The 41,799-nt window shown below is 42.4% G+C and carries 40 protein-coding genes and 1 other RNA gene; 36 read left to right on the forward strand and 5 right to left on the reverse strand.

From position 1 onward, the window contains the following. The 5 genes from HOO90_RS04635 to HOO90_RS04655 form a co-directional block, all read left to right on the forward strand. A partial coding sequence (locus HOO90_RS04635; RefSeq protein ID WP_292840147.1) for a (5-formylfuran-3-yl)methyl phosphate synthase occupies window positions 1-111 on the forward strand: 111 nt, incomplete at its 5' end. Between the two features lie 149 nt (window positions 112-260). After that, a complete protein-coding gene (locus HOO90_RS04640; RefSeq protein WP_292840013.1) occupies window positions 261-1,337 on the forward strand; it encodes an OmpA family protein in 1,077 nt (358 codons plus the stop codon). Window positions 1,338-1,530: 193 nt separating this feature from the next. After that, a complete protein-coding gene (locus HOO90_RS04645) occupies window positions 1,531-2,856 on the forward strand; it encodes a TRZ/ATZ family hydrolase (protein ID WP_292840016.1) in 1,326 nt (441 codons plus the stop codon). Then, a complete protein-coding gene (gene ubiG, locus HOO90_RS04650; RefSeq protein ID WP_292840018.1) occupies window positions 2,823-3,575 on the forward strand; it encodes a bifunctional 2-polyprenyl-6-hydroxyphenol methylase/3-demethylubiquinol 3-O-methyltransferase UbiG in 753 nt (250 codons plus the stop codon). Before HOO90_RS04645 ends, ubiG begins: the two co-directional genes overlap by 34 nt. After that, on the forward strand, window positions 3,572-4,231 hold the full coding sequence (locus HOO90_RS04655; RefSeq protein WP_292840021.1) for an HAD-IA family hydrolase: 660 nt from the start codon (window positions 3,572-3,574) through the stop codon (window positions 4,229-4,231). Before ubiG ends, HOO90_RS04655 begins: the two co-directional genes overlap by 4 nt. A gap of 48 nt (window positions 4,232-4,279) precedes the next feature. Here HOO90_RS04655 and recR read toward each other — a convergent pair whose 3' ends face one another. The 4 genes from recR to ffs form a co-directional block, all read right to left on the reverse strand. Next, window positions 4,280-4,891 (reverse strand): recombination mediator RecR, encoded by a 612-nt coding sequence (gene recR, locus HOO90_RS04660; RefSeq protein ID WP_292840024.1) that lies wholly within the window; start codon window positions 4,889-4,891, stop codon window positions 4,280-4,282. Between the two features lie 13 nt (window positions 4,892-4,904). Then, entirely contained in the window at window positions 4,905-5,213 is a 309-nt protein-coding gene (locus HOO90_RS04665) for a YbaB/EbfC family nucleoid-associated protein (protein WP_292840027.1), read from the reverse strand. A gap of 10 nt (window positions 5,214-5,223) precedes the next feature. Beyond that, window positions 5,224-6,909, reverse strand: a complete 1,686-nt coding sequence (gene dnaX / locus HOO90_RS04670; RefSeq protein ID WP_292840030.1) for a DNA polymerase III subunit gamma/tau — start codon at window positions 6,907-6,909, stop codon at window positions 5,224-5,226. A 76-nt stretch (window positions 6,910-6,985) separates the two neighbouring features. Then, an RNA gene (gene ffs, locus HOO90_RS04675) (signal recognition particle sRNA small type) lies at window positions 6,986-7,082 on the reverse strand. A 165-nt stretch (window positions 7,083-7,247) separates the two neighbouring features. On the opposite strand from ffs, the gene HOO90_RS04680 reads away from it, so the two are divergent. From HOO90_RS04680 to HOO90_RS04760, 17 genes are all read left to right on the forward strand, one after another. Continuing rightward, complete coding sequence (locus HOO90_RS04680; RefSeq protein ID WP_292840033.1) at window positions 7,248-9,170, forward strand: GGDEF domain-containing protein; 1,923 nt, start codon at window positions 7,248-7,250, stop codon at window positions 9,168-9,170. 170 nt (window positions 9,171-9,340) lie between these two features. Then, window positions 9,341-10,801 (forward strand): PAS domain-containing sensor histidine kinase, encoded by a 1,461-nt coding sequence (locus HOO90_RS04685; protein WP_292840036.1) that lies wholly within the window; start codon window positions 9,341-9,343, stop codon window positions 10,799-10,801. 506 nt (window positions 10,802-11,307) lie between these two features. Beyond that, window positions 11,308-11,955 carry a response regulator transcription factor gene (locus HOO90_RS04690; protein ID WP_292840039.1) on the forward strand — a complete coding sequence of 216 codons (648 nt, stop codon included), beginning with the start codon at window positions 11,308-11,310 and terminating at the stop codon, window positions 11,953-11,955. A 380-nt stretch (window positions 11,956-12,335) separates the two neighbouring features. After that, the gene (locus HOO90_RS04695) at window positions 12,336-17,336 is read left to right on the forward strand and encodes a tetratricopeptide repeat protein (RefSeq protein WP_292840042.1); all 5,001 of its coding nucleotides are present in this window, start codon (window positions 12,336-12,338) and stop codon (window positions 17,334-17,336) included. Window positions 17,337-17,379: 43 nt separating this feature from the next. Further along, window positions 17,380-18,495 carry a DegT/DnrJ/EryC1/StrS aminotransferase family protein gene (locus HOO90_RS04700; RefSeq protein WP_292840045.1) on the forward strand — a complete coding sequence of 372 codons (1,116 nt, stop codon included), beginning with the start codon at window positions 17,380-17,382 and terminating at the stop codon, window positions 18,493-18,495. 1 nt (window position 18,496) lies between these two features. Further along, window positions 18,497-19,063, forward strand: a complete 567-nt coding sequence (locus HOO90_RS04705) for an acyltransferase (RefSeq protein WP_292840048.1) — start codon at window positions 18,497-18,499, stop codon at window positions 19,061-19,063. A 21-nt stretch (window positions 19,064-19,084) separates the two neighbouring features. After that, window positions 19,085-20,107, forward strand: coding sequence for a methyltransferase domain-containing protein (locus tag HOO90_RS04710; RefSeq protein WP_292840051.1), 1,023 nt, complete (start codon window positions 19,085-19,087; stop codon window positions 20,105-20,107). A gap of 9 nt (window positions 20,108-20,116) precedes the next feature. Continuing rightward, window positions 20,117-21,193: a glycosyltransferase family 2 protein gene (locus HOO90_RS04715; protein ID WP_292840054.1), complete on the forward strand. Its 1,077-nt coding sequence runs from the start codon at window positions 20,117-20,119 to the stop codon at window positions 21,191-21,193. A gap of 369 nt (window positions 21,194-21,562) precedes the next feature. Then, window positions 21,563-22,360: a flagellin gene (locus tag HOO90_RS04720; protein WP_292840057.1), complete on the forward strand. Its 798-nt coding sequence runs from the start codon at window positions 21,563-21,565 to the stop codon at window positions 22,358-22,360. A 75-nt stretch (window positions 22,361-22,435) separates the two neighbouring features. After that, window positions 22,436-22,819 carry a flagellar protein FlaG gene (locus HOO90_RS04725; protein ID WP_292840060.1) on the forward strand — a complete coding sequence of 128 codons (384 nt, stop codon included), beginning with the start codon at window positions 22,436-22,438 and terminating at the stop codon, window positions 22,817-22,819. Between the two features lie 250 nt (window positions 22,820-23,069). Next, the gene (gene fliD, locus HOO90_RS04730) at window positions 23,070-24,737 is read left to right on the forward strand and encodes a flagellar filament capping protein FliD (protein WP_292840063.1); all 1,668 of its coding nucleotides are present in this window, start codon (window positions 23,070-23,072) and stop codon (window positions 24,735-24,737) included. 32 nt (window positions 24,738-24,769) lie between these two features. Next, complete coding sequence (fliS, locus tag HOO90_RS04735; RefSeq protein WP_292840066.1) at window positions 24,770-25,249, forward strand: flagellar export chaperone FliS; 480 nt, start codon at window positions 24,770-24,772, stop codon at window positions 25,247-25,249. 25 nt (window positions 25,250-25,274) lie between these two features. Then, window positions 25,275-25,598, forward strand: a complete 324-nt coding sequence (locus HOO90_RS04740) for a flagellar protein FliT (RefSeq protein WP_292840069.1) — start codon at window positions 25,275-25,277, stop codon at window positions 25,596-25,598. A gap of 15 nt (window positions 25,599-25,613) precedes the next feature. Next, entirely contained in the window at window positions 25,614-26,582 is a 969-nt protein-coding gene (locus HOO90_RS04745; RefSeq protein ID WP_292840072.1) for a flagellar hook-length control protein FliK, read from the forward strand. Beyond that, on the forward strand, window positions 26,575-26,910 hold the full coding sequence (locus HOO90_RS04750) for an EscU/YscU/HrcU family type III secretion system export apparatus switch protein (RefSeq protein WP_292840075.1): 336 nt from the start codon (window positions 26,575-26,577) through the stop codon (window positions 26,908-26,910). Before HOO90_RS04745 ends, HOO90_RS04750 begins: the two co-directional genes overlap by 8 nt. A 76-nt stretch (window positions 26,911-26,986) precedes the next feature. Beyond that, window positions 26,987-28,333: an HD-GYP domain-containing protein gene (locus HOO90_RS04755; protein ID WP_292840078.1), complete on the forward strand. Its 1,347-nt coding sequence runs from the start codon at window positions 26,987-26,989 to the stop codon at window positions 28,331-28,333. Window positions 28,334-28,491: 158 nt separating this feature from the next. Continuing rightward, entirely contained in the window at window positions 28,492-29,067 is a 576-nt protein-coding gene (locus HOO90_RS04760) for a hypothetical protein (RefSeq protein WP_292840081.1), read from the forward strand. Between the two features lie 52 nt (window positions 29,068-29,119). Here the strand turns inward: HOO90_RS04760 and fliE are convergent, their stop codons facing one another. Next, window positions 29,120-29,482: a flagellar hook-basal body complex protein FliE gene (gene fliE, locus HOO90_RS04765; RefSeq protein ID WP_292840083.1), complete on the reverse strand. Its 363-nt coding sequence runs from the start codon at window positions 29,480-29,482 to the stop codon at window positions 29,120-29,122. Window positions 29,483-29,757: 275 nt separating this feature from the next. Between fliE and fliF the strand changes: the two genes are divergently transcribed. The 14 genes from fliF to HOO90_RS04835 form a co-directional block, all read left to right on the forward strand. Further along, window positions 29,758-31,428 (forward strand): flagellar basal-body MS-ring/collar protein FliF, encoded by a 1,671-nt coding sequence (gene fliF, locus HOO90_RS04770; protein WP_292840086.1) that lies wholly within the window; start codon window positions 29,758-29,760, stop codon window positions 31,426-31,428. A 3-nt stretch (window positions 31,429-31,431) separates the two neighbouring features. Beyond that, window positions 31,432-32,430: a flagellar motor switch protein FliG gene (fliG, locus tag HOO90_RS04775; RefSeq protein ID WP_292840089.1), complete on the forward strand. Its 999-nt coding sequence runs from the start codon at window positions 31,432-31,434 to the stop codon at window positions 32,428-32,430. A gap of 7 nt (window positions 32,431-32,437) precedes the next feature. Continuing rightward, window positions 32,438-33,088: a FliH/SctL family protein gene (locus HOO90_RS04780; RefSeq protein WP_292840092.1), complete on the forward strand. Its 651-nt coding sequence runs from the start codon at window positions 32,438-32,440 to the stop codon at window positions 33,086-33,088. Further along, on the forward strand, window positions 33,085-34,623 hold the full coding sequence (gene fliI / locus HOO90_RS04785) for a flagellar protein export ATPase FliI (protein ID WP_292840095.1): 1,539 nt from the start codon (window positions 33,085-33,087) through the stop codon (window positions 34,621-34,623). Before HOO90_RS04780 ends, fliI begins: the two co-directional genes overlap by 4 nt. Window positions 34,624-34,661: 38 nt before the next feature. After that, window positions 34,662-35,111 carry a flagellar export protein FliJ gene (fliJ, locus tag HOO90_RS04790; protein WP_292840098.1) on the forward strand — a complete coding sequence of 150 codons (450 nt, stop codon included), beginning with the start codon at window positions 34,662-34,664 and terminating at the stop codon, window positions 35,109-35,111. A 50-nt stretch (window positions 35,112-35,161) separates the two neighbouring features. Then, entirely contained in the window at window positions 35,162-36,526 is a 1,365-nt protein-coding gene (locus tag HOO90_RS04795) for a flagellar hook-length control protein FliK (protein ID WP_292840101.1), read from the forward strand. Between the two features lie 346 nt (window positions 36,527-36,872). Beyond that, entirely contained in the window at window positions 36,873-37,364 is a 492-nt protein-coding gene (gene fliL / locus HOO90_RS04800; RefSeq protein WP_292840104.1) for a flagellar basal body-associated protein FliL, read from the forward strand. A gap of 18 nt (window positions 37,365-37,382) precedes the next feature. Beyond that, window positions 37,383-38,387, forward strand: a complete 1,005-nt coding sequence (gene fliM / locus HOO90_RS04805; protein ID WP_292840107.1) for a flagellar motor switch protein FliM — start codon at window positions 37,383-37,385, stop codon at window positions 38,385-38,387. Beyond that, the gene (gene fliN / locus HOO90_RS04810) at window positions 38,377-38,811 is read left to right on the forward strand and encodes a flagellar motor switch protein FliN (protein ID WP_292840110.1); all 435 of its coding nucleotides are present in this window, start codon (window positions 38,377-38,379) and stop codon (window positions 38,809-38,811) included. The genes fliM and fliN overlap by 11 nt, the downstream gene beginning before the upstream one ends. 17 nt (window positions 38,812-38,828) lie before the next feature. Beyond that, entirely contained in the window at window positions 38,829-39,305 is a 477-nt protein-coding gene (gene fliO / locus HOO90_RS04815; RefSeq protein ID WP_292840112.1) for a flagellar biosynthetic protein FliO, read from the forward strand. A gap of 49 nt (window positions 39,306-39,354) precedes the next feature. Beyond that, window positions 39,355-40,107: a flagellar type III secretion system pore protein FliP gene (fliP, locus tag HOO90_RS04820; protein ID WP_292840150.1), complete on the forward strand. Its 753-nt coding sequence runs from the start codon at window positions 39,355-39,357 to the stop codon at window positions 40,105-40,107. Between the two features lie 56 nt (window positions 40,108-40,163). Beyond that, on the forward strand, window positions 40,164-40,433 hold the full coding sequence (fliQ, locus tag HOO90_RS04825) for a flagellar biosynthesis protein FliQ (RefSeq protein ID WP_292840138.1): 270 nt from the start codon (window positions 40,164-40,166) through the stop codon (window positions 40,431-40,433). A 52-nt stretch (window positions 40,434-40,485) separates the two neighbouring features. Beyond that, complete coding sequence (gene fliR, locus HOO90_RS04830) at window positions 40,486-41,286, forward strand: flagellar biosynthetic protein FliR (RefSeq protein WP_292840141.1); 801 nt, start codon at window positions 40,486-40,488, stop codon at window positions 41,284-41,286. 78 nt (window positions 41,287-41,364) lie between these two features. After that, window positions 41,365-41,799 (forward strand): flagellar brake protein (locus HOO90_RS04835; protein ID WP_292840144.1); only part of this gene is annotated, 435 nt, incomplete at its 3' end.

The raw sequence follows: 41,799 nt of genomic DNA on the forward strand, positions 1-41,799 counted from the left end.
AATAAACTAAATCCTAACTATATGGGCTTTAGAGGCGGCGTTTGTGAAGGTAATCAGCGTCAATTAGAGCTAAATCCTGATAAAATCCAAGCAATACGTAAATTATTGTAATTTTGTTGTAAAAATCCAACAAACTGTGCGACTTGTTCAAAGTTTTAGAGGATAAGTCGTTGCACTCACTTATGCTTGTGAGTATCATCAAATTATATAAAATTTTAATTTAGAAGTACAAAAAGTTATTTAATTAGGAGCTAAAACGAATGAAAAAAAATCTTATTAATATGGCAGTAGCGACAACTTTAGGCTTAGCTGCCTTTGCTGTATCTGCAGAAGATCTCTACCGCGGAGCTTGGTATGCTGTTCCAGGTGTTTCTTATTTGCGCGCTGATGGCGATGTTGACAATACCAAACGCGGTGGCGGTGGTTTTATTAAACTCGGTAAAGAATTAAGTCCAAGCTGGGATATCCAAGGTGGTTTAGGTTACGACTCAAGTGGTGCCTTAAAACAAACTACTTTGGGTTTAGATGCGTTATATGTTTTAAGCCGCGATAAATTCCGTCCATTCCTATTAGGTGGTTTGGGTGTAGCTAGAAACAAGCTGGATTATCATGGTTTCGATGGAGCTAGCAGCAAAACATCACCATTGGTTAACTTGGGTTTAGGTGCACAATATCTGTTTAATGATAGCTTTGCTGTTCAAGCAGACCTCCGTGAAGTTTGGAGCCGTGCGCAAGATAACAGCGCTAACCCAGCACATGATTTCAATACCGAAACGATTAGCAATACATTGTTTAATCTAGGTGGTATCTTCCGTTTTGGCGCACCTGCTCCTGCACCTGTTGTTGCTGAAGCGCCAGTAGCAGAGCCAGCTCCAGCACCAGTTGCTGCACCTGCTCCAGTGGTTGAACCAGCTCCTGCACCAGCACCTGTGGCTTGCAAACCAAATGTTGAAACAATTACGGTTGGTGCAGAAAAACTATTCGGCTTTGATAAATCTGCATTGAAAGCTGAAGGTAAAGCGGCTTTAGATGAGGCGGCTGCAAAAATTAAGGCAAATCCTGAAATTAAAGCTGTGATTGTGACAGGCCATACTGACCGCATTGGTTCAGATGCTTACAACCAAAAACTTTCAGAAAAACGTGCTAAGCAAGTTGCAGATTATTTAGTAGCTCAAGGTGTTGATTCAGCACTTATTACAGCGACAGGTAAAGGTGAATCTGAACCAGTAGTTAATCCTAAAGGTACTAAAGCAACTAAAGCCTTGATTGAGGCGCTTGCTCCAAACCGTCGTGTTGAAATTCGCGCTGAAGGTACAAAAGAAGTTGGTTGCAATTAATTTAAAATGAACTAAGCTAAGTTTTTTAGTAAATCGAATCTATTGGTAAAATAGATCTTTTAGTTAAGAATTACTGACTTAAACTCAATTTAGCTGAGTAATAATGAAAAACCTCGCATAAGCGGGGTTTTTTATTGCCTAAAAATATTCTTTCGATTTTATTTGTTGTTACATAAATCGCTATAATAAACACATGAAAAAACAAGTCGATTTAATCATTGAGGCGCGTTGGTTATGCCCGATAGTTCCAAGTAATACAATATTTGAACACTACGCAGTGGTAATTGTTACTGGGCAGATTATTGATATCTGTCCCATCATTAAAGCAAGCGAGCAGTATCAGTCGAATGAAGTAACACTATTGACCGAACACGTTTTAATTCCAGGATTAATAAATCTGCATACACATGCCGCGATGAGTTTAATGCGCGGTATGGCGGATGACTTGCCCTTGATGCCGTGGCTTGAAGAGCATATCTGGCCTGCGGAGCGGTCAGTAGTTTCTGGAGAATATGTACAGGATGCGACTTTGCTAGCATGCGCCGAGATGTTAAGTGGCGGCATTACTTGCTTTAACGAAATGTATTTTTATCCAGAATTTGGCGCGCTGGCAGTTAATCAAGCAGGCATTCGTGCGAATCTCGGTCTGGTGGTACTGGAGTTTCCATCGACCTATGCAAATGACGCAGATGATTATTTGCAAAAGGGTTTTTCTGCACACGATAGTTGGCGCAACAATCCATTAATTTCCTCATCTATTGCCCCTCATGCACCCTATACAGTATCGAATCAGACGTTTAAAACCATCGTTACCTATGCTGAGCAACTTGGTTTAGGCATACATACTCACTTGCAAGAAACACGTGATGAAATCCGTCAAAGTGAAGAAAAATACGGGTTGAGACCATTGCAACGACTTGCAGAATTTGGTTTGCTTGGGCCAAGTTTTGTTGCGGCGCATTGTGTACATTTATTAGCAAGTGAAATTGATCTGTTAGCAGAGTTTGGTTGCCATGTCGCACACTGCCCAACTTCTAATTTGAAATTAGCAAGTGGAATCGCGCCAGTGACACAGTTACTAGCAAAAGGAGTGAACGTTGGATTGGGCACGGATAGCGCAGCAAGCAATAACCGTTTAGATATGTTTTCTGAGATGCGATTAAGCGCGCTACTAGCTAAAGGGGTTACAGAAGATGCAGCGGTATTGCCTGCACATCAAGCATTAGAAATGGCGACGATTAACGCTGCAAAGGCTATGGCTTTGGATCATAAGATTGGGTCAATTGAGATAGGAAAGCTGGCTGATTTAACGGCGGTAAAATTAAGTGATTTCAACACAAATCCTTGTTATGACCCCATTTCGCATTTGGTGTATACCTGTGGTCGTGAAAATGTGACTCATACTTGGGTGGCAGGGGAATTACGCTATAGTAATGGGGTCTACGCTAATATAGAACCCATTGAGTTAAGGGAAATTATCAATACATGGCAACCAAAATTAAGGCAGTACAAACATTGACCACTAAAAAAAAGCTAGATGAAAATGCGGATGATTTGGAACTGCAGAAATTCGGCGAATTAGCCCATAAATGGTGGGATAGGCAGAGTGAATTTAAACCGCTGCATGAAATCAATCCTTTAAGATTAAATTGGATTGATAATATAGTCGGCTTGCAAGGTAAGCGCGTACTGGATGTAGGTTGTGGAGGTGGCATTTTATCTGAATCAATGTTTTTTAAGGGCGCGGAAGTGACCGGCATTGACTTGGGCGAAAAAGCACTTAGTGTTGCTAAATTGCATCAGCTCGAAAGCGGCGCTCAAGTTAATTATCGCTATATTGCTGTCGAACAGTTAGCTGTGGAACAAGCCGCAAGCTTCGATGTAGTGACATGCATGGAAATGTTGGAGCATGTACCTAATCCAGAAGCCATCGTGCAGGCCTGTGCTAAGTTAGTTAAGCCAGGCGGCTCAGTATTTTTTTCAACTATTAATCGAAATCCTAAATCCTATTTATTCGCAGTTGTCGGCGCGGAATATATACTGAATCTTCTACCAAAAGGCACTCATGATTACGCTAAATTCATCAAGCCATCGGAATTAAGCGCTTGGGCTAGGCAGGTTGATTTGAATGTGGCGAGCCTGCGCGGTATGACGTACAACCCCATCACTCAACATTATCGCCTGAGTGAGGATGTGTCGGTAAACTATCTCCTCCACACAGTTCTATCCCCCTCATGACCATCGTTTTATTTGATTTAGACGGCACTCTAGTAGATACCGCCCATGATTTAGGCTTGGCACTCAATATGCAATTAGCAAGGCATGGCAAGCCCGCATTATCGCATGAAAAAATATGGCCTGTGGCCTCACATGGTACGCGTGGCTTACTTGCTTTAGGTTTTGGTATTAATCCCCATGATGCTCACTTTGAAGCAATGAAGCATGAATATTTAGACTTGTATGACACGGTATTTACCTACACCCCTACTTTACTGCCTGGAATTGCTGAATTGCTAGATAGATTGGACGCTCAAGGCGTAAAATGGGGTATTGTCACGAATAAACCAAGGCGCTTTTCGGTTGATTTAACAAAAGCGGTAAAAACAGGTAGTACTGATTTATATCAGCGTTCAGCGTGCTTATTTTGTGGGGACGATGCCGCACAGCCAAAACCAGCACCAGACACCCTTTTAATGGCTTGTGATTTTCTTAACGTCGCGCCTAGTCAGTGCCTTTACGTGGGTGATGCTGAGCGTGATGTTCAGGCGGGGAAAGCCGCTGGCATGAAAACTGTAGTGGCGTTATTTGGTTATATTGCAGAAACTGATCAGCCCAAAGCATGGGCGGCAGATGTTTTAATCGCTAGTCCAGTTGAGTTACTCGATCTGCTTTAGCGGTATCAAAATATTGGCATTAAAACGAAATAAATTCTTAAGGTGGCGCTAAACGCTTCTGCGCTCTAACATTGCTTGCGCCAATGTTCCGCTGTCCACATATTCAATCTCGCCGCCCATTGGCATGCCGCGAGCAATTCGGCTTGTTTTAATGCCTCGTGCTTTTAATAATTCGCAAATGTAATGTGCGGTAGCATCGCCCTCAACCGTGTAGTTGGTAGCAAGAATCACTTCTTGAACAGGGCCTTGGTTAAAGGCACCATCTTGGGCACGCTTGATGAGCTTTTCTAAATGAATTTCTTTGGGGCCAATGCCATCTAGTGGCGATAATCTGCCCATCAGCACAAAGTACATACCCGTATAAGCTTGAGTATTTTCAAGCATTAGTAGGTCAGTTGGCATTTCTACCACACACAATAAGTTTTTATCACGTTGCTCGGAACTACAAAGTGGACAAATAGGTTGTTCGCTAAAGGTATTGCAAAGTTTGCAATGGTCAACCACTTGCAAAGCGATGTCCAAGGCATTGGCTAAGCCACTAGCACCTTTTCTATTACGCTGTAACAAATAATAGGCCATCCGCTGCGCTGACTTTGGGCCAACGCCTGGCAGGCAGCGCAAGCTTTCAATCAGTTGTTCTAGCGCGGGTGGGTTTTTCATTAATAGCTATTGGTTAAAATGGCAATTTCATGCCGGCTGGCATGAAATTAGCCATACGTGCTGATGCTGTCGCTTCAACCTTTGCCCCCGCATCTTTTAATGCGATGACTAATAAGTCTTCAAGTGTTTCTTTGTCGTCCATTAGGCTGTCATCTAAAACCACGCGCTTTACTTCGTTTTTACAGGTCATCTGTATTTTCACTAAGCCATTTGCCGCAATGCCTTCTACTTCAATATTGGCAAGTTCGTCCTGTGCCTTTTGCATATTGGCTTGCATTTGCTGGGCTTGCTTCATTAAATTGCCCATGCCACCTTTCATCATAATTTACTCCTTAGTTACTGATGGGTTTAATTGAATTGGGGATAATCGATGCCCCAAAATCGTTAATTAACGCTTGCACAAAACTATCTTGGTCAATCGCATTTTCGGCGCCAGCTTGTGCTACAGCTTTTTCTTGTGCGACTTCTTTTGCAGGGGTGTTTACGCTACCTTCTACACTAAACTCTAGGCGAATTTTTCTACCAAAATGCTGTTGTAACGCTGAGCTTAGTTTATCTTGATACATGGCGCTGAGTAAGCTCTTGTCCTTATCTTGTATGGCAAAGCGCATCGTGTTTTCGTCATAACTTAGTAGCGCACTATTTAGCGCTAAATTACGTGCTAGCCCTAGTTTTAGCTGGTCTAATAAACCACGCCAGTTACCATTGAATTGGGTTGCTGAGCCATTTTCTGAACTCTGTTCCGTAGAATTGAGATTGCTTGATTCTACGGCTGTATCTGCTGCTTGCTCAATGAGCGTATTTGCTTGCTGAGGATGCGTTTTATCTAAACTCGATGGAATTTGTTCTTCTGCCGGCTTAACAATGGGCTGTGACGCCATGGCTGGTTTAGGCTCATTAACGGGTTTTGATAGCGGCTTTTTTGTTTCACTTTCACTGGGTGTAAAAGCCAGCATGCGCAATAAACTCATGGTAAACCCAGCAAATTCGTCGGGTGCCAAGCTGATATCACGACGCCCTAGCAAAGCGATTTGATAATAAAGTTGTAAGGTTTCTGGCGATATTCTTTGGGCAAGGTCAAGCAGTAGATTGCGTTCTGGCAAATCATCTGCCACGCTATCAGGCACGGTTTGAGCAACGGCGATTTGATGCAGTAACTGAGCTAAATCATTCAGGGCGGATTCAAACGATAAACTGCGTTCTTCCATCGATCTTGCTTGCGCAATGATGCCCGCGCCATCATTGGCTAACAGCGCATCAATTAATTGGTATAAATAGCTTTGGTCAATCGCGCCGAGCATCGCGCGTACTTCTGATTCATTCACTGTTTGGCCACCGTAAGCAATGGCCTGATCGGTAAGCGATAAGGCATCACGCATGCTGCCTGCAGCAGCACGTGATATTAAATGCAGCGCTGTTGGTTCGTAAGAAATTTTTTCCTGACCGAGAATATTTTGCAAATGCGAGATGATTGAAGTGCCAGCCATTTGGCGCAAATTAAATTGCAAACAGCGAGAGAGTACGGTGACAGGTACTTTTTGCGGGTCAGTTGTAGCTAATATGAATTTAACGTGAGCAGGCGGTTCTTCTAGCGTTTTAAGCATTGCGTTGAATGCGCTTTTAGACAGCATGTGTACCTCATCGATGATGTACACTTTAAAGCGTCCGGCAGTGGGCGCATATTGGGCGTTGTCGAGCAAATCGCGCATGGCGTCTACTTGTGTGTTGCTGGCAGCATCTACTTCAATTAAGTCAACAAATCGGCCACGGTCGATTTCCGTACAAGCATCGCAGATTCCACAAGGTTTAGCCGTAATTCCTGTTTCACAATTCAGCGATTTCGCTAGAATTCGTGCAACGGTTGTTTTCCCAACCCCTCGAGTGCCAGTAAATAAATAGGCATGGTGTAAACGGTTTTGTTCAAGCGCATTGGTTAATGCACGAACCACATGGTCTTGGCCAACCAAGGTTTCAAACGATTTTGGCCGCCATTTACGGGCTAGGACTTGATAAGACATAGGCTCAACTTTAGCTGAAAATTTAGATTACGCAATGTAATTCATATGTAGCAAAAACAGGATTGCCCAAAAATAAAGAGGCGAGCCTTTACCCCGGCACTTGCTTAATAGTTGTGGCTGCTTGCTTCCGCACCTGACCAGATTGGCTACTTCACAATGCGGGGAGGCCCGCCAGATGCAATTTTACAATACTTTGGGGTTTAAACTACCTTAGCTGTAAGAATATTTTTTTAAACAGAACGATAAAAGCATTCTTAAATTTGCCTTTGATTTTAATAGATAGCCACAAAATAGACACTGTCTCAAATTTTGAAATTGTATGCCAACCAACCAAGACCATGACCCAAGCTAAACAAAGTAAATCAGAACTCGCACCGCAGGACATAGCGCGTGAAACATTTAAACAAATGGCACTGCGTCGCGTAGTACCCACGCCCGATAATTATGCGCTGATTTACCATGAAATTTCTGGAACCCCAGCAAAAGAAAACTTCAATAGCGCATTTAAAGCAGCGCTTAAAAAGTTGCCAAATGATACTGCCGAGCAAGAAAAATGGCGTATTCGTTGGGAAAAATTGCTTAAGCAAGAAAATTGGTCGGCTTTGCCTGCTTTATTGAACGAAGGCATGGACATCAGCTTAAACTTTTCTAAACAGTGGCCAGAGGCTATACGTGAGTTATTGCAAAGTTGGGATGCTAAACAGTTGGGGCTTGATTTACCAAGAAAAAAAGAAACCTTGGAAAAGGTGCTGATTAACTTTGGTAATGATCCATTACTGGCACAAAAACTTTTGGCAATGACGAATAACTGGAAGGAATATGGCACCATTGAAGGCAGTTCAAAAGCCATTGAATTGGCTTTTGAGACTGCTGAATCGGAAAAAGTAGCGACGCAATATGCGTTGGTTGACCAAGATCAATTTGCAAATTCAGCGCTTGTACAAACTTTAGCAAGCCCCAATGAGGTTAAACCTAGTGCGGAATCAACGGAATTGCAGAGCCTTTCGAACTATGAGCCTGACCAGTTTCAAGAAACTTTTCGGGCATTGCAAGACATGCTTAAGCAGTCGCTCAATCATGGTTTGATTCCAAGGTTGGACGGTTACCCTGATCTGAAAGAAGAAGCTGAGAAAATTTTTATACTTTCTGAAAAAGCGCGCAAGTTGAAAGACTGGCTGGAAATAACCAAAAAGTTCAGGGCGTTTTTGGTTCGCGTTGAATTGATAGGTGCAAATGAAAATGATATGAAGCACGATTTATTGCGCTTACTTAAATTGCTTATTGATAATATTGGCGAACTCGTGGCCGATGACCAATGGTTACATGGTCAGATTTCTGTTGTACAAACTATTGTTTCAGGACCACTCGATAGAGTGTTGATAACAGAGGCAGAAAAAAGTTTGAAAGAGGTTATTTTCAAGCAAGGGGTATTGAAGCACAGCTTGAACGAGGCTAAAAATGCTTTTAAGGCGATGATTGCAACCTTTGTGGATAGGTTGTCGCACATGTCAAGCTCCACTGGTGCTTATCACGATAAGGTGGAAATTTGCGCTGAAAAACTGGCTAAAACGGAAGACATTGCACAGATTAACGCATTGTTAGAAGATTTAATGATTGATACGCACACAATGCAAACTGATATTGTGCGCTCTCGTGAGGCCATGATTAAGCAGACGGATGAGGTGATATCCGCACAAGAAAAAATCATTAAATTGCAGACCGAGCTGTCACAATTAAGCGAAAAAGTATCCATTGATCAGTTAACGGGCGTGCTTAATCGCCGCGGTTTAGATGAAGCTATGTTAAGGGAAATTGCGCGGGCTAAACGTAGCGGCGCGGAACTTTGTGTGGCATTGCTCGATATCGATAATTTTAAATTCTTTAATGACCATTATGGACATCAGGTGGGCGATACGGCATTGCAACACTTGGCAAAAGTCATTCAACAAACTTTAAGGCCGACCGATGCAGTGGCGAGATTTGGTGGTGAAGAGTTCGTCATATTGTTACCAGACACAAGTATAGAGGCTGCTGTTGAGACGGTTTCACGCTTACAGCGCGCATTAACTAAACAGTTTTTTTTAGGCAATAATGAGCGCTTGCTAATTACGTTTAGCGCAGGGGTGGCGTTGTTTAAAAAAGAGGAAGAACAAATTGCGGTGTTAAATCGTGCTGATCAAGCGATGTACCTAGCTAAAAAATCCGGTAAAAATCGCGTCATGACGGAAATGGACCTTATCAATAGCGCTGCTAATTTTTAATGGTTTTGGTGTTAGTTAATAACGTGCTGGAATTAACTGTTAGTATAGCTTGGCTAAAGTGCCTTGGTAAGTGATTGCTGAATATTGTATTCCTGTAAGTATTAGTTAATAATGCTCAGCGATATAAAATTCTTGAATATAAATTAAGCTTGTTTACAAAGGTTGTTAAATTGCTTCAATTGCCTGATACCTCTTCATTATTAGACGCCCTGTTGTTGGGGGTGACCGACGAGGTGTACCTTGTTAATGTGCCGACGATGCAATTGGTGTATGTGAATGAGAGCGTACTAAAAGATACGGGTTATGACTTAGAGGGCTTAAAAGAACTCAATACAGAAAGCATTCTCGGGATTGATGAGCAATCGCTACAACGCTATGTGGAAAATCATCGACACCATTCGTACTTTGTTGAATTATTGCAAGACCAAACACCGATTATTGGTAACATCAACCATAACAAATTACGTTTAATGGTTTTACAGTCAGGTCAGCAAGAGTTTATTCTTATTATCAAGAACGACAATCTTGATACATCGGCAGTCGGTGAGACAGTAAAAAGCGACCATAAGAATGCCATAGGCGACCATGAAACACGCTATCAAACGATGATTGCCAATACGCCTGCCTTGGTTTTTCAATTTCAACTCGATAGCAATGGCGAAATAAAATTTATCTACCTAACCGACGGATGTAAAGCCCTACTGGGGTTAAATGCAGAAGATTTAAAAGAAGATTCAAGTTTGTTATACGCAATGATGAACGCAAGAGACCGCGCTACTTTACGCAAAAAACTTGAGCAATCTACAGTTAACCTGAGCTTGATGAACTGGGAGGGCAAGGTTTGGATTGATGGTTGGCAAGATAATAAATGGCTTGATTTGCGCGCTGTACCAAGAATGTTGAGCAACGGCGTGATTCAGTGGGAAGGTCTTATGACCAACATCACGCAAAGTAAAAATGCAAAACATGAAATTGAAAAATCGCGTCGTGAACTAGTCGAATTAACGGCGCATATCCATAAAATTAAAGAACAAGAGCGAAGTGCAATCGCACGTGAAATTCACGATGATTTGGGTGGAAATTTAACCGCCATTAAAATGGGCTTATCCTCCATTATAAAAAAAATCAGCGCAGGCCAGCCTGTTCCTGTAGATCAGGCGCTGAACTTAGAAACCATTCTGGATAATACCTTTGAAGCTGTGCATCGAATTTCTCGCGATTTGCGACCTAATGTACTGGATTTAGGCATTGTTGCGGCCTTGGAATGGCAAGCGAAAGAGTTCGAAAAGCAGTTAGCAATTAGTTGCCAATTTACCTGCAATCAGGCGGAGATTCCTGTCTCCACTGACCAAGGTATTACCTTATTTAGAATCTTTCAAGAATCGATGTCCAATATTGCTAAGCATGCCAAGGCAACATTGGTGATGGTGGATTTGAGTGCAGATAACCATGAAATTGTTCTGACAATTAGTGATAATGGCGTGGGGATTAAATCTAGTGATACGCTGAAATCCAATTCATTTGGTCTTCGTGGTATGCGTGAGCGAGTTACGGCGCTACATGGTACATTTAAAGTAACCGAATCAAACAAACAAGGTACGACGATTATTATTCGAATACCAGCCGAATAATTCGTAAGGCTTGTGTTGAGTCGCTAGTCCGTAGCGATTATCCAAAAAAATAGTACAAAACAATCCATAAGTTCAAATTTCGTCATAGTCGTGACGTATTTCGTCATAGCGTTGGAATTTCAACGGCAATGTCGATTATTTATATGTATTTTCTTTAGTTAAAAAAATCTTACTGGATATATGCGTTCAATTGATTCAAATTTTAGCTTAACGATACTTAAAATTTGCAAGGTCGCGTTATCTGCCTGATTTAATTAGCTTTTTAAGGTATTGATACTTTTCTAAAAACCAATTTAACTGAGTAAAACTATTCAGAATTTTAAAATTAGTTCTAATAAAACTCAAAAAAGAATAGTTTTTCATAATTAAATGACGACATATTTTTTGTTAGAAATGCCAATACTCGGCTGGCACATAGTTTGCTTATATGTAATTAAGTAAGTAATAAAGTGAATTAAAACTTAATTACTCAATATCAGTTACATCACATGGGTATGGATATTAGTATGACAAATAATAAACAAATCAAAGTTATTATCGCTGATGATCACGCTATATTAAGAGCCGGCCTAAAACAGATTTTGGCCGAAACAGACGATATTGTGGTGGTTTCAGAAGCAGAAAATGCGGCTGAAGCGATTAGATTAGGCTGTCAACCCGATGCCGATGTCATTCTGATGGACATTGCCTTACCTGATCGTAGCGGCATGGATGCACTGAAATACATAAAACATGTTAACAACCATATTGCTGTACTCATGCTTTCCATGTACAAAGAAGATCAATATGCGGTCCGTGCCTTAAAATCAGGTGCTGCAGGGTATCTATGTAAACAAAGCGCATCATCAGAATTGGTGAATGCGATTCGCGTGGTAGCCAAAGGTAAAAAATACATTACGCCAGAAGTTGCCGAAATATTAGCCAATCAAGTTGGAATTGAAAACGAAAAAGCGCCACACGAAAGTTTGTCAGACCGGGAGTTTCAAACCATGACGATGATTGCCTCTGGTTTTTCAGTGGGTGAAATCGCCGAGAAATTAGCGTTGTCTGTTAAAACAATCAGCATGTACCGCACACGCATGCTAGAAAAAATGCAATTCCGTCACAATGCCGAAATAACGCACTATGCAATCAGAAATCATCTGGTTGATTAATAAGCACTAATTACCAGAACTACGCTTCCAGTTCCTCGATACCGGAGCTTGTAGAAGGGTGTTGGCGCAGTCCCTTTGGTAAGCTTAGGGAAATCCTAAGTACTCGTTCTGCACGTTTGCCCAATCCCATCTGTATTAAAATTCAAATAGTATTATCAATAAAGTTAATTTAACTAACTTTTATCCCTCTGTTTCACACATCCAATTGTCTTGATATTTTTCATAATGTAGACATTGTGGCACCTATATTTGCAGTGTTGATGTTTGTGGTGTCGACAAAATAACAAATTTGATTAATTCAATCATGGCGCTGTTTAAAATAAATTAGCGGCTAGGATTATTTTAATATTTTGCGACGCAAAGCTTGAAAAAGGTGAGTGATGATTGCAACGGAAAGCAGAAATAAGGCTAGTCAGGGCGCTATAGATAGAGCTAGCTTGTCTGAAATGAATTTACTAGCCACTAAGTTTAACGATGGACAACTAGCTGAAAGCGAGCAGTTGGCGATTAGGCTTACGCAAAGCTACCCGAGTGATGGATTCGGTTGGAAAGTATTGGGGGCAATCTTGCAACAGCAAGGTTTAATTACAGAAGCCGGTGAAGCATTAAAAAAAGCTGCAGCTTATTTGCCACAAGATAGTGAGGCGCAATATAACTTAGGTAACTTTTACTACGATCAACAGCAATTAGATGCGGCTGCAACGCATTACAAAAATGCAATTAAATTGGCACCAACTTTTGCTAAAGCACATTACAATTTAGGCAATGTACTAAAAAGCCAGAACGAATTAGATCAGGCTAAAATTAGCTATAACAATGCCTTAAAAATAGATTCCCAAAACGTGCATGCTACATGCAATTTAGCTCAGGTATTTTACGAGCAGGAACTCTTTTCAGATGCAATAATTTATTATAAGCAAGCGTTACAAGTGCAGGTAGATTTTGCTGCGGCTTACATCGGTTTAGGTGCATCCTTGCAGGCGATTGGTCAATTACCAGAAGCTGAGCAGAATTTTAGGCAGGCGATAATGATCAACCCAAATGATGCTGATGCCCATCAGAATCTAGGTGGGTTACTAAAAGCATTGGGACGGTTAGAAGAAGCCGAATCTAGCTATAGAACTGCACTGACCATTTCACCAGAGAATGCAGATGCTTACACCAAGTTAGGGTCTATATTAAAATCCATGGGCAAGACTGCTGAAGCAAGTGATTGCTTCAGTAAAGCATTGAGTATCAACCCGATGCTAGAAGAAGTTCAGAACGATTTAGGCTTAGCGCTGGCAGATCAAGGTCGTTTTTCAGAAGCAGAAGCGTGTTATCAAAAAGCCATTGAGATTGCACCCGTGTTCTGGAAAGCTTATAACAATCTTGGCTTGGCTTTGTATGGCATGGCAAGATTTAAAGAGGCTGAATCAGCTTTTGAAACAGCCATTGATTTAAATCCTCATGAAGCTCTAATTCATAGCAATTTAAGTTTGCCATTAGTGGCGCAAGGGCAAATTAAAAAAGCCGAAGTCAGTCTAAAGTATGCGATAGAAATTTCCCCAGGATATGTCAATGCCTACATCAATCTAGGGACTAACTATTTAGCGCAAGGCTTAGCTCAAGAGGCCGAAGCTGCTTTTGTTGAGGCGCTAAAGATAGATCAAGATTCGACTAAGGCAAGAAGTAATCTACTGTTTACACTTAATTACTCGGGTAGGCATAGTGCTGAGTTTCGCTTAGACCAAGCCAGCCAATATGGACAAATCGCCGATAAAAATTCAAGTGTGGTGTTTACCGAATGGCAAGATAAATTGCAAGCAAAGCGGCTAAAAATCGGGCTGGTTTCTGGTGATTTGCGTCAGCATCCCGTTGCATATTTTTTAGAAAATTGGGCAAAACATATCGATTTTTCACGTTTTGAACTCATTGCTTATCCAACCGACCTTCGTGAAGATGAATTTACCGACAGACTTAAACCTTACTTTTCAGGCTGGAAATCACTTGTAGGCTTAACTGACCAAGCAGCGGCCGAACTTATTCATGGTGATGGTGTGCATATATTGATGGATTTGTCTGGGCATACGGCAGAAAATAGACTGCCTGTTTTTGCAAGAAAGCCAGCTCCAATTCAGGTAAGCTGGTTGGGATATTTTGCGACCACTGGAATGAGCACAATGGACTATTTTATTGCCGATGAAGTAGGCGTGCCTGAACAGAATAAAACGCAATTTGTTGAAAAAATCAAATACCTAGCGGATACGCGACTTTGTTTTACCGCACCCCATAACTCAATAGAAGTTTCAAACTTACCAGCCTTGAAAAATGGCTATGTTACATTCGGCAGTTTTCAAACAATGGTTAAAGCTAGCAATGAGGTGCTTTCATTATGGGCTGAAGTAATTAAATCAACGCCAAATTCAAAATTGCGCTGGCAATGCAAGTCACTTGGTGATTCTGCGATTGTTGAAGATTTAAGGCAACGTTTTGCTAAGTACGGTATTGGTTCTGAACAATTGATCTTATTAGAATCTGTTTCGCGCGATGAATACTTAAAAGCACATGCCGAAGTTGACCTGATACTCGATACGTTTCCATACCCAGGCGGCACAACCACCTGTGAAGGCCTGTGGATGGGGGTTCCGACTTTGACGCTAGCAGGTGATACATTAATTGCTAGGCAGGGTGCCAGTATGCTCACTGCGGCAGGGTTGGCAGATTGGGTTGCTGAAGATAAATCAGACTATGTCAATAAGGCATTGTCATGCTGTGCGGATTTGACCAAACTGGCTAAATTGAGGGCTGGAATGCGAGCAAAGGTAATTGCTTCCCCCTTGTTTGATGGTCAGCGGTTTGCAAAAAATATGGAAAAAGCTATTCTGGAAATGTGGGATGAGTATTCAAAAAATTCCTTATATTTTCAAGCAGCTGTGAATATACCTGCTTCACACATGCAAGATGCTAACGCATTTATGGCGCCCCAGAAACTTGCGATTGAAATTGTGAGTGCTACTCGATATTCAGAAGCTGATTTTTGGACTAAATCGGCTTTAGGGCTTTCCTTAACAAGGCATCTTAAGCAGGATGCTAGATTAAGTGCAAAAATTTCTTTTGAAAATACACGTGGATTATCTGAAGTGTTTAATGCAGCGATTGATCAAGCCGACACAGACGCGACACTGGTATTTATCCATGATGATGTGTGGATAGATGAAGCGAATTTTGCTGAGGTGGTCGCAGAAGGACTTGAGCATTTTGACATTATAGGCATTGCCGGGAATAAACGTAGATTACCAAATCAGCCAGGCTGGGTAATAGTAGACCTGAATTTCAAATGGGACGAACAGGAGAATTTAAGCGGCCAAGTTGCTCACAGTAAAAGTGCTTTTGGCGCGGCTAAGGTTTTTGGGGAAGCGCCAGCAACGTGTGAGTTATTAGACGGAGTTTTTCTTGCTGTAAAGAAAAGTAGCCTCGATAATAAAGGTGCGAGATTTGATGAGCAGTTTGATTTTCATTTTTATGATTTAGATTTTTGCCGTACAGCAAAACAAGCCGGTTTAACTTTAGGGACTTGGCATATTCAATTAACGCATCAAAGCATTGGTCAATATGGCACTAAACAATGGCATGAAAAATATCACCTTTATTTAAATAAATGGGAAGAGTCAGGCATACAAAAAGTAAAGATTCCTGAAAATTCTGAGCCAAATCAAAATAATCAAGCCTTGCAGCAAGCAATTGAAGACGTGGTTGACATTGCCTTAGAACATCAAAGAGCTGGACGTTTGGAGCAAGCTGAACAGTTTTATCATGAGATTATTAGTATCAGTGCAAATCACGCGGCAGCCAACCACAATCTTGGTGTTATTAAGGCTGGCTTTAAAAACGTGCAAGAGGCTTTGCCATACTTAGAAATAGCCGTGCAAGAGAAACCAGACATAGAGCAGTATTGGGTTACTTATATTGATGCCTTAATGCAGTCTGGTGCTATTGATACCGCAGCTGAAGCCTTGGAACTCGGGCAGAAATTTGGTTTGCGTCCGGGAGTTGCAAAAATGTTAGCCGCTGATTTTGTAAAGCAGTTCGATGCAAGGGAAAATAAGTTACAGTCTTTGAGAAACCAAGCTTTAGATGCACTGCAAGTAGAGTTAAGACCACGAGCAGTAATCCGCGCAAATGCTAATAAAAATGCAGGAAAACCAGTGTTTTATATCTGGTCACCTGATTACACCGAGTATTCTTCTGGTATTAAAGCTTTGCATCTATTGTGCGATCGTTTAAATAACTTGGGTTACGAGGCCTACATTTCATCCGCTAAAGTGAATGAACTGATCAATACTCCGAAAATTACTAGCTACTTAATAAGTCAGCATAAACAACAAAATCGATTGCAAATAGCTATTTATCCTGAAACTCATGTTGGAAATCCACTTTTGATTCCTAATGTTGTGCGTTATTTATTAAATAAGCCCAACTTTTTTCTGAAAACTTCTTGGTTTGGTAGTTATCACAAAGATGAAAAAATCCTTCATTATGACGATTCCTTTGCCATACCTTGGATAAAATCTGATTGTGTAAGAGTGCAGACCATCGATCGCAATACATTTAAGTTGGCAGAGAATTCAAATATAGAGCGTTCTGGATTTTTGGTCTATTCACATCGCGTGGAGCCTGACCTAACCTTAATTCCTGATTGGTGCAAACCATTTCAAGTAATTTCCATGGAAAATCCGAGGTCTGCAAAAGAGTTGTCTACCATGTATCAACAGTCTTCGGGTTTAATTGTTTTTGAAAGAACAGCGGCAATCGTTGAGGCTATTTTTTGTGGCTGCCCAGTAATTGCGAGTTCACAATATGGATTTAAAGACTTCTCTATATATGATCAAGCTGTTGATATCGCCTGGGATTTTGATTTGTCTAGCTACGAACGTGCAAAACAATCAATTCCTTTATTCCCTAAAATTTACGATGCAAATGAGTATGTTGATACTCAAGCGCTTTTGGTTGCAGTAAAAGATATTGTTCATCATTTTCAATTTGACGAGTTAGATGCCCCTGAATTTAATCACAGTGTGATATTTGAGCAAGCTAAGAAAAATCTACAGCTGGGAATGGTAACTGATTCGATTATCGCCTTTAGGCAATTGATTTTAGACAATCCCCAAAGTGTAGATGTCTATTTTTATTTAGCTCAGGAATTGATGGCGTTAAATTTAGCTAAGCCAGCGCAAGAAACCCTGCTAAATGGTGAATTATATCTAGAGAAATTACCTGAGCATGAATCCTTGAATGCAATTAGAGAGATCTATTACCAATTGCTTAGTGCTGCCTGTCGTGGGGTAGGTGATTTGGTCTTATCAAATCAATATATTGAAAAAAGTGGGCAGTATCAATAGAACGCCCTGTCTAAGCACTTTGAAACACTTAACGATAAAATATATGGAAACTCAACATCCGCCAATCTACGTAACACAGCCAAGTCTGCCGCCGCTTGAGGAGTTCACTCCTTATCTTAAGCAGATTTGGGAGAGCAAAACTTTAACGAATGGTGGTCCTTTTCATCAGGAACTTGAGCGGGCGCTATGTAAACATCTAGGCGTTAAGCATTTAGCCTTATTTACCAATGCAACAATTGCTTTAGTCACTGCTTTGCAGGCGCTACGTATATCGGGGGAGGTGATTACTACGCCCTATTCATTCGTCGCTACGGCTCATTCCTTGTTGTGGAATGGCATCAAGCCTGTATTTGTTGATGTTGATCCTAATACCTTGAATCTTGATCCATCAAAGATTGAAGCGGCTATTACCTCTCATACCACAGCCATTATGCCGGTACACGTTTATGGACATCCCTGCGATGTTGAGGCCATTCAGAAAATTGCAGATCGATATAACCTGAAAGTTATCTATGATGCTGCTCATGCCTTTGGTGTGCAGCGAGAAGACGGGAGCGTACTGAATCATGGAGACTTGTCTATTTTAAGTTTTCATGCAACTAAAGTATTTAATACCTTTGAAGGCGGGGCAATTATATGCCGCGATGCTAAAACAAAAAATCACATCGATCATTTAAAGAATTTTGGTTTTGTCGATGAGGTAACTGTCGTGGCTGCAGGAATTAACGGAAAAATGAGTGAAGTTAATGCAGCTTTTGGTATGTTGCAATTGAAGCATATTGAGAATTCGATTCTACTGCGTAAAGGAATTGATGCTAACTATCGCCGCCAATTAAATGAAGTGAAAGGTATTCGTTGTTTGAATTTATCTGGGGAAACGATAGCTAATTATGGGTATTTTCCCATTCTTATTGAAGCGGAATATAGTCTGAGCCGTGATCAGTTATATGAAAAAATGCGTGAAAACAATATTTATGCAAGACGGTATTTTTATCCTTTAATTTCAGATTATCCAATGTATCGAGATCTGCCCTCTGCACAACGCAGCAGCCTTCCTGTTGCAGTTCGTGCATCAGAGCAAGTTTTATGTTTACCTATTTATCCTGCCCTGCAGCAGTTCGAGCAGCAACGCGTAATTGATCTTATAAGGAGCATCTAAAATGGCAATGCTACCGCGTGAAGCCGTTGAAAAGATTGGCTTCTTTTCAATAGGAAAAAATGTTCAGATTTCAGACCGAGCATCATTTTATGGTCTTGCTAGAATTTCTGTTGGGGACAATGTTCGCATTGATGATTTCTGTGTAATTGCAGCGGGAGAAGGCGGGATATCAATCGGCAATAATGTTCATATTGCCGTTAGTGCTTCAATTATTGGCGCAGGAAAGATCACGCTCTCCGATTTTAGTGGAGTATCGTCTAGAGTATCAATCTATTCAAGTAGTGATGATTACACTGGAGCCACCATGACAAACCCTACGGTGCCTAGTCAGTTCACAGGTGTTACACATGCCGATGTATTTCTTGGGCGTCATGTAATTGTTGGTAGTGGAAGTGTAATTTTGCCTGGTGTAACGATAGAAGAGGGGGCAGCTATCGGAGCGCTTACTTTAGTAAATAAGAACTGTGAGGCGTTTGGCATTTATATGGGTAATCCTGCTAGGCGAATATCTGAACGCAAGCGTGATTTACTGGAACTAGAGAAGCAATATTTGAGTACTCAAAATTAATATTAATTAGGAATATTTAGCATGAAAACATTTTTACATGTAGGTTGTGGCCCTCAATATTTTGACGTGGTAACTAAAAAACCAAGCCGTCCAATGGGGTTTAATGTTGAAAATTGGCATGAGCTTCGCTTGGATATCAATCCAGAAGTAAAGCCTGATGTAATTGGTACCATGACTGACATGTCGGCGTTGGCTTCAGGCAGTGTGGATGCGATTTTCTCATCCCATAATATTGAGCATTTGTACCCGCATGAAGTGCCAATTGCGCTAGCAGAGTTTAACCGAGTGTTACGTCCAGATGGATTTGTCGTTATTACCTGTCCAGATTTGCAATCGGTTTGTGCTTTAGTCGCGCAAGGAAAGCTTACTGAGCCTGCTTATATTTCTCCTGCAGGCCCTATTGCACCATTAGATATCCTGTACGGACATCGGCCACCAATGAGTCAGGGTAATCTTTATATGTCACATCGGTGTGGGTTTACCTTAAATGTGTTGCTTGCTACGTTAGAATCTGCCGGTTTTGCTAATACGATAGGATTGTGCAGAGTCGATTGCTTTGATTTGTGGGCAGTGGCTAGTGTTTCAAGTCTTGAAGACTATCAACTATTAAGTATTGCAAATACACATTTTCCTCCTGAAGCTGGAGCCGCTAAACACAGGCCTCAGACTGAACGCGAGTTAGAACAAGCGGTAGACGAGGTTTTGGCAATTGCAGTACACCATCAAAATACGGGCAATATTAGTCAAGCGGAACAACTCTACCGTGAGATTCTAGAGATTCAGCCACGTCATGCGCAAGCAAGTCATAATTTAGGGGTGATAGAAGCCAGTACTAAGGGCGCTGCTGCTGCACTTTCAAGGTTAGAGTGTGCAGTGGAATCAGAGCCCACAAATGAACAGTATTGGGTAAGCTACATTGATGCACTGATGCAGTCTGGCTTGACTGATGCTGTAACAAAAATGCTTGCGCTAGGTCAGAAGCAGGGATTATCAGCAGAAACTGCACAATTACTTGCTGCAGAATATGAGCAAACGCTTGTTTAGCGAGTCAGTTTGCAATCACTACATATGCCGTTGAATTGCACCTTAAATGCCGTAATCATTGCTAAAAACGAATCAAGTTCTATTGGCAAGTGTATTGAAAGCGTAATCAGTTCAGTAGATCGTGTTGTTGTTTATGATACGGGTTCTACTGATAATACAGTCAATATCGCAATTGCGGCAGGCGCAGCAGTGTTGCAAGGTAGTTGGCAAGATGATTTTTCACTTGCTCGGAATGCCGCTTTAGCTTATGCAGATGCAGACTGGAACCTCATTATTGATTCGGACGAGTGGCTAATAAGTGGTGGCGATAATTTACGGACTTTAATTTCAGGCGATGCTTTTCTAGGCGTTGTTTCAGTGCGTAGCGATTATGAGGTTGCCGATGCGCAATCTGTCGCAAATTCCTGGATTACGCGATTACTTCCCCGTGGTGTTTTATATCAAGGCCGCATTCATGAACAACCGCAATCTAATCTACCGCGTGTACGCGTTCCACTGGTATTTGGCCATGACGGCTATACCAAAATAAAACAGGAAAAAAAAGCAGGGCGTAATCGTAAACTACTGGAACTAGAGCTTGATAAATTGCCAGAAGATGCTTATTTACGTTATCAAATCGGCAAAGACTGTGAGGTGGCAGATGATTATTCTGCAGCCTGTTTACATTACAAAATGTCTTTAGGCCTTACTTCCAAAAACGCGACTTATTACCATGATTTGCTCGTTAGGTTGTTACATTGCCTAAGCAGATTGCAATTATTTGAGCAGGGCATTCAATTAGTCAATGAGGCGATGCCCGATTTTTCTGATTCTCCCGACTTTTTCTTTGTGTATGGCAACCTTTTATTAGACTGTGCCGTAAGTAGGCCACAAGAGGCTTTTGAAAAATGGTTGCCTTTAGCTGAACTGGCTTGGCGAAGATGTATTGAAATAGGCGAGCGCCCAAATTTAGAAGGCAATGTTATTGGCCGTGGCAGTTACCTCGCCGCACATAATCTGGCGGTCATTTTCCGTGGCCGTGGCAACCTAGAAAAAGCCAATCAATACGATATTCTTGCAAAAAAATTGCAAAACGCAGCCTTGTAAATATCCTTTTATCTTATTACCAATTACCTTGGCAACTACCTTTTTTAGTGTGTTTATGCACTCATATACTAAAACCACACTGTAGTCTTACATACAATTTTTATATTTAACGTAATGATTATTAAGTAATAATTAATAAAATCTGGTTAAATTTCCAGTTCATCCTAAAGTTTTAACTAAACCCTCCGATACCCTTTACATCAGGATTGCTTATTCGGCAAAACGAAAAAAAGAAAATTTAAGCCTTACCCTAAATTTTCTGAAAAGCTTACCGATAACAGTAACAACAGCGGCGCAAATAGAAATTAAACGCATCGCTAACAGTAACAAGGTGTAATTGAATTTTTATTTAAATTTAGGAGAATTATCATGGCTTCAGTAATTAATACCAACATTGCTTCATTAAACACACAACGTAACTTATCTGCTTCACAGCACTCACTTTCTACTTCATTGCAACGCTTATCTTCAGGTTTGCGTATCAACAGTGCTAAAGATGATGCGGCGGGCTTAGCGATTGCGACACGTATGGATTCACAAGTACGTGGTCAACAAGTTGCTATCCGTAACGCAAACGATGCAATCTCATTTGCACAAGTGGCTGAAGGTGGCTTGTCTAAACAAACCGATGCATTACAACGTATGCGTGAACTTGCAGTTCAGTCTTTAAACGGCACTAACACAACGACTGACCAAGCTAACTTAGATGCAGAGTTTACACAATTGACTGCAGAGGTAACACGCTTAGCAACTGCAACAAAATTTAATGGTACCGCAGTGTTTGGCGCCTCACAAACTTTCCAAGTTGGTGCAGATGCTGGTGACACAATTACTACGGCTTCTGTAGCTGCGGCGACTATTGCTGGTACTGTTTCTACTACAGCGGGTGCCTCTGCTGCCGTTACTGCGATTGATGCCGCTCTAACTGCTGCCAATACTAACCGTGCGACATTAGGTGCTATCCAAAACCGTTTTGAGTCAGTGGTAAGCAACTTACAAGTTTCTGTAGAAAACCAATCAGCAGCTAAATCTCGCATTGTAGATGCAGACTTTGCGGCAGAAACAGCTAACTTGACTCGCGGCCAAATCTTGCAACAAGCAGGTACAGCAATGTTAGCGCAAGCGAACTCCTTGCCTAATGGTGTGCTAGCACTGTTAAGAGGTTAATTAGCAATTTTAAAGTTTAAACCCTTATCACCCACAGGCCTGATCAGTCTGTGGGGTTTTGCAAAGGAGAGAATCATGTTCAACACATCAATAGATGGTTATGGCTCAGTTAGAAAACTGGCTGCTGTGCAAACTGCCAGCAGCCAAAATGCCATTGAAAAGACAACAAGCCCAGGTGGGCTTAAGCCCGTTGTGGGAGCTGAAACTAAAGTGGATGTTAAGCCTGCTGTAGTGAATAAGGCAGATTTAGAAACGGCAGTTAAAAAGCTAAATGAATTAGTTGCACCTGCACTGCAAACTGTACAGTTTTCACTGGATGATCAGACAGAACGCATGGTGGTGAAAGTGGTGGATACCGCTTCTAAGCAAGTGCTAAGACAAATACCAAATGAAGAAGTATTGGCTATGTCAAAAACTCTGGATAAGCTACAGGGGTTGATGATTAGGCAAACTGCTTAATCGTTGTTTGTTTCATCGCTAAGGTTTTTTACTAAGTGTGAAAGCACTTTTAAAGTCGTAGTTTCAAGTCGTAGGTAGGAGCGATCTAAAGATCGCTCCTACCTATTTGTGCTTTGATTTTCTTTGCATTTTGATTTAAGGCATTAAAGTAGATTTAATTAAAGTTTTTGAATAATCGTGTCGATATATACTTAATGGCGATTAATTTAGTCGCGTTAAATATAGTCATCGTTGTATAAGGATATTCAAAATGAGTATTTCATCTGCAGGTTTAGGTTCAGGTTTAGATGTGAATGGCATCGTAACCAGTTTGATGGCGATTGAACAAAAGCCATTAACAGCCGTTACCAAGCAAAAAACTGAATACCAATCAGAAATATCCGCCTATGGCACATTAAAAAGTGGCTTGTCTACTTTTCAAACCGCAGTCAGTGCGCTTTCAAGTGCAGCAAAATTTAATGCCCAAACTGTTACTTCAGGCAGTCCAACAGTTTTTACGGCCACTTCAGACGGTAGTGCAACCCTGGGTAGCTATGCCGTTAACGTGAGTCAATTGGCTAAATCCCAAAAATTAGCGATTTCTGGCTTTACCAATACTACTGATGTAGTTGGTACAGGCACATTGACCATTTCATTTGGTAGTTATGCAACGGTCGGTAATACATTTACCCCGAATGCGGCTAAAACAGATCTAAACCTCACCATTGATAGTTCAAACAACACACTCGCTGGCGTGCGAGATGCCATCAACGCTGCAAATTCCAGCGTGAGTGCGACAATTATTAACGATGGTACAAGCAATCATTTAGTTATCACTTCAAAAGATACTGGTGAAGTGAATAGCTTAAAAATAGTGGTGGCCGATAGTGGTGATGGAAATAATACTGATACGCTAGGTTTATCCAGATTGGCTTATGACCCTACAGCAGCTGCAGGTAGCGGCAAAAACTTGACGCAGATGCAAGCCGCACAAAATGCACTCTTAGATATTGATGGCATTGCTGTAGTAAAAGCGAGCAATACCGTGACTGATGCGATTAGTGGGGTAACGCTCAACTTACTGACCACCAGTAGTGGAACAAGCGCAAATTTAGGCATTGCCAGCAATAAAGACAAAGTTAAAGAATCCATTACGGCTTTTGTTGATGCCTATAACAAATTAGACACCACTCTGCGTAGCCTGACGAAATACGATGAAACTGGCAAGGCTTCTGGTGCATTGCTAGGTGATGCAACGGCTAGATCAGTCATCAATCAGTTAAAGTCTGTGATGACAAAATCTATCACAACAGGCAATGGCTTAACAACACTCAGTCAAGTTGGTGTGTCTTTTCAGCGAGACGGTAAGTTGGCCTTAGACGCAACTAAGTTGGATGCCGCAGTTGCAACTAATTTTAGTGATATTGCCAGCCTGTTTGCTACGACGGCTAAATCAACCGATTCACAAGTCACCTATCTTGGCAGCACCAGCAAGACTCAGGCTGGCACTTATGCAATTAATGTGACTGGATTCGCTCCGACGACCGGTACGATTAACGGTGTAACCGCCACAGGTTCTGGCACTAATCTAATTGGTGCTGTGGGCGATGCAAGCGAAGGTCTGAATGTAAAAGTGACGAGTGGTGCACTTGGTGCGCGAGGCACAGTTAATTTTAGTATTGGTTATGCCGCGCAATTTGATAGTTTAGTGACTAGTTTATTAAGTGAGAGTGGAATTTTAGCTTCAAGAACAGAAGGTATTAACAGTTCGATTAAACGCTTAGATAAACAAGCGGAGTCAATCACTGTGCGCTTAACCGCCATCGAGGCACGTTATCGTGCGCAATTCACTAAGTTGGATACGCTAATGTCTAGTATGAGTACCACAAGCGCTTTCTTAACCCAGCAAATTGCCACAATTAATGCGAACAGCAACTAATTTAATAATTAAAATAGAAAAAGGATACGATCATGTTTGGACTTAATCAACGCGGAGTTAATGTATACGCCAAAGTCGGTTTGGAAACGGGCGTGGTGGCCGCAAGCCCAAATAAATTAATTGTGATGCTTTATGAGGGCGCGATTAGTGCTTGTTACAGCGCCATTACTTATATGCAAAAGGAAGATATCCCTAACAAAGGTGCCATGCTGTCAAAGGCGATTTCGATTATCGAAAGTGGATTGCGCTTAAGTTTGGATAAAAAAGTAGGTGGTGAAATTGCCGAAAGTCTAGATGCACTCTACGCCTATATGAGTAAGCGATTGATGATGGCGAATATTCACAATAAACCAGAATTAGTGCATGAAGTGATTAAATTGCTGTTAGATTTAAAAACAGCGTGGGAAACCATCGCTAGTTCACCTGTTGTCTCGGCAGAAGTGGCTAATATAATACCAAATCAGGTTGCGGCTACAATTAACCGCAATGTTGCACAATACGCGAAGGTTTAAAACAGTTTAATTTAAAGGTGTATCAATGGAACAGCAAAACACAATTGTGATTTATGAAACCGTCGCAGGGCTCACAAAAGAAATGTTAGCCGCAGCCAGACAGCAGGATTGGGAAGCTCTGTCAGCACTTGAGGCAGATTGCGCACAGCACATTGCTACATTAAAGATGGCTGAAGAACCTCAATCACTATCGCGTGATGTGCGTGCGCGCAAGTTGGCGAGCATTAAAAGCATCCTTGCAGATGATCGTGAAATTCGTAATATTGTTTCACCCTGGATGGTGCGCCTGAATTCATTGATGAGTAGTTTGCAAATGGAAGGTAAACTGACGCGGGCTTACAAGCAGTAACGCGTCACACTTAAGATGTTTAAACCGCCCGATATCGCCAGCATACAACCTGTCGCTAGAATTTCACCACTACTAGCAGTAGATGCTATTGGCGGAACTGCGCAGGAACTTACAGATCGGGCAACGCAGTTTGTAAAGGGACAAGATTATATTGCCCATGTGTTATCCAAAGTAGGTGAATCTACCTTTAACGTAAAAGTTGAAAATGAAAACCTTAAGGGTACTATTCTCAAAATGGACTTAGGGACAGCCACAAAAACTGGCCAAACCCTGGTATTGAAATTTCTACAAGACAGCCCAGTGCCTACTTTTTTATTGGCTTCAGCCGCAACAGAAGTTGCAGAGAGCAATACCAAAATAAGTACAGCGGCCAATTTAATTAGTCAATATTTAAAACAAGCCGAAGGCGATGGTATGTCGAATCGATTTGTCGCGACCACCCTAGTTTCACATAACCCTAGCAATCCACAAGTTCTGGCAAAAGATTTGCAAAATTCATTAGAGAAGAGTGGCTTGTTTTATGAATCGCATTTAAGTGATTTTGTACAAAGCAAACAAACGTTGACAGCTCTTAGGCAAGAACCGCAAAACCAAAACGGCACCCAACTTTCGGGTTTACTTGCACAACAATTAACCATATTAGAAAATCAACGCCTAGCATGGCACGGGGAGGTCTGGCCGAGACAAAAAATGGATTGGGATGTTTACTTGCAGGAACATAGCACTGAAGGCGACCATCAGACTGCAAATGAATCTGACGACAATCAGGCAAGGCCAATTTTTAGCGAAATGACCTTGCATTTACCGCATCTAGGTAAAGTTTCAGCCAGAATAAGCTTGGTGGATGGGCGCATGCGCGTGAACATTCTTGCTGAGCAACTTGAAACTTTACAAGTACTCAAGAGCAAAAGTGTTAATTTGGCTGAAGCCATTGGCAAAAATGGTCAGCCACTAGATGCGTTAACGGTGGTTCGTCATGAGTAACAGTAATTATAAGCCTGTCGATTCAGGCTTAAATTTAAAAGCCCAGTTTAATCCAAATCAGCAAGCAATTGCGTTGGCTTATGCTTCTGGCGATTATGCGCCCAAAGTGTTAGCTAAGGGCCGTGGCCTGATTGCAGAGCAGATTATTGCTCGAGCAAAAGAGAATGCTATTTTTGTGCATGAATCAAAAGATCTAGTTGCATTGTTGATGCAGGTAGACCTGGATGACCACATTCCGCCAGCACTTTATCAGGCCATAGCCGAAATTTTAGCTTGGTTGTATAAGTTGGAAGAAGGCAAGGCAGACGCAGAAGATGTTATTTTTTGAGGTGCAGTTTAAGAAAGTAACGACTCCATGCACCTTAACAGTCAGTTTCATCATCCAGCAATTAGAAATCTTCTAAATGCAAACACTCAAGCTATCTGAACTCATCGGTGCGTTAAGTCACGCGCTCGACATCACCGAAGGGCAGCCAGAAGGCCATTGCATTCGTTGTTGTTGGATTGGCATGCACATTGGTGAAAAGCTGGGCATGGCCACAGAGCAGCTTTGGGAACTCTATTACACCTTATTGCTGAAAGATTTAGGTTGTAGCAGTAATGCATCGCGTATTTGTGAATTATATTTAACCGATGATTTAAGCTTTAAGCGCGATTTTAAATGGGTCGATGGCAGCTTGCCGCAAGTGTTACGTTTTGTTTTGCGCCACTCTGGGCCAAGTGCAGGGTTGGTTGACCGTTTAAAAACGCTCGGTGGTATTTTGACCAATGGCGACGAAATTGCTCAAGAACTCATTCTAACGCGTTGCACTCGTGGTGCAGACATTGCAAGGCAATTACGCTTTTCTGAAGGTATTGCACAGGGCATTCACTCGCTTGATGAGCATTGGGATGGCCAAGGTCGACCCGAGGGATTGCAAGGCTCAAAAACTCCGCTTTATTCGCGAATTGCTTTGTTAGCGCAAGTCATTGATGTGGTGAATAAATCAGAAGGCCAATTTTCTACACTGACTGAGGTAAAAAAACGCAGTGGTACTTGGTTTGATCCAGAAACGGTAGAAGCATTTTTGTCGGTGGCGCAATCAGCCGAGTTTTGGGAAAGTCTTAACTCACCTGAAGTTGAGACGCTAGTCTTTGCCTTAGAGCCGGGTGATCATCAAGTGCCACTCGATGAAGATTATTTTGATGATATAGCCGAAGCCTTTGGCAAAGTAGTGGATGCGAAAAGTCCTTATACGGCTGGGCATAGTGCGCGTGTTGGTTTATATACTTCTTTGTTAGCTGAGTCTATGGCGATTCCTGAATCGCGAAGGCGCTGGCTCAAGCGCGGTGCGTTGTTGCACGATGTTGGAAAATTGGGCGTCAGCAATCGCATTCTAGATAAACCTGGCAAGCTCGATGCAGAGGAATGGTCTGCTGTTCAACGACATGCAGCTTATACGGAAGCTATTTTAGGACGCGTCAGTAATTTTAGTGAGTTGGCGCGCGTTTCTGCCGCGCATCATGAGCGACTGGATGGCGCTGGCTACCCGCGTGGGCTAAAAGAGGCCGATATTGCACTGGAAACCCGCATTATTACTACGGCAGATATTTTTGATGCCATCACCGCTGAAAGACCTTATCGTGGTGCGGTATCCGTAGATAAGACACTGCAGATTATGTCTGAGTCGGTAGGTATGGCGATTGATGCCAGATGTTTTGCGAGCCTGAAAAATATCATTCAACATCACCCAGAATTTTTCCCAAGTTAAAAAATCAGTGTTTTGGTTTTGTTGGAATAGCCGCTATTACTATAGAGAAAACGGCTATTTTTTCACTGAAATTAACGGGTTAGCATGGTTTTTTAATTTTAATCACATACAAAATCAGAGATGCGATTTACAATACCGAAACCCACGGTATTGGAAAAATGAAAAAACTTATACTGATTTTCTTGTTTTTGGTTCCTTTGTTTGCAAATGCGACTACCGCATGCAATGGTCGCTGGTTGGAGCGCAAGAACTGGCCGCTTACAGGCGCACATGCCAAAGAAAAATGTGCCTGCACCCATTGCCATCAAGGCGCGTTAGTGGCTGAAACGGCTCCGACTACCTGTGTGGGTTGTCATCAGAACGCAAAATTAGTGACTACAAAATTACCTAAAGTACATTTGCCAACGGGCGCTATTGATTGTGGTTATTGCCACACAGTGCATAGTTTTTTAGGAACCAAGACCGATCATTCGGCGTTTGCAAAACAAACTTGTGATAGCTGTCATAACCAGACTTTTCAATTAGAAGCGCCGTTTCAACATGTTAAAACTAAGTTGGATTGTGCTGTGTGCCATCAGGCTGATAGTTGGGCGGCTAAGTTTGACCACGATAAAGCTAAAGTTAAACCCGCCACGTGTAATAATTGCCATTTATTTGGCAAAAATGGCGCAACGCTCAAGCCCAGCGGGCATATTATTACTTTTGAAAGTTGTGATACCTGCCACAGTCGATGAGGCAAGAAATGTTGTTCGGCTTGAAAAATTTTACTGGCTAAACTCTTACTGACTAAACTTGCATATTCATAATGTCATGGTATGCCGACACTAATTTGTTACGCACTTGCACGGTTGCCTGAAACGAAATGTTGGCTTTTTGTCCAGCAATCATCACGTCAGAAAGACTGACGCTATCATCCCCCATGGCGAAATTCTTCCCAAGTTGTTCCGCCTCTACTTGTACTTTATTCACTTGATTAAGCGATGTTTTCAGAGCGTCAGAAAAGTTAACCCTTCCAGTACCCTGACTTTGTTGTACGTTGGCAGAGGGCGCTAAGCTGCCTATAGCATCACTTTGCGGTCGCTGGGCGGCCGCTTTAAGCTGCGCAAGCATTGATTCAATTCTACTAGCATCAATTCCACCGGCTTTCATGATTGCCTCCAATTCATCTTAAATTTTAACGATTCATTTCTAATTAACGCGCTCAAATTAGGCTGGTTATTACTGCCTAACACTGACAATTGCTAATTTATCACTCTGCTGTATTAGCGAGTGTTCAAATAGGCCAATGAAAAGCGCTCTATTCCCAAAATTGAAAATCCAAGCTATTGGCATAATGGTATCCAATTGGTTAATGAAGTAGTGGTGTCGATGATTAAGCACTTCAGTTAACAACCCTATATTGAGTAGTAAATTGGAGAAATACGATGGCAGCAGGTAATGACGCAGCCTTAATGAATCAAGGTGCAATGAGTCAGGGAGTAATTGGTTTGAACCCACAATTAGGTAATAAGTTACTTTTAGTTTTCGCCGCAGCGGCTGTCATTGCTGTGATGGTGGTGTTTTGGCTATGGAGTCAGCAGCCTGATTATCGCGTGTTGTTTTCTAACTATTCCGATAAAGATGGCGGTTCAATTGTTGCAGCGCTTGAAAAAATGAATGTGCCTTATAAATTCTCTGATAGCGGCACAGCAATTTTGGTACCAGCGGCACAAGTGCATCAGGCACGTTTAAAGCTAGCGGCTGATGGCTTGCCAAAAGGTGGCAATATTGGTTTTGAAATTTTAGAAAATCAAAAATTTGGCGTGTCACAATTTGTTGAGCAAGTGAATTTTCAGCGCGCTTTAGAAGGTGAGTTAGAGCGTAGCATTCAATCGATTGGTGCGGTGGAGATGGCCAGAATTCACTTGGCGATTCCTAAAGCAACGGTATTTGTAAGAGATCAACAACAGCCGACAGCTTCGGTACTATTAAACCTGCGCGCAGGTCGTAGTTTGGATGCCCAACAAGTGGGTGCAGTCGTGCATTTGGTAGCGAGCAGTGTGCCTAATCTGCCAGTGGCTAATGTGACGGTGGTCGATCAAAACGGTAATCTACTCTCCGATACGTCTAAAAAAATGGGTGCTAACAACTTAGACCCAACGCAACTGAAATACATTGATGACATTCAGCAAAGTATCGTTAAACGTGTTGAATCGATAATTACTCCGATTGTTGGAGCTAAAAACGTACGCGCAGAAGCAAGTGCCGAAATTGATTTTTCAAGTATAGAGCAGGCAGCCGAAACCTTTAAACCTAACCAAAAGCCAGACGATGCAGCGATTCGTAGTTTGCAAAGCAATGAATCACAGACTTCTAATGGTGGCGGTGCCTCTGGCGTGCCAGGTGCGCTATCTAACCAGCCACCTGCCAATGCCACTGCACCAATTACTGCGCCAGTAGCTACGGCATCAGGCGCTACAACGGCAGAAGCTGTGCCAGTGAATAATCAAAAAAATATCATGACCAACTATGAAGTGGATAAAACAGTGCGTTATTCACAACAAGGTATGGGCGGCATCAAGCGCTTGAATGTGGCTGTAGTGGTCAACAATATGCCTGTGGTGGATAAAAAAGGAAAAGTAACATATCGACCCTTGACCGCTGCGGAAAAAACACAAATCAATGATTTAGCGATGCAAGCCATGGGATTCAATAAAGAGCGTGGTGATGCGCTTACCGTGGTGAATAGCTCCTTTGCGGGTGAACCTGTTGAAATTATTCCTGAAGTGCCATTGTGGAAAAATCCAGAAACTATTGAGTACGGTAAAGATGCCTTGCGCTTTTTAGTGGGTATCGTGGTGTTGCTCATGCTATACAAACGCGCACTGAGCCCAATGTTGCGTAAGTTAACCACACCTTCACCTAAATTATTGGCTTCGCCTAATGATGAAGATGCAGTCGTGAACTTAAGTGGCAGCAATGGCGAGGGTGCGCAAGCGCAACTAGCGTCTGGGCAGGGTGGCAAAAACAATTTAGCCGCAGTGAAGCAATTAGCAAAAGATAACCCAAGAATGGTAGCAAGTGTCGTGGCAAACTGGACAAGTGGAAACGAGTAAAAAATGAGTGATGCTGGCGTAATGAGAAGCGCAATCTTAATGCTTGCGTTAGGTGAAGACGAAGCTGCTGAAGTGATGAAATTTCTCAGCCCAAAAGAAGTGCAGAAACTGGGCACCGCGATGTCAACATTAAAATCGGTCGGACGTGACCAGGTAGAAACAGTGGTGACGGAGTTTTTAACCGAGGCCGAGCAAAGCAGTGATTTTGGTTTAGATTCCGATGAATACATTCGTTCTGTTTTGAATAAAGCTTTAGGTGAGGACAAAGCTTCAGGTTTACTCAACCGTATTTTGCAGTCACGCGACGCAAGCGGCATAGAAAGTCTTAAATGGATGGATGCCTTGACTGTTTCTGACTTTATTAAAAATGAACATCCACAAATTATTGCCACTATCTTGGTGCATTTAGAACCTGATCAGGCTTCTGAAATTATTGGTCATTTCCCTGATCGTTTACGTCAAGACGTGATGTTGCGCATTGCGACTTTAGATGGTGTTAAACCAATTGCGCTGCGTGAATTAAACGAGGTGATGACGAAGTTATTAACCGGCAACGAGAACCTTAAAAAACAAACCATGGGTGGCATAAAAGTGGCAGCCGAAATTATGAACTACATGAGTGGCGATAATGAAGCCGCCATTATGGAAGGACTAAAAAGCTACGACGATGAAATGGCACAGAAGATTATGGATGAGATGTTTGTTTTCGACAATATCATGGATATCGATGATAAGGGCATTCAAGTCATGTTGCGCGAAGTCCAGTCTGAAACACTGATTGTTGCACTTAAAGGTACGACAGAAGAAATGCGCGAAAAAATCTTCAAGAATATGTCTTCTCGTGCGGCAGAAATGATGAAAGAAGATTTGGAATCGAAAGGTCCAGTCAAACTTTCAGAAGTGGAAGCCCAACAAAAACAAATCTTGCAAATTGTTCGCCGATTAGCGGATGAAGGTCAAATCCAATTAGCAGGTAAAGGTGGAGATGATCAATATGTATAGGAGTGCTATGACGATACCTAAAGAACAACAGACCGCTTATGAACGCTGGGAAATGTCTTCATTTGCAGAAGGTAATCAATCCATAAGCGGGATAAAGGCAAAGAAAAAAGAACACGATTCAGTAGCCTCAGAAAAAATCTCACAGATTTTTGAAACGGCACGTAAAGAAGCTTATGCCAAAGGCATGCAAGAAGGTTTTGCTGTCGGCATGGCAAAAGCCCGCGAATACGCACAGGATGAAAAACAGCAGTTTATTAAATTGATGGAATCATTTAGCGATGCGCTAGAAAAATCAGACGAGCAGATTGCCGATGATGCTTTGTCGCTAGCGCTTGAAATTGCTAAAGCCATGCTAAAGACCAAGTTGAATATTGACCATTCCGTGGTATTGCCTGTGGTGATGGATGCGATTCATTACCTGCCTTATGTACAAAAGCCCGCCAGAATTTTAGTGAATCATGAAGATGCTCAGATTTTGCGTGAATATTTGGCTGAAGAAATTGCTAGTCAGCATTGGCAGATTCAAGAAGATATTAATGTAGAGCGCGGTGGCTGTATCGTAGAAACAGGTGCCAATCAGATTGATGCCACCAATGAAGTCCGCTGGAAAAGAATTAGTGAAGCATTAGCACAAAAAAGTGATTGGCTATTACCATGAATCTAGCTACTTTAACTCAGCAAGAAACAAGTCCAGAGAATTTAGCTGCCTTTGGCTTGAATGATCTTGATGTTGAACAACGCCGACAAGTGCAGCCAGACGCAATTCCACCCAAAGTGGATTTGCAAAATATACACAGACAAAGATGGCATGATCATATTCGTGATTGCAAAGAAATTTTACGCATCGTCGAGCCGTTAGAAATTGCAGGCCGTATTACTAAGCTTACGGGATTAGTTATGGAGGCCGCAGGCATTAAGTTGCCGATTGGCAGTGCCTGTTATGTACCCTTAGCAGAAGGCCGTCGCGTAGAGGCAGAAGTGGTAGGGTTTGATGGTGAGCGTATGTTACTGATGCCACAAAGTAGTGTGGATGGCGTGATGCCAGGCGCTAAGGTATTTGCGTTGGAAGTCGCTGAAGCTTTACCTAAGCCACATCACGGACATCCGCCACGCCGTCGTGTTACCGACCGTGCACGTCATTTGCCTGTTGGCAATGAGCTGCTTGGCCGAGTGGTAGATGGCGCAGGAAATCCATTAGACGACTTGGGTAAGATTGAAGCCACACAAAGTTCACCTCTCAATGCACGCCCAATGAACCCATTAATGCGCGCCCCTATTGAAGAGATTTTAGATGTAGGTGTGCGTGCCATTAACAGCATGCTGACGGTTGGCCGTGGCCAACGTATGGGGTTGTTTGCAGGTTCAGGCGTTGGTAAAAGTGTGCTACTCGGCATGATGGCCCGTTACACCACCGCAGATGTGATTGTCGTTGGCTTAATTGGTGAACGGGGACGCGAGGTCCAGGAGTTTATTGAACAAATTTTAGGTCCAGTCGGCTTGGCACGTTCTGTTGTAGTTGCTGCACCAGCCGACGCACCAGCGTTGATGCGATTGCAAGGTGCAAATTACGCCACTACCATTGCTGAAAATTTCCGCGATCAAGGCAAAAACGTATTGCTGATTATGGATTCATTAACCCGTTACGCCATGGCGCAACGTGAAATTGCTTTGGCTATTGGTGAACCGCCAGCGACAAAAGGCTATCCACCCTCCGTGTTTGCAAAATTGCCAGCACTGGTTGAGCGCACTGGCAACGGTAAACGTGGCGAAGGCTCCATCACCGCTTTTTATACGGTGCTAACAGAAGGCGATGACCAACAAGACCCGATTGCCGATGCCGCACGGGCGATTTTGGATGGTCATATTGTTTTAAGCCGTAGCTTGGCTGAAAGCGGTCATTATCCAGCCATTGATGTAGAGCAATCCATCAGCCGCGCCATGCACAACATTACCAGCCCAGAACATCAAAAACTTGCGCGTAAATTAAAACAACTGAACTCACGTTACATGCGCAGTGTGGATTTAATCAACGTTGGTGCCTACGAAGCGGGCAGCGATGCCGTGCTTGATCAAGCCATTGCTAGACATGACAACATTGATGCCTTTTTGCAGCAAGGGATTGCTGAGCGATCTGGCGTGGAAGAAAGCATTGCCCATCTTGCTCATGTGCTTGATGGCGTAGCGATTAATTAATGATTGCCACTAGATAGTAAAACTTGAGATAAAAAACCATGGCTACACCATCAACTAATGTTTTAAATATGTTGCAAGGCATCGCTTCCAAAGAAGTTGACGAAGCGACAGAGGCCTTAGCAAAAGCCATGAAAGTGGCGGCTGAAGCGCAGTCTAAGCAAGACATGCTCAATGAATATCGGTTGGATTATGTGAAAAATCTTAACAATATTCTTGAGGCGGGAATGGGCGCAGAAGCTTACCAAAACTTTCAAAATTTTTTCGGTAAATTGGATCAAGCCATAGCAGGGCAACAAGAAGTGGTGGAGTTGGCTAATCAGCAAGTAAAAGCTAAGAAATTTTTATGGCAAGAAAGTCAGCGCAAAAAGTTATCTTATGAAGTGTTGTCTGATCGTTCTGAGAAGCGCGTGCTTAAAGTGGAACAAAAGAAAGATCAGAAACTGATGGATGAATTTGCCATGCGCATTACCAGAACCAAGGCTAACTAACAGGGTTTTAGTTTTCAAAGCATTAGTTTTAATTTTCGGAGTTTAGCAGTATGAAAAATTTATCATTACCAACGGCAGACGCTAGAACTTTAAAAAGCCCTGAAGCTTCTAATAAAAGTAATGTGGTCGCTAGCAATGTTGATGTGGCTGAGTCGCAAACTTCATTTCAGAAGCTGTTGCACAAACAGACGCAAGCCAAGCATGTCTTGGCGCAAGAGAATCAAGTCAAGCAAACCCAATTAAAAAAGACCACATTAAAAGAGCCTCAAGTCAAAAATGCAGATATGGCAGAGGTAGCGAAGGACAACAGCCAAAATTCGAGTCACTTGCAGTACGTCATTACTGCAACAAAACACACAAAAGCCATGGCTGACAAGGCTGCGATCGATGCGCGCCAGCAAGTTGAAAAAGAGCGGACAACTTTAAATTCCGATATTCTTATCGACCCCAATGCTCAATTGAATTCAAGCTTTGATTCACGTTTAAAGTTAACAGAAGAAACTGGAGATTTTGCCAAACAGGAGGTCACACTCAGTAACGCGCCAGACGTAAGTCTGCCAGTAGTCAATGCCTTGGCGCAGACGTTGCCACTAGTAACAACTGTAGCCAATACTAGCGTTGAGGAGCATATTTCCTCCGATGTAAGGGCAGAAATGCAACGTAATTTAGGCGCAGAGATAAGAGATACGGCATTAAGCCATGCGCTACAAGGGAAAAGTACTTATCTGGCGGAGCAAGACGCAACGCGTTCAGAGCTTGCGGACGAAAAGCAAACACAGAGTAATTGGCTAGAGGCTATGTTGCCAAATGTAGCCAAAGCCCCAGCAGGAGATGATGCTGCTACAAAAGTCATGCAAAATGGAATTAAAGAAAGTGCGATTAAGGCAACAACAATTTCAGAAAATGCAATATCAGCCAATGTTCAGGCAACTCCACAAATTAAAATGGCCGAAGTAAGCCAGCAATTAGCCAGTAGCAATGTGATTAATACTTATCCTGGCAAGACTGGCTGGGATCAAGCCATTAGCCAAAAAATTGTGTGGATGGTTGGCGCTCAAGAGCAATCTGCAACGCTCACCCTTAACCCGCCTGATATGGGGCCATTACAAGTGGTGATTCATGTGCACAATGATCATGCCGATACTACGTTTATTTCCGATAACGCAGAAGTCAGACAAGCGTTGCAAGACGGCATGGCGAATTTGCGCGATAAACTTAACGAATCTGGTATTCAACTTGGCCAAGCCAATGTAAATTCTGGTGGGCAAATGCAGCAGCAGTTTCAGCAGTCAGCGCAAAAAAGTGCTACGCGCACAGTAGCTGCCAATAATAGCCAAACTTCTCAAACCGATAACCTGAGTGTTACTCGTCCAGCCGTGCGCGTTGCAAACGGATTGGTCGATACTTTTGTTTAGTTATGAGCAATTTAGGTCATCGAATGTTTAAAGCATTCCGTGTTTAAGCTATTAAAATTAGCATTATGTTGTCGTCAATCAATGAAGATACGTACTAATACAGCAAGTTATTATGCTAGAGATGAAGCAATCTAATAAGAAATTAATTCATTAGCGAATTGCATAGCCTAACAAAATACACACCATATTCTTACCGTTGTAAATGCAAACTTCAATTTAACGGCTTTTTCCCCCTCTTATCTAAGCATGTCTTTGGGTCATTTCTTTCCATAATATAGCCATCAATCACACCAATGTCAGCCAAGTGGACTGTACATGGTAGGCGTTTAATAGGGAAAGGCACAAAATGGCAGCAGATCCAAAGCCTGATGGCGCTGAAGCAGCGGCACCAGCATCTAAAAAGAAACTTATCATCATTATTGCGGCGGTCGTACTTTTGGCTGGCGGTGGCGGTGCGGGCTGGTTTTTAATGCAGCCAAAAGATGCACACAAAAAAGAAGTGAAACACGAAGAGCCTGTGCATGCGCCGGTATTTCTGGCATTAGATACCTTTACTGTTAATCTCCAACCTGACCCGGACGAGAAATTTTTGCAATTAGAAATTTCACTCCAATTGGCTAGTCCTGAACAGGCTGAGTTGATAAAAACGCAGATGCCAGCGGTAAAAAACCGTTTGTTAATGCTGCTAACTAGCAAAATGGCCTCCGAGATATCAACAACCGAAGGAAAACAAAAGTTAAGTGATGAAATTGTTGCTGAAGTAAAAAAACCTTTTTCTAAAGAAGCAAAACCGCAAGAAGTGACTGGCGTGTTTTTTACTTCTTTCGTGATTCAGTAGTTGAAAAGTTAACTCGCCATGGCTGATAAATTTTTATCTCAAGACGAAGTAGATGCCTTACTAAAAGGAGTCGACGGAGATCATGATGATGCCGCGCCAGCCGGTGACTCAGGTGAGGTGCGTGAGTACAATCTGGCAACGCAGGAGCGTATTGTGCGTGGGCGTATGCCTACGCTGGAGATTATCAATGAGCGATTTGCCCGCCTAGTTCGGATTGAACTGTTTAACTTTTTACGTCGTACCGTTGAAGTTTCGGTTGGCCCAGTGCGCATTACTAAATACAGCGATTTTGTGCGTAATTTGGTGGTGCCGACCAATCTAAATTTAGTGCAAGTCAAACCGCTTCGAGGCACCGCATTGATGGTGTTTGATCCAACACTGGTATTTTTGGTGGTGGATAACATGTTTGGTGGCGATGGCCGCTTTCACACACGTGTTGAAGGCCGTGATTTTACCCAAACCGAGCAACGTATTATTCAGCGTATTCTCAATATTGTCTTTGAAACCTACGCAAAATCTTGGGAGCCAGTTTACCCAGTGCAGTTTGAATATGTACGCTCTGAAATGAACACCCAGTTTGCCAACATTGCCACGCCAAATGAAGTGGTGGTAGCGGTTACGTTTAATGTAGAGCTTGGTCCTGCCAGTGGCGAAATTCACTTCTGTTTCCCTTATTCGATGATCGAACCGATTCGCGACATGCTTAGTTCATCGCTGCAAGGTGAAGTGTTAGGTGCCGATAAACGCTGGGTCAAACTGATGACACAACAAGTGCAAGCGGCAGAAGTAGAAATTGTGGCCGACCTTGCTAAAACGAATATGCAGATTGGCGAAGTGCTCAATATGAAAGTGGGTGATGTGATTCCGCTGAATATTGATGAATCAATCGAAGCCCAAGTAGACGGCGTGCCTGTCATGCTTTGTAAATACGGCATGTTTAATGGCCAGTATGCGCTCCGTGTAGAAAAACTTTTAAGATCCAATTCAACCGAATATATTAAAGGAGAATCTTATGGCGACTGATGCTGTAGAGGATGTAGTGGCTGATGCAGAGGCAATGGACGATTGGGGTGCCGCAATGGCCGAACAAACGGCGGCAGAATCTTCTGTACTGCAAAATAATGGCAATGAGCAAACGCAGGTTTTTACCGAATTTACCGCTAAAAACAAATTGCAAGATACGCAAAACGATATCGACTTTATTTTGGATATTCCCGTGCAACTTACCGTTGAATTGGGCCGTACCAAGATTGCCATTAAAAATTTATTGCAATTAGCACAAGGTTCTGTGGTTGAGCTTGACGGCTTGGCGGGCGAGCCAATGGATGTGTTAGTGAATGGCTGCTTAATCGCACAAGGTGAAGTTGTGGTGGTGAATGATAAGTTTGGTATTCGCTTAACCGACATTATCACGCCGGCCGAGCGTATACGCAAAATTAATCGCTAATGAATTCAAACTGAACTATGACGAAAATTCCAATGAACAACTTGATTAAATCGCTAATGTTAAGTCTTATTCCTTCACTGTCTTTTGCAGCCGAAGTGGCACCAGTGTCACCCACAGGTGGCGTATTGAAAATGGTGATTGGCCTAGCGGTGGTATTGGGGGTTATGGCGCTGATTACCTGGGTTTTAAAACGCCTAGTACCAGGGGTAGGCAATAAGCAATCAGTCGTTCGTATTGTCGGAGGCGTAAGTGTCGGTTCGCGTGAACGGGTCATGGTGCTAGAAATCGCAGGTCGCTGGATTGTGGTTGGTGTGGCTTCTGGGCAGGTGAGTCGGCTTGCAAATTTGGAGGCAAATTCCAGCAAAATTGAGGAAGCAATACCGACAGGCAGAAGCATGTCGAATGCCGGCGCAGAAGGCTTTACCGACACCTTTGCAGTCTGGTTAAAAAAATCAACTGGCAAAATTTTAGAGAAAAAAGACATCAGAAATTAGATTTCATCTAACACCATCTAAACACAAGACAATACACATGACGAAACAGATGATTAAATCCATTATTACGCTTGGGGCGCTGCTTTTAGCAGGCCTCTTCTTGCTTCCAGCAAGCGCATTGGCAGCAGAGGGCATGCCCTTGGTGAATGCTGTACCTTCAGCAGGTGGTGGCCAAAACTATACTTTGAGCCTGCAAACACTCATTTTACTAACTTCGCTTACCTTCTTACCTGCAGCTTTGCTCATGATGACAGGGTTTACACGAATCATTATTGTGTTGTCACTGCTTCGCCAAGCTTTAGGTACGCAATCCGCACCGCCCAATCAGGTAATGGTTGGCTTGGCCTTATTTCTTACTTTTTTTGTGATGAGTCCAACCATCGACAAGATTTATGTGGATGCCTATCAACCGCTTTCCGAAAACAAAATCAGCATGCAAGAAGCCATGGATAAAGGCTCTGCGCCACTTAAGGCGTTTATGATGAAGCAAACGCGCGAAAGCGATTTGGCTTTGTTTGTGAAAATGGCGCAAGTGGAGAAAATTGAAACGCCAGAACAAGTGCCATTGCTTGTGTTAGTGCCAGCCTTTATGACCAGCGAATTGAAAACGGCGTTTCAGATTGGCTTTGCAATTTTTATTCCCTTTTTGATAATCGACATGGTGGTTGCAAGCGTATTAATGGCGATGGGGATGATGATGGTGTCACCTTCTATTGTGTCTTTGCCATTTAAATTGATGTTGTTTGTACTGGTCGATGGTTGGCAGTTACTGCTCGGTTCGCTCGTGCAAAGCTTCTATTGATGACCCCATTTTGTTAGGCAAGAAAAAGTTGAATAGTAATTTTTAAGGAAATAAAAATGACCCCAGAAAGCGTGATGACCCTCGGTAGAGATGCAATGGAGATTACCTTAATGGTGGCAGCACCGATTTTGTTGGTGGTGCTTACGATTGGTCTGCTGGTCAGTATTTTTCAGGCGGCAACACAAATTAATGAGGCCACTTTATCGTTTATCCCAAAATTAGTTGGGGTTTTTGCAACCTTGATGTTTGCTGGTCAATGGATGCTGACAACCATGGTGGATTATATGCATTTGGTCTTTACCAGCATCCCCAGCATGGCAAACTAACTGCGGTTAAATTATTTCAAGGTTAGATAAAGTTCAAGAACAAAGGTGAAAAATGGTTTCTGTCAGCAGCGATCTTCTGCAAACTTGGATTATTAGCCTGCTTTGGCCGCTCACTAGAATTCTAGGCGTCATAGCGGCGGCGCCTATCTTTAATCATTCGTCTATTCCAAATCAAGTTAAGCTCGGTTTGGGCATTACGCTTACCTTGATAATTGTGCCAACATTGCCAGCAATGCCAAATTTTGAGATTTTTTCATTTCAAGGTTTGCTAATTCTGGTGCAGCAACTGGTAATTGGCCTTGCTATTGGCTTTAGCATGCGTCTGGTTTTTTCGGCGGTTGAGTTAGCTGGTCAGTTAATCGGCATGTCCATGGGCTTAGGGTTTGCCAGCTTTTATGATCCCCAAACACAAGGTCAAAGCACTGCCGTGAATCAATTTTTAGTATTACTCTCTATGCTGATTTTTTTAAGTTTAGATGGTCATTTACTCATTGTAACCGCCGTTGCAAATAGCTTTACCTCCATGCCCATTTCGGTTGGTGGCAGTAGTATCAACCCCATGAAAATTGCCCTCTGGGGTGAAACAATATTCAGCGCGGGTTTATTATTAGCCTTGCCCGCAGTAACAGCCTTGTTAATTACCAATATGGCGCTTGGCATACTCACCAAAACAGCACCGCAGCTCAATTTATTTGGTATTGGCTTTCCAATAACCTTAAGCATTGGCTTTGTGGTGCTGGCATTATCTTTGCCTGGTATGCTAAAGCCGATTCAAAACTTTATCGAGCAAGGGGTAAATAATATGTCGCAAGTGGCGGTGCCGACGGTGGCTACAACTCTTCCTGCAAAGTAAGTCAGGCCAACTAAAAATATGATAAATTAACTGAATATTTAACATAAATCACTAAAAGCAAGGCGAGATAGAATTTTCATGGAACAAGCGGTACAACAATTTGATGAAGAACAATATTTTGTTCAAAATCCTAAGGCGATTATTCAGATTCTTACGGATTTATCTAAGCACCATGAGATGCTCAAAGTATCATTTAACCATGATGTATGCCTCACCAATGTTATTTCGGTGGACGCAAAAAATCATGTGGTGTATTTAGACATTGGCTTGGATGATGCCTTCAACAGCCGCCTGCTAGCGAGCCATCATGTGGTTTTCTCTAAAGATGACGGCATCCGCATTAAATGGACCAGTACCAATATTTCACTAGCCAATTTAAAAGACGGTAAAGCAATTAAGATTGCCTTACCGCAAAAACTAATGCGCTTGCAACGCCGAGAATTTTTTCGCCTTGCTACGCCTATCGTTAACCCAGTGCAATGCCAAATACCCATTACCGATTTAACAGACCCG

Origin of the sequence: Methylotenera sp. (assembly GCF_013141425.1) — a bacterium.
Taxonomy (GTDB): Bacteria; Pseudomonadota; Gammaproteobacteria; order Burkholderiales; family Methylophilaceae; genus Methylotenera.

What these genes read in the sequence shown, in the direction of transcription:
- HOO90_RS04755 (WP_292840078.1), top strand. Translation starts at nt 26,987, where the DNA reads ATGCAAACACTCAAGCTATCTGAACTCATCGGTGCGTTAAGTCACGCG.
- HOO90_RS04655 (WP_292840021.1), top strand. Translation starts at nt 3,572, where the DNA reads ATGACCATCGTTTTATTTGATTTAGACGGCACTCTAGTAGATACCGCC.
- fliO (WP_292840112.1), top strand. Translation starts at nt 38,829, where the DNA reads ATGACGAAAATTCCAATGAACAACTTGATTAAATCGCTAATGTTAAGT.
- HOO90_RS04690 (WP_292840039.1), top strand. Translation starts at nt 11,308, where the DNA reads ATGACAAATAATAAACAAATCAAAGTTATTATCGCTGATGATCACGCT.
- HOO90_RS04695 (WP_292840042.1), top strand. Translation starts at nt 12,336, where the DNA reads ATGATTGCAACGGAAAGCAGAAATAAGGCTAGTCAGGGCGCTATAGAT.
- recR (WP_292840024.1), bottom strand. Translation starts at nt 4,891, where the DNA reads ATGAAAAACCCACCCGCGCTAGAACAACTGATTGAAAGCTTGCGCTGC.
- fliM (WP_292840107.1), top strand. Translation starts at nt 37,383, where the DNA reads ATGGCTGATAAATTTTTATCTCAAGACGAAGTAGATGCCTTACTAAAA.
- HOO90_RS04665 (WP_292840027.1), bottom strand. Translation starts at nt 5,213, where the DNA reads ATGATGAAAGGTGGCATGGGCAATTTAATGAAGCAAGCCCAGCAAATG.
- fliI (WP_292840095.1), top strand. Translation starts at nt 33,085, where the DNA reads ATGAATCTAGCTACTTTAACTCAGCAAGAAACAAGTCCAGAGAATTTA.
- HOO90_RS04780 (WP_292840092.1), top strand. Translation starts at nt 32,438, where the DNA reads ATGACGATACCTAAAGAACAACAGACCGCTTATGAACGCTGGGAAATG.
- fliE (WP_292840083.1), bottom strand. Translation starts at nt 29,482, where the DNA reads ATGAAAGCCGGTGGAATTGATGCTAGTAGAATTGAATCAATGCTTGCG.
- fliJ (WP_292840098.1), top strand. Translation starts at nt 34,662, where the DNA reads ATGGCTACACCATCAACTAATGTTTTAAATATGTTGCAAGGCATCGCT.
- fliF (WP_292840086.1), top strand. Translation starts at nt 29,758, where the DNA reads ATGGCAGCAGGTAATGACGCAGCCTTAATGAATCAAGGTGCAATGAGT.
- HOO90_RS04680 (WP_292840033.1), top strand. Translation starts at nt 7,248, where the DNA reads ATGACCCAAGCTAAACAAAGTAAATCAGAACTCGCACCGCAGGACATA.
- HOO90_RS04705 (WP_292840048.1), top strand. Translation starts at nt 18,497, where the DNA reads ATGGCAATGCTACCGCGTGAAGCCGTTGAAAAGATTGGCTTCTTTTCA.
- HOO90_RS04710 (WP_292840051.1), top strand. Translation starts at nt 19,085, where the DNA reads ATGAAAACATTTTTACATGTAGGTTGTGGCCCTCAATATTTTGACGTG.
- dnaX (WP_292840030.1), bottom strand. Translation starts at nt 6,909, where the DNA reads ATGTCTTATCAAGTCCTAGCCCGTAAATGGCGGCCAAAATCGTTTGAA.
- HOO90_RS04720 (WP_292840057.1), top strand. Translation starts at nt 21,563, where the DNA reads ATGGCTTCAGTAATTAATACCAACATTGCTTCATTAAACACACAACGT.
- fliP (WP_292840150.1), top strand. Translation starts at nt 39,355, where the DNA reads ATGATTAAATCCATTATTACGCTTGGGGCGCTGCTTTTAGCAGGCCTC.
- HOO90_RS04640 (WP_292840013.1), top strand. Translation starts at nt 261, where the DNA reads ATGAAAAAAAATCTTATTAATATGGCAGTAGCGACAACTTTAGGCTTA.
- HOO90_RS04700 (WP_292840045.1), top strand. Translation starts at nt 17,380, where the DNA reads ATGGAAACTCAACATCCGCCAATCTACGTAACACAGCCAAGTCTGCCG.
- fliS (WP_292840066.1), top strand. Translation starts at nt 24,770, where the DNA reads ATGTTTGGACTTAATCAACGCGGAGTTAATGTATACGCCAAAGTCGGT.
- HOO90_RS04745 (WP_292840072.1), top strand. Translation starts at nt 25,614, where the DNA reads ATGTTTAAACCGCCCGATATCGCCAGCATACAACCTGTCGCTAGAATT.
- HOO90_RS04740 (WP_292840069.1), top strand. Translation starts at nt 25,275, where the DNA reads ATGGAACAGCAAAACACAATTGTGATTTATGAAACCGTCGCAGGGCTC.
- fliR (WP_292840141.1), top strand. Translation starts at nt 40,486, where the DNA reads ATGGTTTCTGTCAGCAGCGATCTTCTGCAAACTTGGATTATTAGCCTG.
- fliL (WP_292840104.1), top strand. Translation starts at nt 36,873, where the DNA reads ATGGCAGCAGATCCAAAGCCTGATGGCGCTGAAGCAGCGGCACCAGCA.
- fliN (WP_292840110.1), top strand. Translation starts at nt 38,377, where the DNA reads ATGGCGACTGATGCTGTAGAGGATGTAGTGGCTGATGCAGAGGCAATG.
- fliD (WP_292840063.1), top strand. Translation starts at nt 23,070, where the DNA reads ATGAGTATTTCATCTGCAGGTTTAGGTTCAGGTTTAGATGTGAATGGC.
- fliG (WP_292840089.1), top strand. Translation starts at nt 31,432, where the DNA reads ATGAGTGATGCTGGCGTAATGAGAAGCGCAATCTTAATGCTTGCGTTA.
- HOO90_RS04760 (WP_292840081.1), top strand. Translation starts at nt 28,492, where the DNA reads ATGAAAAAACTTATACTGATTTTCTTGTTTTTGGTTCCTTTGTTTGCA.
- HOO90_RS04750 (WP_292840075.1), top strand. Translation starts at nt 26,575, where the DNA reads ATGAGTAACAGTAATTATAAGCCTGTCGATTCAGGCTTAAATTTAAAA.
- HOO90_RS04725 (WP_292840060.1), top strand. Translation starts at nt 22,436, where the DNA reads ATGTTCAACACATCAATAGATGGTTATGGCTCAGTTAGAAAACTGGCT.
- HOO90_RS04795 (WP_292840101.1), top strand. Translation starts at nt 35,162, where the DNA reads ATGAAAAATTTATCATTACCAACGGCAGACGCTAGAACTTTAAAAAGC.
- HOO90_RS04645 (WP_292840016.1), top strand. Translation starts at nt 1,531, where the DNA reads ATGAAAAAACAAGTCGATTTAATCATTGAGGCGCGTTGGTTATGCCCG.
- fliQ (WP_292840138.1), top strand. Translation starts at nt 40,164, where the DNA reads ATGACCCCAGAAAGCGTGATGACCCTCGGTAGAGATGCAATGGAGATT.
- ubiG (WP_292840018.1), top strand. Translation starts at nt 2,823, where the DNA reads ATGGCAACCAAAATTAAGGCAGTACAAACATTGACCACTAAAAAAAAG.